This window comes from Kordia jejudonensis (genome assembly GCF_001005315.1).
GTDB classification, from domain to species: Bacteria; Bacteroidota; Bacteroidia; order Flavobacteriales; family Flavobacteriaceae; genus Kordia; species Kordia jejudonensis.
In genome coordinates, this window is record NZ_LBMG01000027.1 from 1 (window position 1) to 57,671 (window position 57,671).

General features: G+C 34.7%; 48 protein-coding genes (1 of these 48 running past the window's edge). 30 read left to right on the top strand and 18 right to left on the bottom strand.

Going from position 1 to position 57,671, the window contains the following annotated elements:
* Positions 1–800, top strand: an 800-nt coding sequence (locus tag AA089_RS25185) for a zinc ribbon domain-containing protein (protein ID WP_046757528.1), incomplete at its 5' end; no start/stop codon positions are given.
* Positions 801–1,523: 723 nt separating this feature from the next.
* Positions 1,524–2,177 carry a fructose-6-phosphate aldolase gene (gene fsa / locus AA089_RS13660; protein WP_046757529.1) on the top strand — a complete coding sequence of 218 codons (654 nt, stop codon included), beginning with the start codon at positions 1,524–1,526 and terminating at the stop codon, positions 2,175–2,177.
* A 228-nt stretch (positions 2,178–2,405) separates the two neighbouring features.
* On the opposite strand, the gene AA089_RS13665 is transcribed toward fsa, so the two are convergent.
* Positions 2,406–3,821, bottom strand: a complete 1,416-nt coding sequence (locus tag AA089_RS13665) for a thioredoxin-like domain-containing protein (RefSeq protein WP_156169016.1) — start codon at positions 3,819–3,821, stop codon at positions 2,406–2,408.
* Positions 3,822–3,990: 169 nt separating this feature from the next.
* Between AA089_RS13665 and AA089_RS13670 the strand changes: the two genes are divergently transcribed.
* A complete protein-coding gene (locus tag AA089_RS13670; RefSeq protein WP_046757531.1) occupies positions 3,991–5,622 on the top strand; it encodes an ABC-F family ATP-binding cassette domain-containing protein in 1,632 nt (543 codons plus the stop codon).
* Positions 5,623–6,122: 500 nt separating this feature from the next.
* Here the strand turns inward: AA089_RS13670 and AA089_RS24785 are convergent, their stop codons facing one another.
* The 5 genes from AA089_RS24785 to AA089_RS13690 all read right to left on the bottom strand — a co-directional run bounded on the left by AA089_RS24785 (position 6,123) and on the right by AA089_RS13690 (position 12,104).
* Complete coding sequence (locus AA089_RS24785) at positions 6,123–6,275, bottom strand: hypothetical protein (protein WP_156169017.1); 153 nt, start codon at positions 6,273–6,275, stop codon at positions 6,123–6,125.
* Positions 6,276–6,753: 478 nt separating this feature from the next.
* Entirely contained in the window at positions 6,754–9,183 is a 2,430-nt protein-coding gene (gene pheT / locus AA089_RS13675) for a phenylalanine--tRNA ligase subunit beta (RefSeq protein WP_046757532.1), read from the bottom strand.
* 388 nt (positions 9,184–9,571) lie between these two features.
* Positions 9,572–10,297: a LytR/AlgR family response regulator transcription factor gene (locus AA089_RS13680; protein WP_046757533.1), complete on the bottom strand. Its 726-nt coding sequence runs from the start codon at positions 10,295–10,297 to the stop codon at positions 9,572–9,574.
* Between the two features lie 88 nt (positions 10,298–10,385).
* Positions 10,386–11,447, bottom strand: a complete 1,062-nt coding sequence (locus AA089_RS13685; protein ID WP_046757534.1) for a sensor histidine kinase — start codon at positions 11,445–11,447, stop codon at positions 10,386–10,388.
* Positions 11,448–12,104: a hypothetical protein gene (locus AA089_RS13690; protein ID WP_156169018.1), complete on the bottom strand. Its 657-nt coding sequence runs from the start codon at positions 12,102–12,104 to the stop codon at positions 11,448–11,450.
* Positions 12,105–12,291: 187 nt separating this feature from the next.
* Here AA089_RS13690 and AA089_RS13695 point away from each other — a divergent pair, with 187 nt between their 5' ends.
* Together AA089_RS13695 and AA089_RS13700 are read left to right on the top strand one after the other, a co-directional pair.
* On the top strand, positions 12,292–14,706 hold the full coding sequence (locus AA089_RS13695; protein ID WP_046757536.1) for an outer membrane beta-barrel family protein: 2,415 nt from the start codon (positions 12,292–12,294) through the stop codon (positions 14,704–14,706).
* A 510-nt stretch (positions 14,707–15,216) separates the two neighbouring features.
* Positions 15,217–15,708 carry a DUF2306 domain-containing protein gene (locus AA089_RS13700; protein WP_046757537.1) on the top strand — a complete coding sequence of 164 codons (492 nt, stop codon included), beginning with the start codon at positions 15,217–15,219 and terminating at the stop codon, positions 15,706–15,708.
* Positions 15,709–15,846: 138 nt separating this feature from the next.
* On the opposite strand, the gene AA089_RS13705 is transcribed toward AA089_RS13700, so the two are convergent.
* Positions 15,847–16,218, bottom strand: coding sequence for a DUF2200 domain-containing protein (locus tag AA089_RS13705; RefSeq protein ID WP_046757538.1), 372 nt, complete (start codon positions 16,216–16,218; stop codon positions 15,847–15,849).
* A 115-nt stretch (positions 16,219–16,333) separates the two neighbouring features.
* Between AA089_RS13705 and AA089_RS13710 the strand changes: the two genes are divergently transcribed.
* The 6 genes from AA089_RS13710 (at position 16,334) to AA089_RS13735 (ending at position 23,844) form a co-directional block, all read left to right on the top strand.
* On the top strand, positions 16,334–17,554 hold the full coding sequence (locus tag AA089_RS13710) for a TlpA family protein disulfide reductase (protein WP_046757539.1): 1,221 nt from the start codon (positions 16,334–16,336) through the stop codon (positions 17,552–17,554).
* A 321-nt stretch (positions 17,555–17,875) separates the two neighbouring features.
* The gene (locus tag AA089_RS13715; protein WP_046757540.1) at positions 17,876–19,981 is read left to right on the top strand and encodes an endonuclease; all 2,106 of its coding nucleotides are present in this window, start codon (positions 17,876–17,878) and stop codon (positions 19,979–19,981) included.
* Between the two features lie 125 nt (positions 19,982–20,106).
* Positions 20,107–21,027 carry a PD40 domain-containing protein gene (locus tag AA089_RS13720; protein WP_053002410.1) on the top strand — a complete coding sequence of 307 codons (921 nt, stop codon included), beginning with the start codon at positions 20,107–20,109 and terminating at the stop codon, positions 21,025–21,027.
* A 17-nt stretch (positions 21,028–21,044) separates the two neighbouring features.
* Positions 21,045–21,497: a DUF4174 domain-containing protein gene (locus AA089_RS13725; RefSeq protein WP_046757585.1), complete on the top strand. Its 453-nt coding sequence runs from the start codon at positions 21,045–21,047 to the stop codon at positions 21,495–21,497.
* Between the two features lie 83 nt (positions 21,498–21,580).
* Positions 21,581–22,201 (top strand): hypothetical protein, encoded by a 621-nt coding sequence (locus AA089_RS13730; RefSeq protein ID WP_046757541.1) that lies wholly within the window; start codon positions 21,581–21,583, stop codon positions 22,199–22,201.
* Between the two features lie 536 nt (positions 22,202–22,737).
* Complete coding sequence (locus AA089_RS13735; protein ID WP_046757542.1) at positions 22,738–23,844, top strand: DUF2911 domain-containing protein; 1,107 nt, start codon at positions 22,738–22,740, stop codon at positions 23,842–23,844.
* Between the two features lie 499 nt (positions 23,845–24,343).
* Here AA089_RS13735 and recG read toward each other — a convergent pair whose 3' ends face one another.
* A complete protein-coding gene (gene recG / locus AA089_RS13740) occupies positions 24,344–26,449 on the bottom strand; it encodes an ATP-dependent DNA helicase RecG (protein ID WP_046757543.1) in 2,106 nt (701 codons plus the stop codon).
* Positions 26,450–26,771: 322 nt separating this feature from the next.
* Between recG and AA089_RS13745 the strand changes: the two genes are divergently transcribed.
* Positions 26,772–27,146 carry a DUF1842 domain-containing protein gene (locus AA089_RS13745; RefSeq protein ID WP_162200446.1) on the top strand — a complete coding sequence of 125 codons (375 nt, stop codon included), beginning with the start codon at positions 26,772–26,774 and terminating at the stop codon, positions 27,144–27,146.
* A 77-nt stretch (positions 27,147–27,223) separates the two neighbouring features.
* Here the strand turns inward: AA089_RS13745 and AA089_RS13750 are convergent, their stop codons facing one another.
* A complete protein-coding gene (locus AA089_RS13750; protein ID WP_046757545.1) occupies positions 27,224–27,469 on the bottom strand; it encodes a GlsB/YeaQ/YmgE family stress response membrane protein in 246 nt (81 codons plus the stop codon).
* Positions 27,470–27,699: 230 nt separating this feature from the next.
* Between AA089_RS13750 and AA089_RS24790 the strand changes: the two genes are divergently transcribed.
* From AA089_RS24790 to AA089_RS13760, 3 genes are all read left to right on the top strand, one after another.
* Complete coding sequence (locus AA089_RS24790; protein WP_156169020.1) at positions 27,700–27,873, top strand: hypothetical protein; 174 nt, start codon at positions 27,700–27,702, stop codon at positions 27,871–27,873.
* 237 nt (positions 27,874–28,110) lie between these two features.
* The gene (locus tag AA089_RS13755; protein WP_046757546.1) at positions 28,111–29,769 is read left to right on the top strand and encodes an acetolactate synthase large subunit; all 1,659 of its coding nucleotides are present in this window, start codon (positions 28,111–28,113) and stop codon (positions 29,767–29,769) included.
* A gap of 6 nt (positions 29,770–29,775) precedes the next feature.
* The gene (locus tag AA089_RS13760; RefSeq protein WP_046757547.1) at positions 29,776–31,143 is read left to right on the top strand and encodes an NAD-dependent succinate-semialdehyde dehydrogenase; all 1,368 of its coding nucleotides are present in this window, start codon (positions 29,776–29,778) and stop codon (positions 31,141–31,143) included.
* A gap of 164 nt (positions 31,144–31,307) precedes the next feature.
* Here the strand turns inward: AA089_RS13760 and AA089_RS13765 are convergent, their stop codons facing one another.
* The 6 genes from AA089_RS13765 to AA089_RS13790 form a co-directional block, all read right to left on the bottom strand.
* On the bottom strand, positions 31,308–32,063 hold the full coding sequence (locus AA089_RS13765) for an SDR family NAD(P)-dependent oxidoreductase (RefSeq protein ID WP_046757548.1): 756 nt from the start codon (positions 32,061–32,063) through the stop codon (positions 31,308–31,310).
* 188 nt (positions 32,064–32,251) lie between these two features.
* Positions 32,252–32,602, bottom strand: coding sequence for a GIY-YIG nuclease family protein (locus AA089_RS13770; protein WP_046757549.1), 351 nt, complete (start codon positions 32,600–32,602; stop codon positions 32,252–32,254).
* Between the two features lie 57 nt (positions 32,603–32,659).
* Positions 32,660–34,174: a M20/M25/M40 family metallo-hydrolase gene (locus tag AA089_RS13775; RefSeq protein WP_046757550.1), complete on the bottom strand. Its 1,515-nt coding sequence runs from the start codon at positions 34,172–34,174 to the stop codon at positions 32,660–32,662.
* Positions 34,171–34,899: a toxin-antitoxin system YwqK family antitoxin gene (locus AA089_RS23725; protein WP_053002411.1), complete on the bottom strand. Its 729-nt coding sequence runs from the start codon at positions 34,897–34,899 to the stop codon at positions 34,171–34,173. The genes AA089_RS13775 and AA089_RS23725 overlap by 4 nt, the downstream gene beginning before the upstream one ends.
* A gap of 35 nt (positions 34,900–34,934) precedes the next feature.
* Positions 34,935–35,318 carry a DUF3037 domain-containing protein gene (locus tag AA089_RS13785; protein WP_046757551.1) on the bottom strand — a complete coding sequence of 128 codons (384 nt, stop codon included), beginning with the start codon at positions 35,316–35,318 and terminating at the stop codon, positions 34,935–34,937.
* On the bottom strand, positions 35,308–36,087 hold the full coding sequence (locus AA089_RS13790; RefSeq protein ID WP_046757552.1) for a HipA family kinase: 780 nt from the start codon (positions 36,085–36,087) through the stop codon (positions 35,308–35,310). The genes AA089_RS13785 and AA089_RS13790 overlap by 11 nt, the downstream gene beginning before the upstream one ends.
* A gap of 224 nt (positions 36,088–36,311) precedes the next feature.
* On the opposite strand from AA089_RS13790, the gene AA089_RS13795 reads away from it, so the two are divergent.
* Together AA089_RS13795 and AA089_RS13800 are read left to right on the top strand one after the other, a co-directional pair.
* A complete protein-coding gene (locus AA089_RS13795) occupies positions 36,312–37,532 on the top strand; it encodes a hypothetical protein (protein WP_156169021.1) in 1,221 nt (406 codons plus the stop codon).
* A 119-nt stretch (positions 37,533–37,651) separates the two neighbouring features.
* The gene (locus AA089_RS13800) at positions 37,652–37,921 is read left to right on the top strand and encodes a hypothetical protein (RefSeq protein ID WP_046757554.1); all 270 of its coding nucleotides are present in this window, start codon (positions 37,652–37,654) and stop codon (positions 37,919–37,921) included.
* A 9-nt stretch (positions 37,922–37,930) separates the two neighbouring features.
* Here the strand turns inward: AA089_RS13800 and AA089_RS13805 are convergent, their stop codons facing one another.
* The gene (locus tag AA089_RS13805; protein ID WP_046757555.1) at positions 37,931–38,563 is read right to left on the bottom strand and encodes a class I SAM-dependent methyltransferase; all 633 of its coding nucleotides are present in this window, start codon (positions 38,561–38,563) and stop codon (positions 37,931–37,933) included.
* Between the two features lie 169 nt (positions 38,564–38,732).
* On the opposite strand from AA089_RS13805, the gene AA089_RS13810 reads away from it, so the two are divergent.
* The 3 genes from AA089_RS13810 to AA089_RS13820 all read left to right on the top strand — a co-directional run bounded on the left by AA089_RS13810 (position 38,733) and on the right by AA089_RS13820 (position 44,501).
* On the top strand, positions 38,733–41,030 hold the full coding sequence (locus AA089_RS13810) for a TonB-dependent receptor (protein WP_053002413.1): 2,298 nt from the start codon (positions 38,733–38,735) through the stop codon (positions 41,028–41,030).
* An 18-nt stretch (positions 41,031–41,048) separates the two neighbouring features.
* Positions 41,049–42,671 carry a PQQ-dependent sugar dehydrogenase gene (locus AA089_RS13815; protein ID WP_064972224.1) on the top strand — a complete coding sequence of 541 codons (1,623 nt, stop codon included), beginning with the start codon at positions 41,049–41,051 and terminating at the stop codon, positions 42,669–42,671.
* A 114-nt stretch (positions 42,672–42,785) separates the two neighbouring features.
* A complete protein-coding gene (locus tag AA089_RS13820) occupies positions 42,786–44,501 on the top strand; it encodes a peptide-N-glycosidase F-related protein (RefSeq protein ID WP_206540702.1) in 1,716 nt (571 codons plus the stop codon).
* 90 nt (positions 44,502–44,591) lie between these two features.
* On the opposite strand, the gene AA089_RS13825 is transcribed toward AA089_RS13820, so the two are convergent.
* Together AA089_RS13825 and AA089_RS13830 are read right to left on the bottom strand one after the other, a co-directional pair.
* On the bottom strand, positions 44,592–45,845 hold the full coding sequence (locus AA089_RS13825) for a PorV/PorQ family protein (RefSeq protein ID WP_156169022.1): 1,254 nt from the start codon (positions 45,843–45,845) through the stop codon (positions 44,592–44,594).
* A complete protein-coding gene (locus tag AA089_RS13830; protein WP_082113277.1) occupies positions 45,820–47,133 on the bottom strand; it encodes a DUF4270 family protein in 1,314 nt (437 codons plus the stop codon). Before AA089_RS13830 ends, AA089_RS13825 begins: the two co-directional genes overlap by 26 nt.
* A gap of 221 nt (positions 47,134–47,354) precedes the next feature.
* On the opposite strand from AA089_RS13830, the gene AA089_RS13835 reads away from it, so the two are divergent.
* The 10 genes from AA089_RS13835 to AA089_RS13880 all read left to right on the top strand — a co-directional run.
* The gene (locus AA089_RS13835; protein WP_046757558.1) at positions 47,355–48,248 is read left to right on the top strand and encodes a DUF6268 family outer membrane beta-barrel protein; all 894 of its coding nucleotides are present in this window, start codon (positions 47,355–47,357) and stop codon (positions 48,246–48,248) included.
* Entirely contained in the window at positions 48,241–49,227 is a 987-nt protein-coding gene (locus AA089_RS13840) for a Kelch repeat-containing protein (protein WP_046757559.1), read from the top strand. Before AA089_RS13835 ends, AA089_RS13840 begins: the two co-directional genes overlap by 8 nt.
* 100 nt (positions 49,228–49,327) lie before the next feature.
* Complete coding sequence (locus AA089_RS13845; protein ID WP_053002416.1) at positions 49,328–49,648, top strand: DUF4907 domain-containing protein; 321 nt, start codon at positions 49,328–49,330, stop codon at positions 49,646–49,648.
* Between the two features lie 11 nt (positions 49,649–49,659).
* On the top strand, positions 49,660–50,658 hold the full coding sequence (locus AA089_RS13850; RefSeq protein WP_082113278.1) for a sensor histidine kinase: 999 nt from the start codon (positions 49,660–49,662) through the stop codon (positions 50,656–50,658).
* Between the two features lies 1 nt (position 50,659).
* Complete coding sequence (locus AA089_RS13855) at positions 50,660–51,382, top strand: LytR/AlgR family response regulator transcription factor (RefSeq protein WP_046757560.1); 723 nt, start codon at positions 50,660–50,662, stop codon at positions 51,380–51,382.
* 116 nt (positions 51,383–51,498) lie between these two features.
* The gene (locus tag AA089_RS13860) at positions 51,499–51,888 is read left to right on the top strand and encodes a hypothetical protein (protein ID WP_046757561.1); all 390 of its coding nucleotides are present in this window, start codon (positions 51,499–51,501) and stop codon (positions 51,886–51,888) included.
* A gap of 69 nt (positions 51,889–51,957) precedes the next feature.
* Positions 51,958–53,067 (top strand): efflux RND transporter periplasmic adaptor subunit, encoded by a 1,110-nt coding sequence (locus AA089_RS13865; protein WP_046757562.1) that lies wholly within the window; start codon positions 51,958–51,960, stop codon positions 53,065–53,067.
* A gap of 3 nt (positions 53,068–53,070) precedes the next feature.
* Positions 53,071–56,235 (top strand): efflux RND transporter permease subunit, encoded by a 3,165-nt coding sequence (locus AA089_RS13870; RefSeq protein ID WP_046757563.1) that lies wholly within the window; start codon positions 53,071–53,073, stop codon positions 56,233–56,235.
* 6 nt (positions 56,236–56,241) lie between these two features.
* Entirely contained in the window at positions 56,242–57,552 is a 1,311-nt protein-coding gene (locus tag AA089_RS13875) for a TolC family protein (RefSeq protein ID WP_046757564.1), read from the top strand.
* 63 nt (positions 57,553–57,615) lie between these two features.
* Positions 57,616–57,671 carry the 5' portion of a M1 family metallopeptidase gene (locus tag AA089_RS13880; protein WP_046757565.1) on the top strand. Its footprint extends 2,110 nt past the window's final position, so the window shows 56 of its 2,166 coding nt (coding positions 1–56); its start codon is at positions 57,616–57,618; its stop codon lies off the right edge, out of view.

The following is a 57,671-nucleotide window of genomic DNA, read 5'->3' on the forward strand; positions in this document are numbered from 1 at the left end:
AGCAATTGTTTTTAAAAGTCAATAATATCAATGCAAAGAAAAATGGCGCAGGATTTAAGCATCGTAAGAATAACAAATTTTTACCGTTAAAAGGATTTGTTATATGCACTTGCGGAAAGCCATTAACTGGCTATACAGAAAAAATTTATAAGATTAATTATTATAGGTGTAATACAAAAGGTTGTAGCGGACACAATAGAGCTGATAAGTTAAATGAAAAATTTAAAGAATTACTAAGTAGCTTTCAAATTCGTAAAAAATTTATTGCCCCTTTAAAATTGCAAATGAAATATATATATGAATATCATAACGAATCAAATAAGGATATTTTAAACGCCTTAAAGTATAATTTGAATACCATTTCTGAAAAATTAGAAAAAGTAGAGGAACGTTTTGTATATGGCGAAATAAATATGGAACTTTACAATAAGCATAGTGAAAAATTAAAGTTAGAAAAAGAAGCAATATTGAAAGAAATTGAAAATAGTACCATAAAAAAATCGAAGTTTGATTTTTATATTAAAAACACAATAAATTTAGCTTCTAACTTATTGAAAAATTGGGAGTTATCAGGTTATTGTGATAAGCAGGCATTACAAAAACTGCTATTCCCTAAAGGAATAATGTATGACAAAGAAAATAATAGTTATCGAAGTTTTGAAGTCAACCCAATATTTGCATTAATAAATACATTATCAATAAGTTACAATAACGTGGGAGACAACAAAAACTTTGATAATTCAGAAAAGTTTTCTGTGGTAAGCCTTGGAAAAAATTTAGAAAAATTCATGTGGTTTTAGTTTTTCTCAAAAAGAAAAACTAAAAATACCTCTGGAAATGCTTAGCATTCATGAATACCTTAATTTAAAATATGAATGACATGAACTAAAAGTTCCCTTTCTTTTGTTGATGCCTGTGCTGAACTTGATTCAGTATTCTTTGGGAAAGCAAAGAAAATGAAAATTAGACGTAAGAAATGTGAGAATTAGCAGAGAGTTTCCAAATATAAATTGAATTACTAATATCGAACTGACGTTAAATAGATTATTTATTTAGTTATTATAAAATCAAAGTTTCAATACATCGTGCATTGGTACTTACACATACGCATACTGCTATTGAAAAATAGTAGCATACTTTGAAACCTCGATTGTAAAGCCTGTGAAAGCAGGCTTTTTTTGTTATTAAATGCTGTTAAACTACAGCTTAATCAATATACTTTTTACATTTTTTAAATCACTTGATGCGTTGAAAAGCAATATTTTTCACCTGTTTTGGTTAGTCTTACCACTTTTGAAATGGTAATGATTTTGAATATAGTTAGGTTTGCGATAAATGTTAATAACTCACGGACTATTCTAGTTGTACGAATGGTTTTTACGTTTGATAATATTGTAATTTTACGCCGAATTTGCGTTCAGGATAGCAGCGGCATCCTCCCAACTTGATTGGGAGATATAGCGGATAGCCTGACAAAACGCCCAAAAAAGAAAACACAACTTTTATATAATAACTTAGAGAACATGAAATTTTTTATCGACACGGCTAATTTAGATCAAATTCGAGAAGCACAAGCTTTAGGAATTTTGGATGGTGTAACGACAAATCCGTCGCTAATGGCGAAAGAAGGAATTACAGGAAAAGAAAACATCATAAACCACTACAAAGCAATTTGTGAAATTGTTGAAGGTGATGTTTCTGCTGAGGTAATTGCTACAGATTTTGAAGGAATGGTGAAAGAAGGAGAAGAGTTAGCAGCTTTGGATCCACAAATTGTGGTAAAGTTACCAATGATTGCAGACGGCGTGAAAGCATGTAAATATTTTTCGGATAAAGGAATTAAAACGAATGTAACACTTGTTTTTTCTGCTGGACAAGCATTATTGGCAGCAAAAGCTGGTGCAACGTATGTTTCGCCGTTTATCGGACGTTTGGATGATATTTCTACAGACGGTTTGAACCTGATTGCTGAAATTAGAATGATTTATGACAACTACGGTTTTGAAACGGAAATTTTAGCAGCTTCTGTACGTCACACCATGCACGTAATTGATTGTGCTAAGATTGGTGCAGATGTAATGACAGGTCCATTATCATCAATTGTTGGCTTGCTTAAACATCCATTAACGGACATTGGATTGGAAAAATTCTTAGCAGATTATAAGAAAGGGAACTAGTATCCTGAAATTATAAATGTAAAATGCTGAATTTTAAATTAGAAAGCATTTTATGCTACAAATGAAAAGAGGCTGTCTGAAAAGCTAAATTTTCGTCAAGCCGAAATTGATTCGGTTTCTCATCATCATTGAAAATCAGTGTAATGAGATGCTGAATTGAATTCAGAATGACGATTTTTTATACTTTCTAGACAGCCTTTTTATATAGTGTGTTTTTTTGGATTTCTTTTACTGCAACTGATCTCTCAAATCTGTATTATACACATTAGAAAACGCGTCAATAATACGTCCGCTTTGATCTGTGATAATTAATTTGTTGATACTAATCAGCGCAAAATCTCTGGAAAGACTTTCATCATCAGCCACACGATATTGCTTGCTTACAGGAAATTCTAATTCTCTTAACGCACGTTTCCAACGTTTGTGATCCGTGTCCAAACTAATACCTATAATATTTAAATTTGGAAATTCTTTTGCTAACACTTTAATTTTACGTGTAACCAATTTTTTGTGTCCTGGTTGTCTTGACGTCCAAAAGTAAAAAATAGTTTTTCCTCTTTTAGAATTTAATGTGTTTACAGCTACTTTGTTGTATTTAGAATCTTGCACATATACTTTATCAGAAAAGAAACTTCCTTTTTGCAACTCTTTGATTCCTTGGTGTAAGTTTGCAATTTCTTTTTTAGATTCAGAATTGTGTGATATGACTTGAAACATTTTGAAAAACTCATTGTTTTTGTCAATATCCGTATGATTGTTTCTAAAGTATGAATATGCCGTATAACGTAACAATTGATCACGAACATTTGGCAGTTCAATTAAGCTGTCAATCAACTTTAATTTATTTTTATTGTAGGTAAGCGACGTATTTATTTTAGAATTTTTCTTCAATGATTTTTGAATACATTCACTATACGATTTGTTGTTGATGTATTGCATTGCATATCGAATGTACGGCACATAATAATTCAAAGTAGAATCATTCAAGTTTACATTTTCTCTGTAATTGAAAAATTCTTTGGGAATTGAAATGGAATCATTGATGCGTTCATGAAACGTATTTTCGTAAGTTTCTTTACAACGGTACTTTGTATACGTAATAACGTTATTGACAAAATTTTTATACGCTTCAGAAAGTGTAGGATTTTGTGTGAAGAATTCAATATTGCGCAATTGTCGTTGTGTATACACGGAATCAATACGTGCTTCAAAAGCTTCAGGATCTAATTTGCAATCTTTATACAACGAGTTGTCTCTGTATTGTTGTTGTGTCAAATACAAATCAGTGTAGAAATTATTTTTTTCGGCACCTTTCCCAGAATAAAATAAAGACTCATCAAAAGCCAAAGTATTGAGTCGTAATAATAAACTATCGCCTTTTTCTAAATTGATATATTGATGTTCTGGATTATGGTAAAATTTGTATAAACCATTTTTATGATTCTTCAGTTTCACTAAAAAACGGTTGTTCTCATCGAGTTTTAAAGAATCGATAAGTTTATCTTTATGATACAAAAGCACATATTCGTCACTAGGATTAATGATTTCTCCACCAAAGTAAGCAACATTTTCATCACTCACTTTATTGGTTTTATTACATCCAAAGCAAATAAGAATAAGCAATAAAGGGGTAATATATTTCATAGTAATATGGTCAACTTTTCCAAGTTTTAACAAAACTAACCAACACAGATACAATATGCTGTTAACAGGCTGTTAAAAATCTATGTTAAAACGTTAAGACAAACTGTGCTAATATTCAATGTAATTGTTACTTTTGCGCAATATAAAAAAGTTTAAAAAATAATAAAGAATGTTATCTGTATCTAACTTATCCGTACAATTTGGGAAACGCGTCTTATTTGATGAAGTAAATACCTCATTTAATCAAGGGAATTGTTATGGTGTTATTGGAGCCAATGGCGCTGGTAAATCTACGTTTCTAAAAATTTTATCAGGAAAGATGGATCCTACCTCAGGACATGTACATCTTGAACCTGGAAAACGAATGTCCGTTTTAGAACAAGATCACTTTGCATATGATGATTATCCTGTATTAGAAACCGTAATCATGGGAAATAAACCATTGTTTGCCATCAAAAAAGAAATGGACGATATCTATGCAAAAGAAGATTTCTCTGATAAAGATGGAGAACGCGTAGGAGAGTTGCAAGTAGAATTTGAAGAAATGAATGGTTGGAATGCCGATTCGGATGCAGCAGCTTTATTATCAAACTTAGGAATTTCAGAAGCTTATCATTATTCGTTAATGAGCGAATTAGACGGAAAACAAAAAGTACGTGTATTACTAGCACAAGCACTTTTTGGAAATCCTGATGTATTAATCATGGATGAGCCAACAAACGACTTGGATTTTGAAACCATTTCTTGGTTGGAAAACTTCTTGGCAAATTATGATAACTGTGTTATTGTAGTTTCACACGATAGACACTTTTTAGATGCGGTTTGTACACACATATCTGATATCGATTTCTCAAAAATAAACCACTACAGTGGAAACTATACGTTTTGGTACGAAAGTAGTCAGTTAGCAGCTAGACAACGTGCACAACAAAACAAAAAAGCGGAAGACAAAGCAAAAGAATTGCAAGAATTTATCATGCGTTTCAGTGCCAATGTTGCCAAATCAAAACAAGCAACATCGCGTAAAAAAATGTTAGAACGCTTAAAAGTAGAAGACATCAAACCTTCAAGCCGTCGTTATCCTGCCATTATTTTTGATAGAGAACGCGAAGCTGGAGATCAAATTTTAAATATTGAAGGTTTAGCGGCAAGCGCAGACGGAGAAATACTCTTCAAAAACGTAGACATCAACTTGGCAAAAGGCGATAAAGTAGCGGTTATTTCTAAAAACTCGCGTGCTACAACTGCATTTTATGAAATTATCAATGATAAAATAAAAGCAGACGCAGGAACATACAAATGGGGAGTGACCACTTCACAAGCGTATTTACCTGTAGACAATTCTGAATATTTTGACAACGATCTTACGTTGGTTGATTGGTTACGTCAATGGGCAACAACCGAAGAAGAAAGAGAAGAAGTATATGTACGTGGATTTTTAGGTAAGATGATTTTCAGTGGAGAAGAAGCGTTAAAAACAGCTCGTGTACTTTCAGGAGGAGAAAAAGTACGTTGCATGCTTTCGCGAATGATGATGATTAGAGCAAATGTTCTTATGCTTGATGAACCTACAAACCACTTGGACTTAGAAAGTATTACGGCTTTTAACAACTCGTTGAAAAACTTTAAAGGAACGGTATTGTTTACAACACATGATCACGAGTTTGCACAAACGGTTGCTAATAGAATTATTGAATTGACACCATCAGGCGTTATTGATCGTTATGCAACGTTTGACGATTACATGAACGATAAGAAAATTAAAGAACAACGTGAAAAAATGTACGGCGTAGAAGTATAATTAATCTGAGTTCGACGTAAAAAATTAGTTCAAAACTTTTCTTTTCCGAAGTATAGCAGGGATTTTCCGTTAAGAATTTTTGAAGCCTTGGAAAAAATTTAGGAAAATTCATGCGGTTTTAGTTTTTTTCAGAAAGAAAAACTAAAAATACCTCTGGAAATGCTTAGCATTCATGAATACCTTAATTTAAAATATGAAAGACATGAACTAAAAGTTCCCTTTCTTTTGTTTCTTTTCTTTGGGAAGGCAAAGAAATCGAAGATTCACGAATTCCTATTTAAGAAAATAAAATCATATGAGCTAAAATGAAAATAAAACGCAGAAAATGTGATAATTAGTAGCTAGGTTCCAAACTTATTTATAATCATAAATTGAATAACCTATTTCGAACTGACGTTAATCACGAAAATATATCATAACTAAAAAGTCCCTTGAAATTCATTTTCAAGGGACTTTTATATATAATAGATTGGTTGATATGGTCTTTTTAAAACGCTACTTTACGGAAGTCTACAGATTCCTTGGTAGCATGCATATGGAAAATCGCAAGGTCTTCGATGATTGCAAAAACGAGGCGCACCACCAATAATGTTGCGCTGCCCTTTTTTGGCGATATACTGTAATCCTTCAAGATTTGCAAGTTTGTCTAGCATGACTTAATTTTTGAAATTTAAAAGTACAAAAAAATATTGAATAGCTGATTACGGTTTTCCCGTAACATTTCTTTTAAATCAAAAAAGCCCTAAAATTTTTGAGGACTTGCCTTGTAGATTACATGATATCTATTTTATATTCCGATTAGTACGCATCTTCCTCTATAACATTCCTCGTCTTCATTACAATCTCTGAAAGTTCTGCATTGTGGTGGAATTCCACCTTTCACAGTTTGTTGCTTTCTTTTAGACAATTTTTCTACTCCTGAGATACTTTTAATTTTGTTTAACATGATTGTAAGTTTTTAAGTTCTTACTAAAGTTAAAAAATCTAATTTACAGCAGATTACGGTTTTTCCATACATCTAATACTTTTAAGAAAACTTTGGGAAAAGTATCTTATTAAATAAAAAACGCTTTCTACTATATGTAAAAAGCGTTTTCTATTTTGTATAGTTTAATTGCTACATTATAAACATTACCTCAATTCAGCTCCCAATTGTTTTTCGAAACTTTGCTGCAATTTGTTCATGATCTTATCAATCTGCTTATCAGTCAGCGTTTTATGCTCGTCTTGCAATGTGAAACTTACGGCATAACTTTTCTTGCCTTTTGGCAGATTTTTCCCTTCGTATACATCAAACAGATTTACTTCTTTGAGTAAATTACGTTCGCTTTGCTTGGCAATGTTGTGAATTTCGGCAAACGTAGTTTTTTCATCAATTAACAGTGCAAAATCTCTTCGTACCTTTGGAAACTTAGGAATCTCTTTAAACTTGATTTTTCTGTTTTTGGTAACTTCAATGACATTATCCCAATTGAAATCTGCGAAAATTACTTGCTGCTTTATGTCAAACGCTTTTAATACGCTGCGTTTTACGATTCCAAATTCTACCAAATTCGTTTTTCCTAAACTCAAGATTAAACCTTCTGAAAATAGATCGCTTTTGATAGGAGAAACTTTTAAAGAATGTAATCCTAAACGTGATAAAACACTTGTTACAATTCCTTTCGCATAAAAGAAATCGCTGGTAACAGGTTTGCTTTGACGCCAAGTTTCAGCATTTGTATTTCCTGTAATTAGTAACGATAAATGTTTATGTTCTTCACGATTTTCACCGTAATGATGATATGTTTTTCCGAATTCAAAGAATTTTAAATCCGATTGTTTTCTGTTGATATTGTGTGAAATAGCTTCCAATCCTGAGAATAATAACGATTGACGCATTACGGATAAATCGCCACTTAAAGGATTCAACATTGTAATATTGTGTTCTGCCTTTAATTGCTCAGAAAGTTCAGTATATGCGGCTGTTGTCAATGAGTTTGCCATGATTTCATAGAAACCTTGCGAAACTAATTGTGAACCCACAACATCTTGTAATTTATGATCTTCATAACGTGATGAATTGGCAACCGAAATATGCCATTTTTCATCAAATTCAATATTATTGTAACCGTACACACGTAAAATTTCTTCAATGACGTCTGCTTCTCGTTGTACATCAACTCTGTATGCAGGAATTGTTAAACCTAATCCACCATCGGTTACCGAATTGATTTTAATTTCTAATGATGATAAAATATTTTTGATCGTTTCTCTTGGCAATTCTTCTCCAATTAATTTTGTGATATTGTCAAAAGAAACACGTACTTGGAAATCTTCAATTTTTGTCGGATAACTATCAGAAACATCACTTGTAATTTCGCCACCAGCCAATTCTTGAATTAACAAGGCAGCTCTTTTTAAAGCATATTCTGTACAGTTTGGATCAATTCCACGCTCAAAACGAAACGATGCATCTGTATTTAAACCATGACGTTTTGCAGTTTTACGCACAGAAACAGGATTAAAATAGGCACTTTCTAAGAATACATTTGTTGTTTGCTCAGTTACACCAGAATGCAAACCTCCAAAAACTCCCGCAATGCACAATGGTTTTTCAGCATCACAAATCATTAGATCGTCTTCGTGCAATTCGCGTTCTACTTCATCTAATGTTGTGAATTTTGTGCCAGTTTCAAGTGTTTTTACAATGATTTTATTTCCAGAAATATAATTTGCGTCAAAGGCATGTAACGGTTGTCCTAATTCGTGTAACACATAATTAGTGACATCAACTACATTATTTTTTGGGGTTAAACCGATTGCTTTTAATCGATGTTGCAACCATTCAGGTGACGATTTTACTTGAACTCCAGAAATCGTTACACCACAATAACGCGGCGCAAGTGTTTTGTCTGCTACATCTACATCAATTTTCAACGTTCGGTTGTCAACTCTAAAACTACTGGTAGAAGGCGTAATGAGTTCAAGTTTGAGATCTTTTTGTTGCAAACCCGCTTTTAAATCTCTGGCAACTCCATAATGACTCATGGCATCTGCGCGGTTTGGTGTTAAGCCAATTTCAAAAACGGTATCATTTTCAATATCAAATACGTCGCTTGCTTTTGTTCCAGGAACTAAATCTTCGGCTAAAATCATGATTCCGTCGTGACTTTCGCCTAAACCAAGTTCGTCTTCGGCACAAATCATTCCATTAGAAACTTCGCCACGAATTTTCCCTTTTTTGATTTTAAATCCTTTGCCTTCTGCGTCGTACAATGTTGTGCCTACAGTAGCTACAGGTACTTTTTGTCCAGCAGCAACATTTGGCGCGCCACATACAATTTGTACAGGTTCTCCCGTGCCAAGATCAACAGTAGTTACTTTTAAGCGGTCAGCATTTGGATGTTGTACACAGGTTAAAACGTGTCCGACAACAATTCCTTCCAATCCGCCTTGTACAGATTCATATTTTTCAATGCCTTCAATCTCTAAACCTAAATCCGTTAAGAGTTCCCCTGTTTGTTCAGCGTCCCAGTCAAGTTGAATAAATTGCTTTACCCAATTATATGATATTTTCATTCTTAGTAGTATTCGATAATCGACAAAGATAAGATAATGCGGTAAGTTGACAAATAACTTTGAGTCTGATTTTAGATACTGTTAATGTCTTTTTATCGCTATGCTTTAAGAATGAAGAAGACTTCGCTTACATATAATAGAATCAAGATCGCTTCACTTCTAGAAAATAGAATAAAGATGATTTTTTTCTACTGTAAAATTCTAACAATTTAACTGCGTAGCGATTTCTGCTTTCGCCGGAATGACAAGAAGATACTATGAAAGAAAGTTCAAAAATCTAATGATAAGGCTAATTCAAGAACAAAAGAAGTCTAAAAATCCAATAGAAGCGGTCCTATATCTAACAGCGACAGCGATCTAAGAGATTCCCGCCAGAACGGGAACGAGTCTAAAGAATAAGTTCCTTAATTTTATTCGCATAACTACGACTTACTTTTACTTTCTCATTATTCTTTAAAATCAAAATATAACTTTTTCCATATTTTGAAACTTCTTTGATCGAAGGTAAATTCACAATTATACTACGATGAATGCGCATAAATTGTTTCGGATTGAGTTTTTCTTCCAGTTGTGAAATTCCTCGGTTACTCAAGTAATTTTCTGTAGTATCATAAATTTTAGAATAACTTCCGTAAGCTTCTATATAATAAATATCCTCAGTGGCAAGCGTCACATATTTTGTGCCTTTTTCTACAATAATACGATCAGGAAATGTAGGTTTGGAAAGAATATGATCGTCTGCTAATGGTGCTATTTGACTCGGCGAATTGTCTTTTAACTTGCTTATTGCTTTGTCAAAACGTTCTTTTGTATACGGTTTTAGTAAATAATCAACCGCATGCACTTCAAAGGCTTTTAGCGCGTATTTATCATAAGCGGTACTAAAAATTATGGTGGGTAATTCGTTTAAATGTTCCAACACGTCAAAACCTGTCAATCCAGGCATTTGAATGTCCATAAATACCAAATCGGGTTTAAACTTGTTAATAATTTTGATAGCATCTACGCCATTATTTGCTTCTCCGATCAAAATTAACTCGCTATGATATTCTAAATATTCTTTGATGAGCGTTCTTCCAGATTTTTCATCATCAACAATGATAACCTTTTTCATGTGTTTGTGTGTAGTATTGCTTTTAATTTTTGGGTATTATACCAATTCAACTTCGCTTTTAAAGTCGCATTTTAGAATAGATTTGGTATTACAATTCAAAATATACTTTTAATCCTGACGGAACATTATCTGAAAATGTAAGCGTCGAATTGTACATTTTTTGCAAACGTTTCTGCGTGTTACTGATGCCAACACCAAGATTGAAAAGCTGTTCTTTATTTTGTACGCCAACGCCAGTATCGTTGATTTCAAAGATCAATTTTCCTGCTAATTCTCTGACCATGATTTCAATTTCTCCACCTTGTACCAACGGCGAAATGCCATGTTTTACAGAATTTTCTACCAACGGTTGTAAAATCATTGGCGGAATTTTTCGCGAAAGCAATTCATCAGGAACATGCATTTGTATTTTTAGTCGATCTTCAAATCTTCGTTGTTCTAGTTTCAAATATTTATTGACAAAATCGAGTTCTTCTGCAAGCGTTACATAATCTTCTCGACTCGCTTTTAATTGATAACGGAACAAATCGGACAATTCGGCAATCATTTCACGCGTATCTTCCATTTCACTTGGAACACTTGCATTGATCGTATTAAATACATTGTATAGAAAGTGTGGATTCAACTGCGCTTTTATGGCACTCAATTCACTTTTCAATGCAGCATTTTTAAGTTCAACTTCATAGCGCATTTTGTATTGATTGATCACATAATATTCATAGGCATGCAATAAGGAAAATTGTATCAAATAAATTAAGGTAGGAATGTAAATATCCCACACTTGTCCCGTGCCGCCCATGTGCCAATATCCGTAAGTTTCACAGATGTAATAAAATAACTTCCAAGAACATAGAATGAAAAATGGCAATCCGAAAAGGTGTAATAACAAGCGTTGCCATAATTTGTATTTTCTGAATACTTTAAAAATAAAAAACCATACAATAGAAGTCGCAAGAAACATGATAATGTATTGCAATCCTTCATTGTCAAACCAGCTTTCAGGACTGAACAAATCGGAACTTTTTCTATACTCCAGCGGTCTATTAAACCATAATGTAACATGATACACTATAGAGAGTAGAAAATACGTCCCCATAAGTGCAAATATTTCAAAAATTTTAATACCAAAAATACGCTTGTTCTTCATCATTTATTTTTTTTCAAATACATACCACATTTCTTTTGTCATTGCACGGAACGTCACTTTGAGCAAACCGTTGGCAGTTTTTATGGTATAATTTCCTTTAGCTCCAGCAATTGATAACAAACGTCCTTCTTCATAGGCAAGCGCTTGTCCATCACGATAGTAAAAAATAACACCGTTAGAAAACTCTAAACTAGCATCATATCCTGTTTTTTCATTATAGCTAAAATACCTTTCTTTTGTCAAATACACCGAATTACTTTGATAACTAGTCGATTTTTTATCTGTACGCTTCTTATAATTCCCATCAGAAGGACGATTAAAATGATCTTCAGAGCCTTTTGCACTATAATCTCGGTCTGTTTTTCCTAGTATCAATTTTCCACTTGTTAAATCGTATGCATCAGGCGTATCGTTCCAAGAAACAAACACATATAACGTAATTGGTTGTACAATTTCATATACTTTTAATTTTTCTAAACTATCAGCATTCAGTACGGTATTGCCTTCTGCATCTTGCACTAAAAAGTTGGTGCCTGGCGGATAGCTAATTGTTTTTTGGTCGTTCAATTCTATTTTTAAATAGCTTTGCGTACCTATTTCGGCGTTACACATAACTACGGCAAAAAGTAATGCCATCGAGGATAAAAATAATTTTTTCATACTGCTTTATTTTTTTGTTTGCTCAAAACTACGAGGAATCACGCTGGTATAAAACGAACTTTTCATGAGTCGCCTTATATACTGATGAATGGTCCTTGGACAACTCATATACGATTTGGGTCAACTCATAACTTTTGCATTGCAGCACGCTGTTTTACCATACATATTTGTGGAAAATTAAATGATTATGCACTTAAAAACTACTTTTCTAACACTTGTATTAGCCTTGTTTTTCTCTCTTATTGTAAAAAGTCAAACGCAAGAAACAAGCATACTTACAGGGAAAATTGTTTCAGAAAACAACGAAGTATTGCCGTTTGTAAATGTACTTGTACGCACGCCAGACACTATATTGGTAAAAGCAACGATTTCAAATGAAAAAGGAATCTTTACCATTAAAGATATTGTTCCCAATACATACACACTAACTATTTCTTTTGTTGGATATAATTCGCTTTCGCGAGAAATTACAATTCGTAAGGGAAAAAACGATCTTGGAACTATTCCACTAAAAGTAGCGACCGAATCTTTAGAAGCTGTTACAGTCGTTGCTGAAAAACCAATCATTCAGGTTGAACCAGATAAAACAGTTTTTAATGTAGCAAATACAGTTGGAAGCGCAGGGAACAACGGATTGGAAATTCTAAGAAAAGCGCCAGGTGTACGTTTGGATAATGATAATAATATTATTGTTGAAGGAAAAACAGGTGTGTTAATCTATATTGATGATCGTCAGAGTTTCTTAGCAGGAGACGATTTGACAGCTTTTTTACAATCGCTACAAGCGGATACTATTGAAAGTATCGAAATCATTACGCAACCTTCTGCGCGATATGATGCGGCAGGAAATGCGGGAATCATTAACATTAAACTCAAAAGAGAAAAAGGCTTGGGAACGCGCGGAAGCATTTCTAGTACATTAACGATTGGCGATTTTGCACGAACGAACAATTCGGTATCTATAAATAGTCGATTCAAAAAATGGAATTTCTTTGGAAGCTATTCTAACTTTTTAGGGCGTTCTACAGGGTTTATCGATTTATATAGAACACAAGGCGATAACATATTTGATGCACAAACCGATTCCGAATACGATGCATTTTCAAATAATTTTAGAACAGGAGCCGATTATTACCTCACTAAAGAAAGTATTTTAGGTGCAGTTGTTAGTGTAAATTTGCGCGATTCGGAATCACGTTCAAACAGTGTAACGCCTATAATTGATAGAAATACACGCGTGACGGACAGTATTTTACGTGCGCCAAACAGTTCGGAAAACAACAGTGTCAATTTGAATGCAAACATAAATTATCGTTACAAAGATACGCTTGGTACAAGTTTTAGTGCCGATTTGGATTATGGACGTTACAGTCGTGATCGTTTTAACAATCAGCCTAACTTTTACACAACGCCGACAGGAGACATTTTAAATGCGAACATCACGTATCAAGAAACACCAATTGATATTAATATTTATGCTGCCAGAGTAGATTACGGTCAAAAATTAGGAAAAGGAACCTTTGAAACAGGCGCAAAAGTATCAAAAGTAGTTACAGATAATATATTTAACTTTTTTAATGTTGTCAACGGAATCAATACCTTCAATACAGATCGAAGCAACGCGTTTGAATATGATGAAGAAATTTATGCTGTATATGCCAAATACAATTTTGCATTGGGCAAGTGGAAATTTCAAGGCGGTTTGCGCATAGAACGTACCAATTCAGAAGGAACATTAACGGCGGAAAATACAAATCAAAATCAAGTGGTTTCTCGCACGTATACAGATTACTTTCCATCCGCAGGAATATCGTTTCAAGCCAATCAAATCAATTCTTTTGCATTAAGTTACAGTCGTAGAATTCAACGTCCGAACTATCAATCGTTAAATCCATTTGAATTTCAATTGGACGAACTTAGTTTCAGTCGTGGAAATCCGTTCTTGCAACCACAATACACCAACAATTTTAAACTTTCGCATACCTATAAATACACATTAACTACCAGTTTGAGTTATTCGTACATCGCTGACTTTTTTGCACGTGTAACGGAAGCAGAAGGCGAAAATAGAAACTTCTTAAACACGCGAAATGTAGCCGATCAGGAAGTGTACAATTTAAGTATTTCATATCCTTTCAAAGTCAACAGTTGGTGGCGCGCGTATGCCAATGTGTACGGTTCGTATAGTAAATACACAGCTACGAATCCTGCGTTCATTTCCATAGATCAAGAAACTTTTGGATTTTACGCACAAAACACATTTTCGTTGCCAAAAGACATAAAATTAGAAGTCAGCGGTTGGTATAGCAGTCCATCTATTTGGGGCGGAACTTATGAAACTAGAAGTTTAGGTTCGTTAAACATTGCAGTGCAAAAATCGTGGAAAAACTGGACAGGGAAAATCACACTAAACGATGCTTTATACACAATTCCGTGGCAAGGAATGACCCAATTTGGAGATTTACGAATTGATGGTCGTGGCGGAAGTGACAGTCGAAATATCAACTTTTACGTACGGTATTCATTTGGAAATAATGACGTAAAAAAAGCGAAACAACGTGATGGAAGTCTAGAAGATGAAAAGGGGAGAATTGGTGGGTAAGTTACTTATGTTAAAATCAGTTCGATATGTAAATTAATTTCGTTTTTACTTTTCCGAAGTATAACAGGAATTTTTCGTTAAGAATTTTTGAAACCTTGGAAATCGAAGATTCATGAACTCCTTGATTTAACATAAAAGATAGTGAACTAAAAAATTTAGAAAAACTCATGTGGTTTTAGTTTTTTCCAGAAAGAAAAACTAAAAATACCTCTGGAAATGCTCAGCATTCATGAATACTTTAATTTAAAATATAGATGACATGAACTAAAAGTTCCCTTTCTTTTGTTGACGCCTGTGCTGAACTTGATTCAGTATTCTTTGGGAAAGCAAAGAAAACGAAAATAAAAATATGATTTTAAGTTTTAATTAGTAAAAATTAACTAAAAACTTATGTAGAATTTACGTCATATTATTAAATCTTACAACTCATCATCAAAAAAGTACAATTCAGACAAAAAAAATAGCAAAACCATTATTTGCATAGCATCTTTATCAAAAAAAATAAAGACAATGCCACACGATAGTATAGGATGGATTCATACGATAGCCGCATTGATAGCGTTGCTGACAGGAAGTATTATTTTAGCCAACACAAAAGGAACATTGCTTCACAAACAAATAGGGAGAGTTTACGGAGTTTCAATGATTGTTGTCTGTGTGACTTCATTTATGATTTATCGTGTGCACAACAGCATCGGAATATTACACTTTTTTGCGTTGGTTAGCACTGTGACACTATTGCTAGGAATGTTACCCTTATACATCAAAGGTTTCAAGAATCCGATTATGAATCATTTGGCTTGGATGTATTGGTCTGTGATTGGATTGTATTGTGCGTTTGCTGCTGAAATTTTTACACGTTTTCCAATGATTTTCGACATCAAAAATACGTATGGAATCTTTTATATGTTTGTTGGAATTTCGGCTGGATTGGTTGGAATGATTGGCGGCATCTTTTTTAAGAAGAAAAAAATACAGTGGCAAGAACAGTTTGGTCAGTAACTATTTAAAATGATCCGTTATTTAATTATTGCTAATCCCTCAAATCCATTCATAAAACAGTTGTAAGTATCTCTCGAAATTAGTGTGCCTTTTTTTTAAAACGCTCGTAAAGTTGTTTCAAGTTGGAAAATCAACATATCAAGATTTCGGTACTCTCAAAATCTTCTCCATCTTTCTACCTTTGGCAATTTCATCAATCAATTTATCCAAATAGCGTACTTTTTGAGTCAACTCATTGTCAATTTCTTCAATTCTGTATCCACAAATTACACCTTTGATCAAATGTGCATTCGGATGCAAAGTCGCTTCCTCGAAAAAAGTTTTAAAAGTAACTTTACGATCAATCAATTCTTGAATTTTTTCGTCGTCAAATCCTGTGAGCCATGTAATTACTTCGTGTAATTCTGCTACGGTTCTTCCTTTCTTTTCCACTTTAGTGACATAATGTGGATACACAGAAAAAAACTTCATATTGGCAACGCGTTCGTTATGTTCAGGTGTTACTTTCATGGTGACTCATTTTATAATTAAAACTAATTGAATTCTTTCGTAAAACAAAATCATCTTACATTTTATTGTAATTTGTGCACAATTGTCCGAACTAACATCTAATAAAACCGATGACATGAAAAAAATATATCTCCTTTTCTTGGGAGTACTGCTGATTTCTTGCGGAGAGAAGCAAACAAAGAAAAAAAACTATAACCTACATGATGGTGTTTGGCATGTTGCTTTACAAGTTCAAGATGGAAAAGAATTGCCTTTTATCTTTTCAACCACCAAAACAGGAATCGAAATTCACAATGCAGAAGAACGTATTTCAGTAGATGATATTACGATCAAAAATGATTTAATTACCATTAAAATGGACATATATGAAGGTGTATTGCAAGGAAAATTTACAGACGAAAACACGATACAAGGCGAATTTATAAAAGAGTCGTTGGACAGATATGTTCCATTCACGGCTAGGTTTGGGGAAACAGCACGTTTTCCGAATGCCAAAGTAGAAGCAAAAGCAAACGTTTCAGGAAATTGGGAAACAGTTTTCAGTCCTGAAAGTGAAGCAGATCGGTACATTGCTAAAGGAATTTTTAAGCAAAATGGCAATACAGTCACAGGAACGTTTAGAACCACTACGGGCGATTATCGCTTTTTAGAAGGAACACTCAATGGAAATCAATTGCAACTCTCTACGTTTGATGGCGCGCACGCGTTTCTATTTACGGCAACGGTTACAGATAGTACAATGGTAGGCGAATTTCAATCAGGAAACCACTGGAAAGAACCATTTACCGCCAAACGAAATGAAACTTACGAATTGCCTGATGCAAAAAGCTTAACATACATTAAAGAAGGATATGATGAATTCAACTTTTCATTTCCAGACAGTACAGGAAAAATGGTTTCTTTAACAGATGAAGAATTCAACGGAAACGTACGTATTGTACAAATCATGGGAACTTGGTGCCCAAACTGTTTGGACGAATCGACCTATTATGCAAATTACGCAAAAGACAATCCAGACGTGAAATTTATTGCGTTAGCATTTGAATATGCAAAAACCAAAGAAAAGGCATTCAACAACATCAAACGCTTGCAAAAACGACTCAACATTCCGTATCCAATCTTATTGGCACAATTTGGAACTTCTGACAAGAAAAAAGCACAAGAAAAATTACCCATGTTAAATCATGTATTATCCTATCCGACGACAATTTTTATAGACAAAAAAGGAAAAGTCCGACGCATTCATACAGGCTTTAATGGTCCTGCAACTGGGAATAAATATCTAAGCTTTAAAAAAGACTTTAAAGAATTTGTTTCAACGCTTCAAAAAGAGTGAAAATTACGGTTTAAGTCCTTGATTGGTAAGGGATAAACGTAGAAATGGAAAATCAACAATTTCTTAACATGCAATTACTAGAATAGTTGTAAAAAGCGTAGTATTTTTAGAAGGTAGAAAAAGAAACTATGCGAACGATATTTTTACTAGAAAAAACAAAAATAGCGGATATTTTATCAATCACAATATAGATAAAGGCGTCTTACTTCCTTCGGGAATTAAGGCGCTTTTTTTGTTGATAGCGATCCATACTATTGTAAAAGCTGATAAAAGTAGTTGTTGTGTAGTTTCAAACTAATAAACTCAACCAAAATATAGTACATGAAAAAACTTTTACTCTGGCTATTTCTAGCCGTAAGCATCACAGCGTATGCGCAAGTTCCATCGTATTACAACGATGTGAATTTATCCCAATCAGGAAACAACTTAAAAGATGAACTTGCCACCAAAGTCATCGCTACGCACACCACATTTTTGTCGTACACGCCAGGCGTTTGGAATGCGTTGCAACAAGCAGATGTAAATCCGAACAACAGCTCAGAAATCATCTTAATTTATGGACACAACGACAATGACGGAAATGTAAAAACCGACAGAACACGTGGAAAATTTGACAACGGAGGAAGTGTTGGTGATTGGAATCGCGAACATGTCTTTGCAAAATCGTTGGCAAATCCAGACTTAGGAACCTCAGGAGCAGGAGCAGACGCGCACAACTTACGTCCGTGCGATTTTCAGCAAAACTCTACGCGAAACAACCGCAAATTTGGTACGGGAACTGGCGCCGCCGCTTTTATAAACTCAAACGGCGATTGGTATCCTGGAGACGAATGGAAAGGCGATGTAGCTCGTATGATCATGTTTATGTACATCCGCTACGGAACGCGTTGTGCGCCAGTAAATGTAGGAACAGGAAGTTCGGTAAGTGTTGACAATAATATGATTGATTTGTTTTTGCAATGGAATGCAGAAGATCCAGTATCTGCGTTTGAAGCAAGTCGTAATGATGGTATTGCAAGCATTCAAGGAAATCGAAATCCTTTTATTGACAATCCAGCATTTGCAACTCAAATTTGGGGCGGACCGCAAGCCGAAGATAAATTTGGAAACGGTGGCGGAACAACCGATCCAGGTACTGGCGATGGAAATACAGACGAATTATTTTTTTCAGAATACATTGAAGGTTCATCAAACAACAAAGCGTTAGAAATAGCAAATTTTACAGGAAGTAGCGTCAACTTATCAAGTTACACTATCAAAAAACAAACAAACGGCGCAGGAAGCTGGTCGTCTCCATACAGTTTGTCAGGAAATTTAAGTAACGGAAATGTATATGTCATCGCGCATAGTTCAGCAAGTACTACCATAAGAAATCAAGCGGATGCAACAACGGCAACGGCAATTATTACATTTAATGGAAATGATCCTGTAGGATTGTTCAAAAATAATGTCCTTATTGATATTATCGGAAACTTCAATGGCGGAAGTTCTAACTTTGCGCAAAATGTGACCTTACGTAGAAAAGCAAGCATTACAAGTCCAAACACAAGCTACACAGAAGCCGAGTGGGACGAATATGCTACAGATACAAGTTCAAATTTAGGTTCACACACCGTAAATGGAGGTGGAAGTACTGGCGGAACTCCTGCAAGTTCAACAGTAGTACATGAAGGTTTCTTCGAATCTGGTTTAGACGGTTGGGTTGATGGGGGTAGCGATTGTTACCGTTACACTGGAAGCAGATCGTACGAAGGAAACTATTCCGTTCGTTTGCGTGACAACTCAGGTACCGCTTCTTCCATGACACTAAACAATGTAAATGTGAGCGCATATGACGAAATAGAAGTCGAATTTTATTTCTATGCATACAGTATGGAATCTGGCGAAGATTTTTGGTTGCGTTACCACAATGGTGCAAGCTGGCAAACGGTTCGTGCGTATGCAAGTGGTACAGATTTCCAAAACAATAGCTTCTACAGTTCCAAAGTAACGTTGAGCAAAGCAAACTATAACTTTGTAAGCAATGCAAAATTCAGATTCCAGTGTGATGCTTCCGCGAATGCAGATCAAATCTATATTGATCAAGTTACAATTACGGGAATTATCAACGCTTCCGCGAGAACGAACGCAGACGCTGCCTCATCAAAATCAGATATCACTTTACTATCACGTTCTCCAGAAGAGCAAGAACTATTGCTTGAAGAAGAATTTACAGTATATCCGAATCCAGCAGTGAATCAAATAGCCGTAAAAATCTTTGCTGAAGAAAATGCTTCTTATCAAATACATTCCATGTTAGGACAAGTGGTAAAAGTTGGAAACTTGACGAACAAAACGATCAATGTAAGCAACTTAAAAGCAGGAATGTACATCTTACAAATCAACGATGGCGATGAAATCTTGACGAAGAAATTTGTGAAGAAATAAATCATTCACGACAAATTAAATAACGAAAGCCTTTCCATTGTGAGAGGCTTTTTTTGTAACTTTAACGGTAGTGAATAATTAGTAAAAATTTACATTAAACATATACACAATCAAAATCAAACTACATGCGTTTATCAATCAATTACTTTTTTTGTTTACTGTTAATTCCAGCACTAGGATATTCGCAACAGGTACGTAAAGATCTCGCATATCTAGGACAAAATCCGCCATCAGAAACTCCAGAAGTATTTGCGCCAAACCTAATCTCTTTAGCAACTGAATATGAATTTGGTTCTGTATTCAATGCAGATGGAACTGAATTTTATTACGGGGTAGATACTGGAAACAATACAGAAATTCGATATACGAAACTTGTAAAAAATAAATGGAGCACACCCAAAACGATTCTATCTCATCATAAATACGGTTTCAATGATCCGTTTCTATCTCCTGATGAAAATCGATTATACTTCATATCACGACGTTCATTAGATGGTAAAAGTGCTAAACAAGAGTATGATATTTGGTACGTAGAAAAACAAGGAAACAATTGGTCAAAACCCATCAATGCAGGTTCAAATATCAACACAAAAAATGACGAATATTACATTTCCTTTACAGAAAATGGAACGATGTATTTTTCATCAAACAAAAGAAATGAAGCAAACAGAAAACAAAGTTTTGATATTTATTCTTCAGAATTTAAAAACGGAAAATTTCAAAAAGCAGTGTTGTTAAGCGATGCCATAAATACAGAATACTATGAAGCAGATGTTTTTATCGATCCAGCAGAAAATTATATTATATTTTGTGCCAGACGTCCTGATGGATTGGGAAGAGGCGACTTATATGTAAGTTTCAAAAATACAGATGAAACATGGACTAAGTCAATAAACATGGGAGATACAATAAATACCAAAGGTCACGAATTGTGTCCGTTTGTCACAAAAGATGGTAATTATTTCTTCTACACAAGTAATCAAGATATCTATTGGGTAAGTACCATCATTTTTGAAGAATTAAAGAAAAAATCTCAACAAAATTGAATCCGAAATCGAAAGCAATGAACATTTACAAACAATTCATTATCATCATCAGTCTTTTTTCATTCATGACGATACACGCACAAGATTTAGAAAATCATCGATGGGAAGATAGAATTTTGATCATAAAAACTACTTCTATTGCTTCAAAAACATATCAGGCACAACGGAAACAATTTGAAGCGTCACAAGAAGCGCTTAAAGAAAGAAAATTTGTTGTATATACCATTATTGGCGAAGATTTCGAATTGATCAACTATCAGAATCGTAAATTAAATACTTCGGGGAAAATCACAGGAAAACTTGCAAAAATACTACATAACAATGAAGACTTTGAAGTTATTTTAATTGGTTTAGACGGCGGAATCAAACTGAGACAAACAAAAATACTCACCAAAGAAGAATTGTTCCGAATCATTGATTCCATGCCCATGCGAAGGAGTGAAATGCGAAAGAAAAAAACCAAAAGTTAGCATATATACAAATGTGCGTATACAATTCGTAGACATCTTTCGTTTCTACATACGATGTAAAGTATTTATCAATATATTTAGGTATGAATTCGTATCAAAATACCTCCAAGAAAAATGAACATCAGTCCGTTGCAAATGCACTTTCTACACATCAACAAGCAACTGCGACTCCTTTTCAACTAAAAGACAATCGTCCAAAATCGGTTATTCAGCAAAAATTGCAAAATGCTTCGCAAGGTGTTGTACAATTGAAAAAGTACTATCGCTGGACTCAAAAGGGAACAGTGATTGAGTGTAACGAAAAATCATATAAAAGATCCAAACGAAAAGCAACAGAAGCTGATTATTTCAAACATAATCCAAAAATGCAAGCCGAAATGCAGCCAAAAGTTTCTCGAACTTATGAAACAGCTCCTGATGCAGCTGCAAACGCAGGATTACTAGTAGGAGGAGCAAGACAACGATCTCAATCAATCCATGTTCCTACCAGAAACAGATCAGGCTCTTTTGATATTAGGCATACACATGATAATATTAATTCAGCAGTGCCAGCCCATGATGAAAGTGTTGGACATATAGATAGAACTGGAGTACGTACAGGTAGACCAGCACGAGTTGATTCAAGAGCAACTAGTCCAAATGAAATTACCAAACCTGAAGCAGGAGAACTTACCGCTGAAGAGCAAGCAGAAATTTATAATTAACCTGAGTTCGACGTAAAAAAATTAGTTCGATACTTTTCTTTTCCGAAGTATAGCAGGGATTTTCCGTTAAAAATTTTTGAAGCCTTGGAAATCGAAGATTCATGAACTCCTTGATTTAAAATAAAAGATAGTGAACTAAAAAATTTAGGGAAACTCATGCGGTTTTAGTTTTTTTCAGAAAGAAAAACTAAAAATACCTCTGGAAAAGTTCCCTTTCATTTGTTGATGCCTGTGCTGAACTTGATTCAGTATTCTTTGGGAAAGCAAAGAAAATGAAAATAAGACGCAGAAAATGTGAGAGTTAGTAGAGAGTTTCTAAACTTATTTATAATTATAAATTGAATTACCTATATCGAACTGACGTTAATTAGTATTTAAACTCAGTCATAGAATAACATGAGTCATGGATAGTTTTATAATTTCATCTTACAAATGTTAATTAACATATTGATCTTCAACATTAACAAAGCTATAACAAGAACGTCTTGCTGTAAATTCTACCTTGTTTACATAAAACTAACGAATACTCATCACTTATGAAATTAAAAATTACACACATCACTGGTGTGGCTGTTTTAATGTTCTTTATGCTTACTACTGTAGCATTTGCACAACTCAATTTGCCACGAGGAAGTCAAAAAGCAACGGTTTCTCAAACGGTTGGAATCTCAGAAGTCAGTATTTCCTATTCAAGACCAAAAGTAAGCGAACGTGAAATTTGGGGGAAATTAGTTCCTTACGGAATGAACAATCTCGGATTTGGAACCGCTACAACATCACCTTGGCGTGCTGGAGCAAATGAAAACACAACAATTACATTATCACATGATGGAAAAGTAGGGGCAAAGCCCATAAAAGCAGGAACCTATGGTTTACACATGATTATAAACGAAGGAGATAAAGCAACGATTATACTATCAAATAACAGTACAGCTTGGGGAAGTTATTTTTACGAACCCTCGGAAGATGTTATAAGGTTTGACGTAATCACAAAAGAAATTCCACACGTAGAATGGTTAACCTACAATTTTTACAAAGTGACTTCAACTTCTACATCGGTAGCCTTGCAATGGGGAACTAAAGAAATTCCGTTTTCGATTAGTTTTGATGTTACTAACATTGTTCTGGCTGACATTCGCAAAAAAATGCAAAATCAGGAAGGATTCAATCGTCAAACGTGGGAACAAGCGGCAACTTTTGTGCTCAATAACGATGGCGATTTAGACGAAGCGTTAACTTGGATCAACAATGCAATTTCGGGACAATTTTACAGCGAACGCACCTTTAACAATACACAAACAAAAGCGGCTATTTTGATGAAACAAGGCAAAAAAGATGAAGCGTTAGCTGTTATGGACGAAATTATGCCAATAGCTACCGTGCTTGAAATTCATCGGTATGGACGTCAATTACTTGGACAAGGTTTAACGGACAAAGCCATGGAAATCTTTACATACAATGCAAAAACAAACAAAGGAACTTGGCCAGTTCATTACGGATTAGCCAGAGGATATTCAGCTAAAGGCGATTTTAAAAACGCAATAAAACATTTAGAAAAAGCGTTAAAAAATGCACCAAATCCGCGAAGTAAGGCAAATGTGCAAGCAAACTTAGATAAATTGAAAAAAGGAGAACCAATATAAATAGTACACAAAAAAATTGCTACATGAATGAGAACAATCACCGTCATTCATCACATAAAAAAGCATCTATTTTCGAAATAGATGCTTTTTTTTATTTGTTTTATATTAATCTGATGATTTAAAAATACTTTGTTAAATCAATGTGTCGTTTCGCACTTGATGCGGAATCCACATGTTTTAAATGGATTCCTGCCTGCGCAGGAATGACAGTTAAGTGTCTAAAAGTTAGTGTGTTAATTTGAAAATTACTTTAAAACTCGCTTACTAACATTCCAAGAGCGCAGCGATACTAACAATCTAGAAATTGTTTGTTTGTTTTTTGTTAATGTGAAAATTTACTTTAAATTCACATACCAACATACCAACATACCAACATACCAACATACCAACATACCAACATACTAACATACCAACATTCTAACATACCAACATTCTAACATTCTAAAAGCGCAGCAATACTAACATACTAAAATACTAACATTCCAAGAGCACAGCGATCCTAACTAATATAATTCCAAATATTTTTATGTTTTACCAATTGCGCATAGGTATATCGAACAGCTTTGTGTGCTTCCAATGTCAAACTCGGATCTGCTTTTAAGACTTGTAATGCGTAGTAACGAGCCGTTTTTAGAATATCATTATCCTTTACAATATCTGCGATTTTTAAGTTTAAAACGCCACTTTGTTGTGTTCCCATAATATTTCCAGGACCGCGAAGTTTCAAATCGACTTCCGCAATTTCAAAACCGTCACTTGTACGAACCATCGTTTCCAAACGTGTTTTTCCGTCGGCACTTAGTTTGTGACTCGTCATGAGAATACAAAAACTCTGTTCGGCACCACGACCAACACGACCGCGCAATTGATGCAATTGTGACAATCCGAAACGTTCGGCACTTTCAATAATCATTACAGACGCATTGGGAACATTTACTCCAACTTCAATAACCGTTGTAGCGACCATAATTTGCGTTTCGCCTTTGATAAAACGATTCATTTCAAAATCTTTATCTGCAGGTTTCATCTTTCCATGTACAATAGAAATTTGATACTTCGGCATCGGAAATTCTCTAGAAATACTTTCGTAACCATCCATCAAATCTTTATAATCCAATTGTTCCGATTCTTGAATAAGCGGATATACAATATAAATTTGCCTGCCTTTATCAATTTCATCACGAATAAATCTGAACACCTTTAAACGATTGCTATCATAACGATGGACAGTTTTAATGGCTTTTCTGCCAGGTGGCAATTCATCAATCACAGAAACATCCAAATCGCCATACAAACTCATCGCAAGCGTTCTCGGAATTGGAGTGGCTGTCATAACCAAAATATGTGGTGGAAAGGTATTTTTGTGCCAAAGTTTAGCACGTTGCGCTACACCAAAACGATGTTGTTCATCAATAATTGCCAAACCAAGATTTTTAAACTTCACTTTATCTTCTAAAACGGCATGTGTTCCAATAAGAATGTGCAACGAACCATCTTCTAACATTTCATGAATCACACGTCTGTCTTTCGTTTTCACGGAACCTGTCAATAATTTTACGTGTAATCCTAACGGTTCAACCAATTCCATAATTCCGTTGTAATGTTGGATGGCAAGAATTTCCGTTGGCGCCATGATACACGCTTGAAAATCGTTATCAATAGCTAATAACATAGACATCAGCGCGACAATTGTTTTTCCTGAACCTACATCTCCTTGCAACAAACGATTCATTTGTGCATTGCTACCCAAATCGTTTCGAATTTCCTTAATTACACGTTTTTGCGCGTTGGTCAATTCAAAAGGTAAGTGATTTGCGTAGAATTCATTAAACTTTTCGCCAACTTGATCAAACGGAAATCCTTTAATTTTACTTTTATGGATGAGGTTTTTGGTAATCAGTTGTATTTGAATGTAAAAAAGTTCTTCAAATTTTAAGCGATATTGCGCTTTTGCCAATAATTCTTGACTTTTCGGAAAGTGAATGTTGAATAAGGCTTCACTTTTGGAAATCAATTTGAGTTCATTTAAAATCGTTGGTGGCAAGGTTTCATAAAATTGCGTGCGCGATTCTACAAATAATTGTTGCATCAACTTATTGATAACTCTGTTGGTAATGCCTTTATTGTTGAGTTTTTCCGTAGACGGATACACAGGTTGCATCGCCGTTCGTAAGCTTTGCTCATGTTCTTTGAGTAATTCCATTTCTGGATGTGGCATAGAAAATAACCCGTTGAACCAATTCGTTTTTCCAAAAATTACATACGGTGTATTGAGTTTTATGCTGTCTTTAATCCATTTGTGTCCACGAAACCACACCAATTCCATTTCGCCAGTTCCGTCTGTAAATGTGGCGACCAATCGTTTACCACGTTGTTGTTGCACCATTTTTAGATGCACAATCTTACCAACGACTTGTACTTCGGAAGAATTTCGTTGCAGTTCGTTAATTTTAAAATAACGTGTTTTATCAATATACCGATTTGGAAACAGGTTGATAAAATCTTGATAGGTATGTATTCCCAACTCTTTACGAAGCAAATCGGCACGGTTAGGACCAACGCCTTTCAGGTAATCTATAGGAGTTTGTAATACATTCTGATTCATCAATTCAAAAATAAACTTTTTGATTGAAAAATTAAACGATTTAAAGATTGAAATACTAAGGAATTCAAAACTTTGCTTTGCTTCTGAATTAATGATTCATTATACTTTACAACCATTATACGTACTTATCCGCATCTTCTAAACAATTCTAACAGTTTTCATAAAGTACGTAATTTCTACCTTAAAAAAAGTTATGAATCGTACGACATTTGTACTGTAATCAAAAGCAAAAATCGATTCAGTAGCTACTACCATTTTGATTACAAGGCGTCATCCGAAAAGCCATTTTTAAACAGAGTAGGAATTTTAAATGATAAAAATTATGTCAACTTTAATCATAAGAGGTACAATGGGAAGTACCGTAGACTTAAATTCCCCAATTGTAAAATTCAATTTAACTGCTGATCCTGAATCACACAAAGTTCATGGAAGTGTAGAAGTAACTTTAGGGAATCCAGAAGATAAACCCTATAAAGGAAACATTACTGGCACATTGTATGCGACAGGCTTTAAACAATTTGATAAAATCGTAGCGATACAAGGATATTTACCATCTAATAATCCAATTACACCAATACAGTTTGGTTTTAATGCCAATATGGGATTAGAATCTGATGGCGATGGCGTTGGAGGTTTTAATTTCAAAGGAGAACACTATGAAAACCTTCCAATAACGTATAAAAGTATGGAGTTATAAGATGAAATTTGTATGCTGAAAACCAATATCATTTCCTATCGAATAAGTTATGATATTGGTTTTTATAGTTTTTAAAATCATTTCTTTTTGAGAAGATTTGCAATTAATAAAATAATGGAAGCACCAACTGCGCCTTTTAGAATATCGCCGAGAATACCACTGGCAAACCTAACATCTAGTTTTCCAAACAACCATCCAGCTAGAACGCCACCTAGAATTCCAAGTATAATATTAATTAATAATCCAAATCCGCCACCTTTCATTAGTTTTCCAGCGAGCCAACCAGCCACAGCTCCGATGAATAAAGAATAAAGTAATCCCATAGTGTTAAATGTTTACATTGATTTTAAAGGTAGCGAAATATCATGAGTTCAACATGAACAATACGCTTTCTTTTGTAAACTTATTCTATTCGCATGACAGAAATTATGCACTTTTACTACGCTTTTTTTCAGTTTATCGAAATAAACTTCTTTTAATCTTTGAATACAATTAGTGCCTGTAAAAAGATAAAAATATTCTCTATTTTAGGAAAGAACTACAAAATATAATTATGTTATCAAAAATTTTAAAAATTAAAGACGTTAGAGTTTTAAGTAAGAAAGAAACAAGAAGTGTATTGGGTGGCGTATGTAAACCTTGTATAAGAATACCAGGAAGCGGACCAATGTCAGCAGATCAGATTGCAGCTTGTAAAGCTTGTCAAAAGAAGAATGAACTTTCTTAATCGTGTAGAAACTTTCACAAAATGTATCAAAGGTTTATTGTAAAGTATTGCAGTAAACCTTTTTTAGTACTTCAAAATGTAGCAATTTTCTAAACAACGAATACATCAAATTAAGATCGAAATAAGCTAATCATAAAACGGATTGCGTTAACTCACAATGGTGTCAAAAAGTATATTTGTGTCATAAACTGTAGATCAACAATTTATTTGCAGTAAAAAATAAACAGAAATCACTACATGAAAGCATCCGATCTCTTTGTAAAAGCATTAGAAAAAGAAGGCGTAGAATACGTATTTGGCTTGCCAGGCGAAGAAAACCTAGACATTTTAGACTCCATTCGAAAATCAGATAAAATCAAATTTGTCCTTACACGTCACGAACAAGGTGCAGGTTTTATGGCAGCAACTTACGGAAGACTCACAGGAAAAGCAGGAGTTTGTATGTCAACACTAGGTCCAGGAGCCACCAATATGGTAACGCCTGCAGCGTATGCACAACTAGGCGCAATGCCTTTAGTGATTATTTCTGGACAAAAACCTATCAAAAAAAGTAAACAAGGGAATTTTCAAATCATAGATGTGGTTGAAATGATGAAACCCTTGACAAAATTTACAGAACAAGTTACCAATGGAGACAAAATAACAGCAATAACACGAGAAGCGTTCCGATTGGCACAAGAAGAACGTCCAGGTGCTGTACATATTGAATTTCCAGAAGATATTGCCAAAGAAGAAGTTGAAAACCCTCAACTATTTGAAGTTGTTACTATAGAAATGCCGCACGCAACTCCAAATGCTATTCGTAAAGCAAGCGAAATCATTAAAGCTTCTAAAATGCCGTTGCTTTTAATTGGAGCTGGAGCGAACAGAAAAAGCGCGTGTGCAGCGTTGAAAAGATTTGTAGATACGATCGGAATTCCATTTTTTAATACACAAATGGGCAAAGGAATCATTGATGAGCGTCATCCTTTATACATAGGAACCGCCGCTTTATCAGATAACGATTTCGTTCATGAAGCAATCAAAAATGCAGATGTAATTATAAATGTTGGACATGATACTATTGAAAAACCACCATTTTTTATGCATCCTGATGACGAACGAAACGTAATTCATCTAAACTTCTTTCCAGCTGAAATTGATGAGGTTTACTTTCCACAACTAAATGTCATTGGAGATATTTCAACAAGTATAAACTCACTCACGGAATCGTTGCAACCAATTGCAAAATCTTGGAATACAGATTTCTTCATGAACATAAAAGAACACGTACAAAAACGCTTGTCTAAATATGAAGAAGATGATCGTTTTCCGATCCTTCCACAACGTTCGGTAAAAGTAATCCGCGATATGTTACCCGATGACGGAATTGTAACGTTAGACAATGGAATTTACAAAATATGGTTTGCCCGAAATTATCCTGCATATGTAGCAAACGGATTATTGTTAGACAATGCGCTGGCAACCATGAGCGCAGGTTTGCCTTCAGCGATGATGGTGAGCGAATTATATCCTGATAAAAAAGTAGTTTCCATTAATGGTGATGGCGGATTTATGATGAATTCACAAGAACTTGAAACAGCAGTTCGACTCAACTTGAATCTTGTTGTAATTATCTTGAATGATAACGCTTACGGGATGATTCAGTGGAAACAAGAAAAAGAAAACTTAGACAAATACAGTCTCGATTTTAACAATCCAGATTTTGTAAAATATGCCGAAAGTTTCGGTGCTAAAGGATACAGACCAGAATCGGTTTCTGACTTCAAACGCGATTTGGAAACTTCATTGCAAACAGATGGTGTGCATCTTATTGATTTGGCGGTAGATTACTCGTTGAATCATGAAATTTTAAACGTATTACTCAAGGAATATTCAGAAGATATCAAAAAATAAAAAACGATGGAAAAAACAAAAACTATAAATCCTGCTACAGGAGAAGAAATAGCTTCATACGATAGAATATCTGCGGAAGCGGCCAAAGAAAAAATAGCCAAAGCAAACGAAGTATTCCTATCATGGAAACAAACCAGTTTTGAAGAGCGTGCAAAATTGATGCATGCACTTGCGGATATATTTGAAGATAAAAAAGAAGAATACGCATTATTGGCTACCCGTGAAATGGGGAAAATTATTGCGCAATCGGAAAGTGAAGTTGAAAAATGCGCTCGAATTTGTCGCTACTACGCAGATAATGCCGCGTCACTGTTAGCAAATGTTTCTGTAGATACGGAAGCTTCAAAAAGTTATGTAACGTTTCAGCCGTTAGGTGTATTATTGGCAGTAATGCCTTGGAATTTTCCATTCTACCAAGTCATCCGATTTGCGGCTCCAGCTTTAATGGCAGGAAATACATGTGTGTTAAAACATGCGTCAAATGTGCAAGGATGCGCGTTTAAATTGCAAGAAATCATAGAAGCAGCAGGATTTCCAAAAGGAATATTTTCAAACCTAAATATCGATTCTGAAGCTGTAAAAGAAGTCATCGAAAACAAACATATAAAAGCGGTAACCTTAACGGGAAGTGAGCCAGCAGGACGTTCTGTGGCATCAATTGCAGGAGAAAATTTAAAGAAAACTGTCATGGAATTAGGCGGAAGCGATGCGTATATTTTTCTTGAAGATGCAGATTTGGATAAAGCTACTGATTTAGCCGTTTTTGGACGATTGCAAAATAATGGACAAACCTGTATTGCGGCAAAACGTTTTGTGGTGTTAGAAGAAATTTACGAAGAATTTCTTGAAAAATTCACAGAAAAAATGAAGGCTAAAAAAATGGGCGAGCCAACGGACGAAGACGTATTTTTAGGACCAATGGCACGTGCCGATTTGCGTGACGAATTACACGAACAAGTCGAAAAAAGTGTATCACAAGGCGCACGATTGGTAATTGGTGGAGAAATTCCTGATGAAAAAGGAGCATATTATCCAGCAACTATTTTGGCAGAAGTTACACCAGGAATGGAAGCATTTGACAATGAACTTTTTGGACCTGTGGCTTCGGTAATAAAAGCGAAAGATGCAAAACATGCTGTAGAACTTGCAAATAATTCTTCTTTCGGATTAGGTTCAGGTGTCATTACTAATGATACAAAACGCGGAGAGGAAATTGCACTGCAACTTGAAGCAGGAAACAGTTTTGTAAACAAACTTGTGGTTTCGGATCCACGAATGCCTTTTGGTGGAATCAAAAATAGCGGATACGGTCGTGAACTTTCAGGCTACGGAATTAGAGAATTTACAAATACAAAATCTGTTTGGATAGATTAACAAGTAAAATATAATAAACTTAATAAAGAATTCATTTTTAAGACATAATAAAGCCGAGATCAATACGATTTCGGCTTTATTTTTATAAATATTTATGATGTGTAAAATTCAAAAATTTTTTGTGAATATAACTTGAAAATACGAACTTCTCATAAACTCACAAACTAAAGCTTTGGTTGTCCATTCGAAGCTGTCAATCCGCCATCCACAGGAACAATTGTTCCAGTCATAAATCGTGCATCATCACTTGCTAAAAATGCGATTACATCGGCAACTTCTTCTGGTTTTCCAGCGCGTTGCATTGCAATTCGTTTTTTAAATTCGGTCATCGTTTTATCATCTTCCATGACTCCAGAAGCCATTTCTGTATCGGTTAGACTTGGCGCTACCGCATTGATACGAACTCCTTTTGGCGCAAAATCTAACGCAAGTGCTCTTGTCAACTGCGAAACTGCTCCTTTAGTGGCATCATAAGCAAATGCGCCCCAATCGCCACCCAAACCAGAAACTGAAGAAACGTTGATCACAGAACCTTTACTTTTTTCTAAATGTTTAGCAGCATTTTTAATGGTTAAAAATGGTCCTGTAGCGTTGATTGCTAATTGTTTGTTCCAATCTTCCAGTGAAACTTCATCAATAGTTCCACCTACGAAAATGGCAGCATTGTTGATCAATACATCTACGCGATCATAGGTATCAACTGTTTTATTGATTAGATTTTCCACATCTTCAGGTTTTGACATATCGCCCGAAATAACCAACGCTTGCTCTTTTCCAATTTCTTCGGCTACATCATTCAATTTACTTTCCGTACGTCCATTCAAAACGACATGATAGCCATCGTTAGCAAAACGTTTTGCAGCAGCTTTTCCAATTCCTGAACCTGCGCCAGTAATAATGGCAACTTTTTTATTTTCCATAGATTTTTCTTTTAATTTTTACACATAAAAGTATTGTAAAAACCCATATTTAGTGTGTGCAATCACGTTTTTTATTGACTGATTTGACTGTTTTTTAGTCGTAACTTTCAGTAGCTGGAAAAGTTTTCAAAATTTATGATTCAAGATGTACACTGAACAGTTATTAAATTCTAAAGTTAAAAACCAATTCAATTAAACCAAACAGCATATCCTTTTCTACGGAGTTCTAAAGCAAGTATTTTTTCCATTTGTAAAGCTTGATGTCGCGTTGGTAACGGATCAATATGGTTGTACAAACTTGGACGTAAATACATGCCATATTTCTCAACAATAGTTGACGAAAGCTTGTGTCCTTTTTTGTTGCGATGGCCTTTTTTATGTTGTAGGAAACGTTCTTTTGGTGTTTTACTCGTCATGCCAACATATACACATTCCAATACGCCATTAAATTGCGGATTTGCCAAACGAAACTTCGTGTTTTCCGAAAATACACGTTTGGAAAGTTCTATAACATAGATGCGATATTCTGTTCGAGGCATATTTTTTCGGTGTTAGGTCTTTGTTTTTTTGGGTTTTTAACTGTTCAATGATCTAAATTACAATTCCATAGCTAAAATAGCCAAACACATTTTGATACCTTGGGTAATGTTTCCGATGCGAATATTCTCGTTAGGATTGTGTTGATTGTTGTCCATATTTACCATCGGAACAATAATAGCAGGAATATCTAATACTTGAATTGCAGGAGTAATTGGAACGGTTCCGCCCATTGTTCGAATTAGAATTGGTTCTTTGCCAAATTCGTTCGTAATGGTGTTGCGTAATTTTTTTCCAATGGTAGAATTGATAGCGGTTCGAAAAGCATTTACACCAGCATTGGTTGAAATTGTTGCGATCTTAGGATATTTTAGACGTTCGGCATCTGTTGGTTCTCTAGATAATACCAAGTAGCCTTGCGCTTCGATATGTTTTTTAATTTTTTTGAGTTGAGCAGCTCCGTCAGTTTCTTTTACCAATCGTACATCTAGATAGGCAGTGACAATTTCTGGGATGATTGTTTTTAAACCTGGACCTTTCCAAGACGTTTCAATATGACGCACATTTAACGACGGATATTGCAAAGCTTCCTGATAGTTTGAACCTACATTGTCAGGTTTCGAGATTCCTAAATCAGCTTGAATTTTAGGATTATCATCAGGTACTTGCGACAATAGGTTTTGTGTTTTTTCATCTAATACAATTCCATCATAAAAACCATCAATACGTACTTTTCCTGTTTTATCTTTCATGCTTGCTAATAAGTGCGACATTGCAAATACAGGATTGGGCGCGTAGTTTCCGTAATGTCCACTATGTTGTGGTAATTTGGCTCCGTAAATACTAATGTTAATCGTTGCAATGCCACGGCAACCAAAGGTTAATGTAGGTTTGTTGGTTGGATGCGCTGGTCCGTCCATAATAATCATATAATCGGCAGCGTATCTATTTTTATACTTTTTTAGCGTGGTTAAAAAACCTTCGGAACGTGTTTCTTCTTGTAAATCGAGAATGATTTTTACGTTGTATTTTAAATTTTGTTGTTGCTGTTGCAAGAATTCTAACGCGGACAACATCATGATGATTGGTGCTTTATCATCAGCCGCTGCACGACCAAATACACGCCAATCAGGATCTATTTGTGTTTTAATTCGTGACCAATTGATAATTTGCCAATTACCGTCAGCATCTTGTGCTTTCAACACAGGACGAAATGGATCTTTTTGATTCCATTTTGCAGGATTTACAGCTTGTCCATCTAAATGCAGGTAAAATAGTATCGTTTTTGCTTTCGGATCAACTTGCTTTTCCGCTAGAAATACTGGTAATGTTGAAGTCTTTAAAATGGAAACTTTAAAGTTTAGTTTTTCAAACGCATTTGTAACCCAATCTACATTTTTCATCATGTTTGGTTCATCGGAAGCCACATTTGGAATGCTGACCAATTCTCGATGTTTCTCAAGAATTGTAGGTAGTTTTTCTTGTATTTTCGAATCCCAATCAGTTTGTGCATTTACATAATTTGTAAAAAAGTAGAGTAGGAGTACAAGTATGTATTGAAATTGTTTTCTCATAACCATCTGGATCTCATATATTGTTTATCTGTTTTACGATTTAAATTATTTAACATTTCTTCAGCTTCTTTAGCAATTTCTTTGTTTTCATGTGTTGCGATATGTTGTAAAATCTCTATTCCTTTTTTTGCATCTCTTTGATGTATTTTCCAAATCCATCCCCAAATAAAACGCGTATAACTATTAGTTTTATCAAATTCGGGAGATAATTCTGGACACGGGTTTTTCAAAATTTCATAATACCATTCAAATAATACATCATCATAATATATACAAGATGGTTTAGAATTTGTTGTTATAAGTTTGGCAGCAATAGCTCCATTTGGAGCTAAATATATCATTTCATTTGTAACAGAATCTCTGCGTGCTTTAGGAGATTGATTAGATCTGTGTAACCAATGACTATTATCTTTTACCAATACTCCATTGGTATCCCATAATCTACCCAATTCAGAATCTTCTCTAGGTTGTCCATTTGGATACCAAATTTTCCAAAGGACTTCATAACCATCTTTAAAAACGGCATAATAGATAAGATTTCCATTTTTATGATATTCAAAAGCTTCACCATCTGCGTTTCCATTTTTAAACTCAGTAGTCATCTTACCTTCTACGAGCGTTCCTGTAAAAGGCTTGCCTAAATACATCAGACATGTATAAAAATCGTGTTCATTTACATCAAAGTCTATTTCATTATAATATACAAAACCATCTTGATACAACATCTATGAATATTTTTTACATTGTTATTTTTTAGATACTATTTTACACACTTTTGAAAAATATCCTCCAATTCTTTCGCAGGATCATTTGTCAAACCAGCATGTGTTGGCGAACACAAAATCATGGTACTTTTGGAAGCGGCTAACCAACGAAAACGATCAGATACTTCAAACTCACCAATTGCGCCACCATGCGGAGCACCTTTGCAAATAGCTTCCCAAGCTTTTAAATACGAAGTGACTTCTTCCAGCGTAAATTCACATGAAAATGCTTTCAATTTTTTTGGATCTACATGGTATTTCATTCCTAAAAACCGCTTTCGCTTCGAAAAAACAATTGCGCCAATATTGAAGAATTCTTCACGTTCTACTTTGGGCATGAAACGTATAATCGCGTATTCAAATGTAACTTTATCTTGCATCTTCCGCTTCTTTTACGAGTGAATCAATCATATTTAATTTCGCTTCTAAATAGTGTACATACGCTGTTCTCATTTCGTCAGGAGACATATCATCAGCTTCGTGTTGCAACCAATCTTCAGGAATGGTATTGACAATTTTTACAATGGTATCTTTCGTAATTAGTTTCGGAAATTCTTTGGCAACAGTTTTCAATTCAGTCGCTTGTGCTAACAAAACGTGATTTTTAATCAATGGAAATGTACGCGTCAAATGATTTTCCCAAGTTGCCCAATTGTGATGAAAGTAAAAACTTGCGCCATTATCAATAACCCACAATTCAGAATTCCATTGCAGTAGATTTGTATTTTTTACGGTTCTATCAATATTACTAATCATACTGTCTAATAGCACAATTTTGGAAGCTGTATTGGCGTCAACGGTTGTCACTAAAGGATCAAACGTAATGGAACTTGATAAAAAATGCAATCCTAAGTTGAGTCCGACACTAAATTTCAGTAAATCTTGAATTTCTTCATCAGGTTCCGTTTTACTGAATGAATCGTCTAAGTGCATAAACACCAATTCTGGAATTTTTAATCCAATAGCACGCGCGAGTTCGCCACCAATCAATTCTGCAATTAGGGCTTTCTTACCTTGTCCTGCGCCTCTAAATTTTAGCACATACAAAAAATCGTCATCAGCTTTTACAATGGCAGGCAACGATCCGCCTTCGCGTAATGGTTTTATATATTGAACCACATGTACGGTTCTGATATCAAGTGTTTTCATTAGTGCTAAGATAGGGAAAGTTCTGTTTTTACTTGCGTTTATTTCATTTTTGGTTCGCGTACTTTTTTTAAGATTTTTACGGTATGATAAAAAAGTATTTATTTCAATATTAACAAGTATTTTCTTTTAATTAAAGAATCAGGTATTTGTACGCTATTTAATTTTTTTACTAGTTAAGAACTTTAGGTAAAATTTAATTCTAACCAAAATCATAAAAAAAAGTTATGAAAAAACTCAGTTTAGACCATTACATTGGTCTGTTAATGACAAATGATGACGAGTTGCATGCTTTCTTGGCCGATCCTACTAATGGCGGCGTAGAACATGGAATTTCAAAATCAGAACGTGCAGTACTTCGCCGAACCGTTAATCATTTAAGTAATGTAAGTAGAAACGGCTATGGTATTAAACGCGATTTAGGCTCGTATAGAAGATCGTTGCGTTTGTTACAAAATGTATTGCATCAGCATGTAGGTTCGCATCAGTTTATGAATGCAGCAAATACAGCAGTAGCTACTGGATCTGCAACAATTTATGTATATCTCACGGGAAATCCTAGCGAACCCGGCGCTCCGTATAGCGATCCTTCAATGGCATACACAACATATGTTTCTTTTCAGGCAGTTTCGGGAAGTACTACCATTGGAGAAGCCATGAATCTTGATGAAAGTACAGGAAGTCCAAAAGCTACTATACAAGGTACAGATCCAAGTGGCGCAGCTGTTGAGATTACGTATACATCTACGAAAATTGATGGCGATTGGTATTTGGAATCTTACACCATAACGCAAAATGGAACATCATCAACATACAATTTGCCTTTTAATGAACTTTCAGGAAGAGATCCTTTTTGGTTCTATTCATTAGATGGACAAGCAGTTGTAACGAACGATCAGAACAAATATCAAACAAATCCAAATGCAGTTTATGGAAGTGTAGGAACATCTTTTGATAAATATCCATTAAATGGCGCACAAACTGTCTATTGGCAAGCAATTGCACCAGATACTACATATGGTTTTGGACCGTGTTTCCCAAATAATACTAGCTCATATGCGCTTGGAACTTCATACGCACAAATATGTCAAGGTGTGACAAGAGGAGAAGTATTTTATACGAATACTGTAACCAACATTTTTATCAATCCTGCGGCTACAAGATGGATTTTATCGTCTCAGCCAGACGGATCAGGTCAAATTTCAACAGACGATATCGTAAAAATTGAAGTTGAAGTAGTAGGATCGTCTACAAAGGAATTACTTTTTGAGTATGACTTTAGTGATAATTGCAGTGGTAGAATCACTCCATTAGATATGGTCGATATTACCGATCAAATTAGTAAATACTCAAATCAATATCTTCATGCGTATATTACGTATCAAGATAAATGTGGTGGTTGTATTTCTTCTACAAACTATTTCCTTGTAGCCGTGGTTCCAACCTAATATTTGTTTAATTTTATAAAACGAAAAGCCGCTTATAGATGTGTTAAGCGGCTTTTATTATACTGCATTCAATAAAAAAAATACTTCATAAACTTCACAATTCTTATATTTGACACCTTATGAAGAAAATATTAGGATACATATTTATCGGAATCGGTGGTTTTTTAGGAGTTTCTATTTTACTACAATTGCCAACAATATTTAATGATACCGTAAAGGAATCTGACTTGGAAACGAGTTATGGTATTGGTTATGTACTAGGAAAAGTTGTGGCGATGTTTATTATAATTACAATTCTAATTTTCCTGATTTGGTTGGGAAGAAAATGGACAAAAAGTACTTCAACTTTAAAAGAATTAGACGCTAATAAAAAGGAAACCAACGAGTAATATAGTTTATTACTTTTTAGCGATAATTATCGTGTGGATCTCCAAATTTCCGTCAGACTTTTGATATTCCTTTTCAATCATTGATACGATAGAAAAATCAAATGTTTTCAATACAGTTTGAATCGTTTCTACTTCGTGATAATAAAAATACGTACGATTGCCTGTACTTCCTGAAATAAAACCTGAATCTGCATACTTTCCTGCAACGAAACTTATATACAAAATTCCATCAGGATTTACTAATTTTGAACAATCAGCAATCAATCTAGCACAATCAATTTTGGAAAGATATGGAATGATAAAACCACACATGATTCCATCAAATTTCTGATTGATTTCAGTAATATTTCTAGCGTCTAAAACGGTACAATTCACACTCGGATTGTTCTTTTTCGCCAGTACAATCATAGCTTCAGCAACATCTGTTGCGATAATTTCACTTTTAGGAAGTAATGTTGAAATATGTTTGGTAATATTTCCCGGACCGCAACCTATTTCTAAAATAGTCGCATCATTCTTAGACAATGATTCACAAAAAAGCACATACGTATCGTTATACAAAGTCAAGTCCATAAAGACATCTTCATACAACTGCGCAATGGTATTCCAAGTGTTGAATGTTTCTTGATATTTTTCGTCCACAGAATATAAGTACTAATCTATTGCTCCAAATTAGTGAAAAACTATTGAATTTTTTGATGAAAGCATAAAGAATCAAGTACTCACAATCCGAAAATGAAATGTTAACTTTACGCAGCAAAACGACAAAAGTTGAATAATCTGTTTATTTTTACTGCTCAAAACCATATTCGTGCCAACAAAATTTCAACACACTATATTTACTGTTCTATTATTTTTAAGTACTACAACTGCTGTAATGGCACAATATCTTATAGAAGGAAAAGTGATAGATCAATCTACAAACATTCCATTAGCGAACGCAACAGTTACAAACTTTGAAACCAAGATTACAGTCAAAACGAATGCCAAGGGAAATTTTTCAATAGAAACAACCGCAGCAATTGATACAAAATTAACAGTTTCCTTACAAGGCTATCAAACACAAATTGTTCAAATTACTTCTGGAGAAAACACGATTATTGCTTTATATCCAACAGCAAATGAATTGAACGCAGTTGTTATCAACGGAATTACCATTCAACAAAAATTAAAGCAAGCTACAGAATCAGTTACAATTGTGACAGAAAGCGAAATCAATAGTGAAAATACAGTACAATTAGCGCCTATTTTAAACCGAGTTCCAGGCGTTTTTATGCAAAGTGGTTCGCTCAATACGAATAGAATTACGATACGAGGAATTGGCGCACGAAGTCCGTTTGGGACAGCAAATATTCGTGCCTATTATGCAGATATTCCACTAACGGACGGAAATGGCGAATCGGCAATTGAAGACTTAGAACTTTCATCTATATCTCGGATGGAAATTCACAAAGGACCATCGTCAAGTAGTTACGGAGTTGGCTTGGGCGGAACAATTTTGCTCTATCCCGAATATGCCAAATACAACGCGTCAAGCGCGAATGTATACACAACGGTTGGTAGTTTCGGACTCTTTAGAACCGTTGGCAAACTCATGCACGGCGGCAAAAAAGCGAATGTAAACGTAATCTACAGCAATACACATTCGGATGGATATCGTGATAATAATTCCTTAGATAAAGCAACGATGACAATCACATCCAATTGGTTGGTGGATGAAAAAAATGAACTCACATTCATCGGAAACTACACAAGTCTCAAAGCATTCATTCCAAGTTCACTAAATCGAGAAGACTTTGAAAATTCGCCAAGAGATGCGGCAACAATTTGGAAAAATGCACGCGGTTTTGAAGATTTCAAAAAAACATTGTTCGGAATCAATTGGAGTCATGATTTTAACGAAATGTACACGCAAAAAACGAGCGTATTTACAAGTTTCAACAACAACTATGAACCGCGACCTTTTAATATCTTAGAAGAAAAAGCAACGACATTCGGAATCCGAACACGACTATTGGCAACAAAGAAATTTAAGGAAAGTACACTAAAATGGTCTGTTGGTGGCGAATTGTTCTTTGATGATTACAACGCAAAACAATTTGACAATCTATACCAAGATTTCCCAGAAGGCACAGGAAGTGTCGCTGGCGATATCTTATCAAACATTGATGAAAACAGAAACTATTTCAATCTATTTGCGGAAGCCATTTATACACATAAAAAACTTTCTGTAAATCTTGGATTGCATCTAAATCAAACAAAATATATAGTTGAAAATCAGTTAAATAATTCAGATGAAGACGATTTTACTTTTGATGCGATTATCTCTCCGAAACTTGGAATAAACTATGAAGTGACCAAAAATTTGAATCTATTCGGAACAGTTGCACATGGTTTTTCAACACCAACTACGGAAGAAACCTTATTGCCAGATGGTGTGTTCAATCCTGAAATAAAAGCAGAACGTGGTTGGAATTTCGAAATCGGTTCACGTTTTTACACAACAAATAGAAAACTATCAGGTTCGGTGTCAATATACGCAATGGCAGTAAGCGATTTACTCGTCAATAGAAGAACAGCAACGGATCAAAATATCACACTAAACGCAGGAAAAACATCGCACAAAGGTATTGAAGCTGCAATTCGTTATGAACTCTTCAAAAATGATCATTTCGAACTTCATTCGTATGCCAATGCAAGTATAAACGATTTCAGTTTTAAAGAATTTACGGAAACCGATGCAAACTTTTCTGGAAATGACCTAACGGGAGTTCCAAAATCTGTCGTAAATTTAGGAATTGAAATGTCAAGCCAAAACGGACTCTATGCACGTTTCGATTTTCAAGCGGTAGGAGAAATGCCAGCAAATGACGAAAATACAGTGTACAGCGATGCTTTTGAACTCCTGAATGGTAAAATCGGATATCAAAATTCGATCGGAAAACAATTTGGATATGACATCTCTGTAGGCGCAAATAACATTTTTGATACCGCTTATGCATCACAATTACAAGTAAATGCATTTGGAAACGATACAAATGCACGTTACTTTTATCCTGGATTGCCGTTTAACATCTATGGCGGAATTCAATTGAACTATAAATTTTAAACTTATAACATAAACACCATGAAATCATCACTAAGTTTATTCGTATTAACATCTTTGTTCTTTATTTCTTGTGGACAGCAACAAAAAGAAGTGGCAAAAGCAGAAACAGAAGTAACTACGCCGTTACTTGCTATTAAAACAACGGAAGAAATTACGGTAGATCAAGAAGCTTACACGGCAGCACTTGTTGTGGATGGCATTGAAATTCCTTGGGGAATGACGTGGTTGCCCGATGGAAGCATGTTGGTCACAGAACGTTCAGGAACATTATATCACGTAAAAGATGGACAAAAAACGGCTATTAAAAATGTCCCTGATGTATATGACAGAAATCAAGGTGGTTTATTGGACGTAATGCTTCATCCCAAATATCAAGAAAATGGCTGGATTTACATTACCTATTCTATTGTTGATAAAAAGAAAAAAGGGAGTCATACCGCGTTAATTCGTGCAAAACTAGAAAACAATGCGTTGGTTTCTATTGAAAAACTATACCAAGGAAGTCCCAATGTAAAAACGGCGCATCATTTCGGTTCTCGTATTGCGTTTGATGCCGATGGTTATGTATACTTCACCATTGGCGATCGAGGAAAACGTGATGAAAATCCGCAAGACATTACCAAAGACGGAGGAAAAGTATATCGTTTGCATGATGATGGGCGCATTCCAACAGACAATCCATTTGTGGGACAAAAAGATGCAAAAGAAGCAATCTTTTCATACGGACATAGAAATCCACAAGGAATGGCGGTAAACCCACGAACGGGACAAATTTGGGTGCATGAACATGGTCCGCGTGGAGGCGACGAAATCAATCCTGTAACAAAAGCAGTCAACTACGGTTGGCCAGTGATTACATACGGAATCAATTATAGTGGCACAACAATCACAGAAGAAACAGCTCGTGAAGGCATGCAACAACCGTTGTATTATTGGGTTCCATCTATCGCGCCAAGCGGAATGGCATTTGTAACAAGTGACGTATATCCTGAGTTAAAAGGACATTTAGTTGTAGGTTCGTTAAAATTTCAATACTTAGAATTGTTAACGCTTACCAAAGATGACAAAGTTGCCAAGCGTGAAAAATTACTAGATGGAATTGGTCGTGTACGTTCAGTTCGTCAAGGTCCAGATGGTTATATCTATGTTGGAATCGATGGAAAAGGTATATTGAAAATGTTGCCAAATTCTTCAAAAAAATCAACGACTGCGGAAACTACTAAAACTGCAACAACGGAAGCAGCATCAGAAGAATCAGAACAAGAAAGTATAACATTTACGAAAGCATCTAGTGTCGCTAAAAAAGAAATAGACGCAAGTATGAAGCGCGGAAAAGCTTTGTACAGTACCTATTGTATGCAATGTCATATGGCAAATGGAGAAGGTGTACCAAAAGCATTTCCACCTTTGGCAAAATCTGATTGGTTACAAGATAAAGTTGTAGAAAGTATCCGATCGATCAAATACGGATTGAGAGGGGAAATTACCGTAAATGGCGTAAAATACAGAGGAATCATGTCTCCATTAGGTCTAGATGACAAACAAGTTGCTGATGTTATGAATTACACCTCAAATTCTTGGGGAAATACAACGGAGAATTTTTATACAGCCGACAAAGTAAGCAAAGTAGAGAAGAAGTAAATTACTTCTCATCATTACCAAAGTATAAAAACCTCAAAACACTGATTTTGAGGTTTTTTTTGTGTTTTAAAATCCAGCTTTTTTACTTACATTTAGCATCAAAACTAAACCAACATGAAAAGAAAATCAACCATTAAAACCATTATTTACACCTTTTTAGCGTTTGCCTTTCTGTGTACGGCATGTAAGTCTGATGACGGAACAGAAGCATCGCCGCCATCATTTTCAGCAGCACAAAATAGTTTAACGTTTTCAGCAGTAATCGCTGGGCAAGTATCTGCAAGTCGTTCCTTATCGGTAACAGGAGCAAGACTCACACAATCGGTAAGTGTGAGCATTTCGCAACAATTTGAAGTATCAAGAGATAATACAAATTTTAGCTCAAGTTTAAGTATTCCAGCTTCTGAAGCCAATCAATCACAAAATATATATGTTCGTTTTGCACCAACGGTAACAACGTTAGGAGAAGTAACAGGAAACCTAACTATGTCTTCTTCGGATTTTGATACGGTGCAAGTGAGTCTCACAGGGAATTCATTAGAAATTCCAAGAGAAATTCAAGTAGTAGGGACGGTAAATACCTTTGGAGAAGTAAATGTAGGAACCATTTCTTCTGCACAAACGATTCAAGTAAAAGGACTAGATTTAGAACATAATGTAACAGCAACGGTTGCAGGTTCGTTTGAAATTTCAACAGACAATATTACATTTGGAAATTCGGCTACTTACGATTATACAGCGATCAATACAACAGCAGAAAATTTATATGTACGTTTCATTCCAAGTGCGACAGACTTAGGTGCGCAAACAGGAACAATTACCTTAGCAGCAACAGGAGTTTCAGATGTAGTGATCAATCTTACAGGAACGGGAACAGCAGTTCGTCATAATTACCAAACATTTGACGATCAGAGAATTGCCTTTGGTGGCGGATTCTCTCAAACTGTAACAAACACATATAATTTACACAGTAATTTATCAAACATTGAACAAATTTTAATGTATGTTCAGTTACGTTGTCCAACTGGTGGATGCAACGCTTGGGATGTATATGCAAACATTAAAGTAAGAGATACAGATTCTGGAGATTTCTACGAAATTGGACGTTATATTACACCGTATGGAGTAGACAATTCGCAGTTAACTAGAGGTTTTGAAATTGATGTAACCGACTTTAAATCCTTATTAGAAGGAAGTACAGAATTATACGCTCGTATTGAAACTTGGGGCGCTGACGGTTGGGAATTATCAGTAGATTTTGATTATGTTGAAGGAACACCTGATTATCCATATTATGCTATTGCAGATGTAATAACATATGACGATTGGTCAACTTCTGGAGTTCCTTACGGAGTTACCAATGATCCTGCAACGTGGGATTTAACAAAAAGTATCACGATTCCTGCTAATGCGGAAGCAACTCAATTACGTACCATTATTTCTGGTTGGGGACATGCTACGCCTGTAGATAGTGATAACAGACCGTGTGCAGAATGGTGTTTTAGAACACATGATGTAAAAATTAATGGAGCAAATATGTTTCAACACAATATGGCGCCAATGGGTTGTAGTTCAAATCCTGTGCAACCACAAGCTGGAAACTGGACGCCTGACAGAGCTGGTTGGTGTCCTGGAATGGCAGTTCCTGTGCGAAAAGATACATTTAGTTCGGACATGAGCGGAAGTACTTTTACATTTGAATACGACTATGAAGATTGGATTTCTGATGGCGGAACAACGTCTGGACAAGGTGGCGCATTCTACGCAACTTCAACGTTTGTCGTTGTAAAAAGTAATACGCCAATTAATAAACCGACAGTTACGGACTAAAAATAAATTACTATTACATAAAAGCAAAAACCTCAAAACGTACTGTTTTGAGGTTTTTTAATTAAATAAACTATACTAATAAAAAAAATATCAGTCATATTTACGTTTGATGAACCATTTTCCATCAAAGCTGAAATTAAACGAGAGTTGGTGAAAATTTTCTTGAATCAAGCCATTGGAAACTCGTCCTTTTTGACCGTACGAATAAGAAATATTCAACATAGAATTTGTTCGTAATGAAATGGGTAATCCGACACCAACACTAAATGAATAATTATCAATTCGGTAGTCATTCACTTTTAAGTTTCCACTATCATAATGCATACCTGTTCTATAAAAAACACGTTCCCAATATTTCAAACTTCTTGGATTTTTTCGGTAAGAAACTCCAAGTCCTACCAAATGCTGATCGACATATTTTCCTAAAAAATCGCTTTGATCAGTAGTTTTCCAAAAATTCTGTTGATAGTCAGCATTTACAGTTAATTTATTTTTTAAAAAGTTTCCCATAAAACCAAACCCTAATTCTAGCGGCAGTGTAAAATCATCCAACCTAGTATCTTCTTCACGGCTCGTAATTGTTTCTGTGAGAAATGTATTGATACTTCGCGTTTGCTCACCTTTCAGATTGGTTGGTAATTTGGAGATAAATCCAACAGAGACGTTATTTGAAAAATCGTATTGAGCGCCCAAGTTTACTTGGAAACCTGAATAATAATTTTCCTCAGAAATAATCAATGTAGACGCTTCTACAATATTGGTTTCTGTTTCATCAATTGTTCCAAAAAGGATCGATCCACTTGCGCCAACTCTCAATTTATCTGTTAAACTATATCCATAACTCAATTTAAAATCATTCAATCCACCTGAGCCAACAACATTGGTAATAAAATTGTCGGTTGAACCTTCAATATTATTTTCGAGTCCAATTAAAATATAACCAACATTTGTAAACGGAATCAAGGAAAGTGAAACGCCTGATTTTTTTGAAATAGGAAACGCAACGGTAATATTTGAAAAGTTGCCTGTAAAACGTGCTTCTTCCTGAAAAGAATTAATTACAGTTTCATATTGTGTTTTTAATCCGATATCAAATAAAAAGGACTTTTGCGTCATTCTTCCTAATGAAGCTGGATTTTTGGCATTAATATTCGTTAACGAAGGCAATGCAAATCCAAGTTTTCCTAAAGAATTAATACTACCAACTCCGTTATCATCTGGAACTCCTAATCCGTATAATGAATAAGGAGAACTTGATAAGCTTGAACTTTGGGCAAAAAGAGTTGAAATTCCAAATAAAATACTAACTACAAAACAACTAATCTTCATCTTCGTATATGGCATAAGTAATTTCTAAGGTCATTTTTCTACTATTTTCACTGCCTTCTCCGTCTAAAATAAGACGATCTACAGAAGTATTGAAACTTGATGGGTAAAAGCTCAGTGATAAATTTTGATCAAAGGTTTCTCGTAATTTGGTTTGAATAAAAAAATCGATTGGAGCATTGAAAGTTAATGTGTTAAATTCGTCATTTCTATTCTCAATGCGAGCGTACACAGGATTTCCATCAATTTCCAATACTTGAGCTGTTACCTCCGAATTTTGATCTACGATATACGTTAAGAGTGAATCTTTAATGTTAAGTGTTTCACTATATGAATTTAATGCGGGTTTAAAACGTAATTTGGCGCTCATCAATACGCCATTTTCGCCTGAAACATCATATAAGTTTTTAACATGTGGAATATCAATCTTCAAGGCAAGTCCAACACCAGCTTGCGAGTAACATTTATTTGCGGCGTTTTCACTGGGTAGACTTTGTTCTTGTGCGGTAAGATTGCTAAAAATAGTTCCCGATTGATCACTCTCAATATGATTAAAATTATTGGAGGAATTCACTGAAAAATCTTTTTCATACGTAATATCTTCAGTCTCGTCGGGCACTTTATAATACAAACGAATAAACGTATTATTGGTGGCTGTAGAAAAACCTAAAATCGAGGTATTTTGATCAGAAGCTTCAATTTTTATGCCTTTATATTCGTTCAAAAAATCATTTATATTATTAATATCATTATCATTCAAACGATCAAACAATAACATGCCATACGCGTTATCTAAACTAATATGTAAGGAATCGCCTTTTGTGGGACGTGCTTCAAATGTTTTTTCTCCAATCGGTGTAGTATTGATCTCAAAATCAGTTGTATTATAAAATAAATCGTTATCAGATTTTATATCGTCCGTAACTTCATAAATTGTAAATTTTTGTTCTGAAATTGTATCATTATAAAAATAACGATCGTATCGCATAATTAACGCAATAGAGTCATAAACAGCATCATTTTGTAAATCAAAACTAGCATTTGTTGGCAACAAGGAAACATAACCGTGGGAAGTCGTTTTTCCAAAAACAGGATCCGTATACGAACCTACCAAAATTCGTTGCGAGCCAGAAGTTATAATAGAATCAAACTGAAAAGTGGAGGCTTCTACTTGCAACGTGTCAATCAATACAATTCGTGTACCAATATCGCTAAATTCTTCTCCGACAGTACGTGAAATATTTTCACGATCAATACTACATGAAACCAGCATACATAGGCTAAGTATCAAAATAAGATATTTCATTTGTTATAATTTTTGCTCAAATCTATAGGAAGGAATCAGAAAGACTAAAATTGATATACACGCGCACGTATTTACTATACCAACTCCTTTTTTTGATAGACAAACAGTGACAGGCAATTTTATCGATACAAATACCAGATTCATATATAAAAACATTGGTTTCGTATAGTTTTTTTTGCTGGAAGAAACGCTAAAAATACATTCGCTCAAAAATTAATTGCATGCGAACAAAAATATGCCTCATACTATGTTGCTTTTCAATTGTTGGAATGAAGGCACAAATGGATCCTAATTTACTATCATTTGACTATACAATGACACCTGAAGGAGAAGATGAAATAGCGTTTTATAGAACTTCTGTCGGAGTTAAAATTCCACTAAAATTAAAAAAAGGAATGTTGATCAATTCTGTTGATTTTGATTACTTCCAGCTCAATCATAATGGCGTCAATTTTAGCACAAAAGACTTTAACGAAATTTATGGAATTAATTACACACTAATGTACGTGCGACCTTTGTCAAAATCTTGGTCTATAATGCTTCGTGGTGGAACTTCTGTAGTGTCTAATTTGGCTTCAAGCATACAATCGGATGATTTTTTATTCAATGCAGGTATAAGTTTTATGAAAAGAGGCGGAAGTTTGGAAAAACCCTATCAATTAATGTTTGGTGTCGGATATGTTCCGTTATTAGGAGAGCCGAGAATTCTCCCTTTACTAAGCTACAAGAAACGATTTAATGAAAAAGTTTCTATTGGTATTGGTTTCCCACGGACATTTATAGCATATGATATTTCAGAAAAAAGTACACTAAAAGCCTCGACAATGTTCAATCGTTTTTATGCAAATTTAAGCGAAGATGTCGTGATTCCAGGGACACAATTGGCGCAGAAATCATTATATCTATCTATTGGTGCTGGCTTAGAATATAGTTATTGGTTAGATGAAAATTGGGCAATCTCTGCACAAGGTGGATATTCATTTTACGATCAATACGAATTGCTTGATGCGGATAACAATACATTGTATGACTTTGAAGCGAGCTCAAAACTATACTTTTCAACAGGAATAAAATTTAATATAAAAAGCAAACTTAAAAAAGAAGTAAATGATTAACAGAAATAAAATACAAATCGCACTACTGATAGCACTTGGTCTATTTACGAGTTGTAGTAATGATGATGACGATACCTCAAGAGGAAATTGGATAGAACGCTCCGTATTTGACGGAACACCTAGAAGCAATGCCGTTTCATTTATTATAAATGATTTTGGTTACATGGGAACAGGTTATGATGGTGATGATTACCTGAGCGATTTTTGGCAATACGATATGTCAGGCGATTTTTGGGTACAAAAAGCTACATTTCCAGGAGTTGCTAGAAGTTCAGCATCTGGTATTTCTATAGGAAACAAAGGATATATAGGACTTGGATATGACGGAGATAACGAATTGAATGACTTTTGGGAATATGACGTTGTCAGTAATGTTTGGACACAAAAAGCAGACTTTACAGGAACAGCGCGTTATGAAGCTGTAAGTTTTTCAGGAACAGATTTTGGATACATCGGAACTGGTTTTGATGGCGATAATGATAAAAAAGACTTTTGGCGCTACAATCCGCAAACAAACGATTGGACAGAATTAGTTGGCTTTGGTGGACAAAAGCGTAGAGGAGGAGTTACCTTCAAAATAGACAACAAAGTATATCTTGGAACAGGAGAAAGTAACGGGCTATTTGTAGATGACTTCTGGGAATTTGATCTTAGCAACGAACAATGGACAAAACTACGCGATTTAGATGACGATGATGACTATCGTGTGATGCGTTCGTTTGGAACAGGTTTTTCTATCAATGGCTTGGGTTATATTGCCACAGGTTACAATACAGGTGCAGTTGGTACAGTTTGGGAATACAGTCCTGGAACCGATACTTGGGAAGAAGTTACAGGCTTAGAAGCCACCATTCGTCAAGATGCCATAAGTTTTTCAAATGGAACTCGTGGATTGGTATTATTAGGAAGAGCAGGAAATCTTTATTTAGACGACAACTACGAATTATTTCCGCAAGAATTATACAATGAAGATGATTAGTTTTTAAAGTAAGTATCCTTTAAGTGGTTTGTTAGATACTTGCAATTTCAGGCATCCTAATTATATAAAATTAGGATGCTGTTTTTTAAAAAATACATATGTGAATTATTTTAAATACAAATTTTTGATCATTGTCCTCATCCTTTGTTTCGGATGCAAAATGGACAATCACGGCGTTACTTCAGAAGTAATTGCCTTAACAAAGGGTTTTGGATATCAAATAAAGATGGACAATAAAATTGTGATTCAACAAAAATTTATTCCTGTCGTAGCAGGAAATAAGCCTTTTTGTACAAAGGAAGATGCCGAAAAAACTGCCAAATTAGTCGTCTCAAAAATAACACAAAAAAAAGGACCTACCGTAACGATAGAAGAACTGGAAAATCTAGAAATTAATTTTAATTGTTTACATTTACAATGAACTAAAACAGCTTGGGAGAATATATAAAACATAAAAAACAATTTGTCATTCACTTTCTGACATGGATATTTTTTCTCACGATAATTTTGACACAATTATATGTAGAGCGAGGTGCATTTCCAGAAGACTTCTTTGCACGTATTCTTTTAAAAATAATAACATTTTATATCAACTATATATTCTTAGTTCCGTTATTACTATTCAAAAAGAAGCATTTTTTTTACTTTTTGTTAGTCGCAGTTTTGCTAACCGTCAACTTTCTGTTTGATTATTACATTTTAGAGCGGCCTGATTTTGTCATAAACAATTTAGATACATTGCCAAAATCAATTCCAGTACTATTTACGTCTATGTTTATCATTGTAAGTACAAGTATCAAAATATATGAAGTGTGGAAAGATGATGACGATACCAAAAAAGAAATAGTGGCAACGCAGAACTTATCAGAACTCGAAGCTTTAAAAAATCAACTAAGTCCGCACTTTTTATTCAATTCATTAAACAGTATATATTCGCTTACGCGAAAAAAATCTAATGATGCTCCTGAAGCTGTCATTACACTTTCTGAACTCATGCGGTATATGTTGTATCAGGCGGATGATGAGTTTGTGTTGTTGCAACAAGAATTGGATTACATTCAAAACTATATAAAATTACAACGCTTGCGAATTGCAAACAATGAAAACGTACGGATCAACATTCACGGTTCGATATCTTCGCAAAAAATTCGTCCATTGCTCTTTATCTCTTTCATTGAAAATGCATTCAAATATGGAACAGATTTCAAAGGCAATACAGAAGTAAAAATTGAAATAAGTATTGACAATGATGAACTTTATTTTATGTGCAGTAATATCATTGGAGATAGTAATGTAGACAAGGAAAACTCTGGAATTGGTTTACAAAATACCATAGATCGTTTGCAACTATTATATCCTGAACGACATAGTTTAGATATAATGGAAGAAAATGAACAATTTACTGTCAAATTATCGCTAAAACTTGATTAAGATGAAATGTATTATTATTGATGATGAACCGCTAGCAATTGACATCATAGAATCGTATTTATTACAAATTGGCGGTATTGAAATTGTAGCAAAATGTACAAATCCACTTGATGCGATTACAATGTTAAACAAAAATCAAGTCGATTTGGTGTTTCTAGACATTCAAATGCCCAATCTTACAGGAATTGATTTGGTAGAAACCATTCACAACATTCCACAATTTATCTTTACTACGGCATATCCGCAATATGCTTTAGACGCGTTTAACCTTAACGCAACAGATTATTTAGTAAAGCCAATTCCATTACATCGGTTTCTAAAAGCTGTATCGAAAGCCAAAGAAAAATACGAACTAGAGCATAAAGAACGTCCAAATTTAGTCCCTATAAGTCCAGAAGAAGCAACACCTACCAATGATTTCATTTTTGTAAAATCGGAATATGAAAACATAAAAATTGATGTCAATGATATAAAATACATTCAAGGATTAAAGGATTATATCAAAATACATTTAAAACAAAGCAACAAACCTGTATTAACACTGTCTAACTTCAAAGTGATTCAGGATAAATTACCAAACCATTTCATTCGTGTACATCGTTCATTTATCGTCAATATAAACTACATACGAGCAGTGCAAAAAACAAAAATTGTCATAGATGATATTCGTATTCCTATTGGAGAAACCTATAAAAATGATGTCTTAGAACGCCTAGGAATTTAATCGCAACATTTGTTTTATAGACAAAAAACACTGGTTTGTATATACATTTGGAGGTTACGTATACTTTAATTTCAATAGCTTCAAAATCAGCGTATTTTTGATGCAAAATAGAAATTATGAAGTATAAAATGATAGCCATTTTAGTATTTTCAATCTTTACAACAACGGCTTTTTCGCAGTCAAGATTAGATAAAATGAAAGCAACTCCTGCATCAAAAATGGCAGCGAAGCTAACTTCCATGTTACAAGAAAAACTTTCACTAACAGACGCCCAAGTTGAGAAAGTATCGCCCATATATTTAGAAGATGCTAAAAAGAAAAAAGTACTTATGGAAGATTTTTCCATTTTTACCGTCAGGGGAAAAATGAAAAAAATAAACAAAGCCACAGCAAGTAAACTAAAAGGCATTTTGACTTCCGAACAAATGCAGCGCTATGAAGATAGTGTTGAAGCGGAAATTCAAAAAGAATTTAAAGCTTGGATTGACGATCAAAACATAATTTAATTACCAAGTATTCCACCTTGAAGCGTTTGTAAGCTGCAAACGCTTCTTTCTCAAACAAACAGCTCTCACATGCGTAAAATAATTATTAGTGCCGTGAGTATCGTACTGATACTCATAGGATACTTTTTGTTCAATTCGTTGAGCGAAACAAAAAAAGAAGAAGCAATAGAACCCGTAAATAGTACCAAAATGGTATTCATAGAAACGGTAAAAAATACAAGTGTTCCCATTACTGTACAAGCAAACGGAACTTTAGTTGCCAAAAATAAAATAGAACTCTACACAGAAGTACAAGGATTACTACAAACGGCAGGAAAAGATTTTCGTCCCGGTGTTACATTTGAAAAAGGAGAAATTATCTTCAAAGTCAATAGTGATGAATTTTACGCAACGATACTAGCACAACGAAGCAATTTGCAAAATATCATCGCAAGTATAATGCCCGATTTACGATTAGACTATCCAATAGCATACAAAAACTGGTATGCGTATTTAAAAGCTTTCGATGTAAATAAAACGACTGCAAAACTTCCCAAAACAACAACCGATCAAGAAGAATTATTCGTTACAGCAAAAAACATCTACAACACATATTACACCATTAAAAACTTAGAACAGCGTTTATTAAAATATAGGCTTCGCGCACCTTTCAATGGAATAATTACCGAAACAAACGTTACCAAAGGCGCATTGATACGATCTGGACAAAAAATAGGAGAATTTATAAATCCAGCTGTTTATGAACTTGAAGTTGCCATAAACTCTGCGTATGTAAACCTGTTGGAAAAAGGAAAAACCGTAGCTCTTAAAAATCTGGAAATTAATCAAGAATATGATGGAAAAATAACGCGTATCAACGGACGATTGGATCAAGACACACAAACAGTTACTATTTTCATTGAAGTACAAAACAAACAACTCCGAGAAGGCATGTACCTTGAAGCAAATGTACCTATCCGCGAAGAAGCAAATGCTTATACAATAGACCGTTCTTTACTGGTAGACAATACAAAAGTGTACATCGTAAAAAATAATCAGCTCGATTTGGTTACGGTAACACCAATTCATTCCAGCAATGATAGTGTTATTGTCAAAGGATTAGAAGACGGTACAGAAGTACTCACACAAGTATTGCCTGGCGCATACAAAGGACTTACGGTAACTCCTGTAAAACAATAACACATGCGAAAACTCATTACATATTTTATAAAATATCCAGTAGCGGTAAACATCATTATCATTGCATTTGTGGTATTGGGTTATATGGGATATTCCAATCTAAAAACATCTTTCTTTCCACAAACACCTACCAATATAGTATCAATAGCTGTAGTGTATCCAGGTGCTTCGCCAAAAGAAGTAGAAGAAGGAGTCGTATTACCTATAGAAAACAATCTTACAGGTGTTGTTGGTGTTGATCGAGTCACTTCACAATCATCCGAAAATGCGGCTTCCATCATGGTAGAAATATACCGAGATTACGACATAGATGTTGTATTGGCAGATATTAAAAATGCAGTTGACAAAGTGCCCAACTATCCCGTAGGAATGGAACCGCCAGTTATTGCAAAGCTAGAAAACATAGCAAAATCAATAAGCTTTGCCATCAGTGGAGACGAAATTCCATTGCGTAGACTCAAAGAAACAGCACGGAAAATAGAATCTGATCTCTTACGAATGGACGGAATTTCACAAGTTGTTCTCTCTGGCTTTCCCGATGAAGAAATAGAAATTTCAGTACGCGAAAATGATCTCAGAGCATACAACCTAACATTTCAAGACATCTCCAATGCCGTTTCAAAAACGAGCATTATCACTACAGGAGGTTCCGTAAAAACGAATGCTGAAGAATATCTAATTAGAGCAAAAAATAGAGCATATACTGCAAAATACTTAGAAAATGTAGTTGTAAAAGCCAATGTGAATGGAAACAGTATTCTACTAAAAGACATTGCCGTCATCAAAGATCAATTCAATGAATCGCCCAATGCTACATTTTACAATGGAAATAGTGCCGTAAACATTGACATCAGTAATACAAACAATGAAGATTTATTGCAAACGGCAGAAAAAGTGCGTGCATACATAAAAGCATTCAACGAAGCCAGCGAAGGCATCAAACTATCTATTACGTTTGATACGTCTATCGTTTTAGAACAACGTACGGAACTATTATTCGAAAATGCCCTTATCGGGATGTTACTCGTATTTATATTTTTAGCATTATTCTTAAAACCACGTTTAGCGTTTTGGGTTGCTTTTGGATTGCCTGTTTCCTTTTTAGGAATGTTTACATTCGTCGGTTATTTTGACATAACCATCAATGTATTATCATTATTCGGAATGATCATCGTAATTGGAATTCTGGTAGATGATGGAATCGTAATTGCAGAAAATATTTATAGTGAATTTGAAAAAGGAAAATCGCCAATAAAAGCCGCTATCGATGGTACTATGCAAGTTGTGCCAGCAATAGTTTCTGCGATAATTACCACTGTACTTGCTTTTAGTATATTTCTCTTTTTAGATGGAAATATAGGCGCCATATTTGGAGAAGTTACCATAGTTGTAGCTGTGACACTGATAATTTCATTAATAGAAGCGCTAATAATTCTGCCAGCACATATTGCGCATTCAAAAGCATTAAAAAAAGACCAAAAACCAAACTACTTCAGTGCATTCGCAGAAAAATCGATGCACTATATTAAAACAAAATTATATACACCTGCAATTAATTTCTTTTTGGAAAGTGTATACACAAAAATTTTAGGTTTAGTCATTCCAGTAGTATTATTTGTAATCACTATTGGCGCCATGAATGGAAAAATTATACAATTTACATTCTTTCCGCCAGTAGCAAGCGAAGCAGTAAATATTACGCTTTCCATGCCAGAAGGAACCAATGAAAAAATCACAGATTCCTTAGCACAAAGAATAGAAAATGCTGTTTGGAAAGTGAATAAACAATTTTCAGCATCAGACAATTCAGAAGAACAAGCAGTACTCAACGTTATCAAAACAATTGGACCAGGAACGGCAAATGCTACAGTTTTGGTAAACCTATTGCCTGGCGAATTACGAGATTTCTCTGCGGATGAAATATCACTCAAATTTCAAGAAGAAGTTGGAGAAATTTACGGTGCAGAACAATTAATTTTCGGCTCAGGAACTTCTTTTAGAGGAAAACCAATTTCTGTTTCACTTGTCAGTGATAACATTGACGATTTGCGCCAAGCAAAAAAAATGGTAAAAGAATTTATAGAAAAAAACCCCAAAGTTACAGGTGTTGTCGATACAGATCCTGAAGGTATAAAAGAAATAAAAATTGAACTCAAAGACAACGCTTACAGTCTTGGTATTATGCTTTCAGATGTTATGACACAAGTGCGAAATGGCTTTTTCGGTGCAGAAATTCAGCGTTTTCAACGTGGTAAAGATGAAATTCGTGTTTGGACTCGTTATACACGAGAAGAAAGAGCTTCCATAAAGAATCTGGAAAATATGCAACTAACAACGCCAGCGGGTAACAGAGTCGCTTTTTCAGAAATAGCCACCTATACCATTGAGCGTGGCGAAGTCTCAATAAACCATTTAGTAGGCTTGCGCGAAGTACGTGTAGATGCAGATTTAAAAAATCCAAAAGACAGTGCCATAGACATTTTACAAAGTATAGAAGCTGACATAATGCCCAAAGTAATTGAAAAATATCCGAGTGTATCGCAACTTTTTGAAGGTCAAAACAGAGAAGCACAAAAAGTAGTAGATTCTATCCTGTATGTAGGTCCAATATTTTTACTTTTAATCTACATCGTCATTGTATTTACATTTCGCTCTTACAGTCAACCATTTATATTACTAGTCATCATTCCATTTAGTTTTATTGGAGTTGCATGGGGACATTATATTCACGGTTTCCCAATCAATATTTTATCGATGTTAGGCATCATTGCATTGGTTGGAATTGTCGTTAACGACGGACTTGTTTTTATCACAAAACTCAACAGTTTTCTAAAAGAAGGCATGTTGTACAAAGAAGCCGTTATTGAAGCTGGAAAATCACGTTTCAGAGCTATTTTCCTTACGTCAATTACGACAGTTGCAGGATTGGCTCCTTTAATATTTGAAACAAGCAGACAAGCACAGTTTTTAATTCCTATGGCGATCTCTATTGCCTATGGAATCACAATTGCAACCGTATTAACCTTATTCACGCTTCCAATACTACTATCATTTTTTAATGCTGGAAAAGTACATGTAAGTTGGTTTTGGAATGGTAAGAAACCAACGAATGAAGCTGTAGAACGTGCAATTATTGAAATGGAAAGCGAACGTGAAAATTTAGACTAAAATAACATGAAAAACACACTATATATAGCAATGCTTTTGTTGATGATACTTCCTGCAAAAGCACAACAACTCTTAACGCAGGATGAAGCTATTCAGTATGTATTACAGCATAATTATGACGTGCGAGTTTCTGTAAACAACATCGAAGCAGCTTCAAATAATGCGAGTATCAACAATTCTGGATATTTGCCAACATTAAGTACTACAGGAAGCGCGAGTTACAATGTAAACGACACAGAATCTGAAACGCAAGAAGGAAATCCTATCAATATAGATGCAGCACAAGCCGAAAACTACAACGCTTCGTTGACACTGAATTATACAATTTTTGATGGTTTCAATAGAAAATATAACTACAAAAAGCTACAAGAAACTAAAAATCTCACAGAATTACAGGCAAGACAAACTATTGAAAATGTATTGCTCCAAGTATATGCAAGCTATTTTGAAATTGCTCGTTTAACAGAAAATGCCGAAATACTACAAAAAACCTTAGACATTTCGCAAAAGCGTTTGCAACGAATAAATTATAGTTTTGAATTTGGGCAATCCACAAAACTAGATATTTTAACCGCTGAGGTCGATCGGAATAATGACAGTATAACGTACTTAGACAGTCAACGATTATTAAAAAATGCCAAACGTGATCTCAACATTTTAATGGGAAAAGATGTAGATGAAATAACCTATAAAGTTGACACACTAATTTCGTATGCTTTCGATTTAAAGTTGGACGAATTACAACGAGAAGCCATTCAAAATAATGTGCAATTGCTGCAAATAGAAAAAAACATTGCTGTAAATCAGTACGATATCAAAATTAACAAATCAGGTTGGTTACCAACAATTACGACAAATGGTTCGTATAATATCAACAAATCTACAAGCGATCAAGCGTTTGCATTTGCCAGCCAAGTATCAAATGGATTTGGAGTTGGTATAAACATGTCATGGAATTTATTTGATGGTGGAAAAACCAAAACACGTGTGCAAAATGCTAAAATTACTCTTGACAGCGAGAATATTCGAAAAGAACAAACACAGCAACAACTAAAGCGTGACATCAGTAATACATGGGAAACGTATCAAAATGCTTTATATACATTGCGTGTTCAAGAAATGAACGTGCAAACCAACGAACGAAACTTTAGCAGAACTGAAGAACAATTCAAACTTGGACAAATAAATACCATCGATTTTCGGCAAGCTCAAAATAATTTGCTAAACGCTAAACTCAATCTCAGTCAAGCAAAATACAATGCAAAAAACGCAGAATTACAACTCTTACAACTTGCAGGACGTTTATTGAAAAAATAAAATTAGGTAATACAGAATAAGTTGTTATCTTGAATCGTTATCAAAACATTCAAGTTACCATTTATGACAAAACGCTTCATTCTCCTTTGCATCCTACTTTGTACTGCTATTTCCTTTGC

Excerpts from the sequence above, each read along its gene's own strand:
- AA089_RS13825 (WP_156169022.1), bottom strand. The coding sequence starts at position 45,845 with ATGCCATATACGAAGATGAAGATTAGTTGTTTTGTAGTTAGTATTTTA.
- AA089_RS13690 (WP_156169018.1), bottom strand. The coding sequence starts at position 12,104 with ATGAAAAAATTATTTTTATCCTCGATGGCATTACTTTTTGCCGTAGTT.
- AA089_RS13745 (WP_162200446.1), top strand. The coding sequence starts at position 26,772 with ATGTCAACTTTAATCATAAGAGGTACAATGGGAAGTACCGTAGACTTA.
- AA089_RS13755 (WP_046757546.1), top strand. The coding sequence starts at position 28,111 with ATGAAAGCATCCGATCTCTTTGTAAAAGCATTAGAAAAAGAAGGCGTA.
- AA089_RS13735 (WP_046757542.1), top strand. The coding sequence starts at position 22,738 with ATGAAATTAAAAATTACACACATCACTGGTGTGGCTGTTTTAATGTTC.
- AA089_RS13790 (WP_046757552.1), bottom strand. The coding sequence starts at position 36,087 with ATGAAAACACTTGATATCAGAACCGTACATGTGGTTCAATATATAAAA.
- AA089_RS13695 (WP_046757536.1), top strand. The coding sequence starts at position 12,292 with ATGCACTTAAAAACTACTTTTCTAACACTTGTATTAGCCTTGTTTTTC.
- AA089_RS13680 (WP_046757533.1), bottom strand. The coding sequence starts at position 10,297 with ATGAAAAAGGTTATCATTGTTGATGATGAAAAATCTGGAAGAACGCTC.
- pheT (WP_046757532.1), bottom strand. The coding sequence starts at position 9,183 with ATGAAAATATCATATAATTGGGTAAAGCAATTTATTCAACTTGACTGG.
- AA089_RS24785 (WP_156169017.1), bottom strand. The coding sequence starts at position 6,275 with ATGCTAGACAAACTTGCAAATCTTGAAGGATTACAGTATATCGCCAAA.
- AA089_RS13760 (WP_046757547.1), top strand. The coding sequence starts at position 29,776 with ATGGAAAAAACAAAAACTATAAATCCTGCTACAGGAGAAGAAATAGCT.
- AA089_RS13860 (WP_046757561.1), top strand. The coding sequence starts at position 51,499 with ATGAAGTATAAAATGATAGCCATTTTAGTATTTTCAATCTTTACAACA.
- AA089_RS13750 (WP_046757545.1), bottom strand. The coding sequence starts at position 27,469 with ATGGGATTACTTTATTCTTTATTCATCGGAGCTGTGGCTGGTTGGCTC.
- AA089_RS13875 (WP_046757564.1), top strand. The coding sequence starts at position 56,242 with ATGAAAAACACACTATATATAGCAATGCTTTTGTTGATGATACTTCCT.
- AA089_RS13665 (WP_156169016.1), bottom strand. The coding sequence starts at position 3,821 with ATGAAATATATTACCCCTTTATTGCTTATTCTTATTTGCTTTGGATGT.
- AA089_RS13725 (WP_046757585.1), top strand. The coding sequence starts at position 21,045 with ATGAACATTTACAAACAATTCATTATCATCATCAGTCTTTTTTCATTC.
- AA089_RS13870 (WP_046757563.1), top strand. The coding sequence starts at position 53,071 with ATGCGAAAACTCATTACATATTTTATAAAATATCCAGTAGCGGTAAAC.
- AA089_RS13685 (WP_046757534.1), bottom strand. The coding sequence starts at position 11,447 with ATGATGAAGAACAAGCGTATTTTTGGTATTAAAATTTTTGAAATATTT.
- AA089_RS13830 (WP_082113277.1), bottom strand. The coding sequence starts at position 47,133 with ATGAAATATCTTATTTTGATACTTAGCCTATGTATGCTGGTTTCATGT.
- AA089_RS13730 (WP_046757541.1), top strand. The coding sequence starts at position 21,581 with ATGAATTCGTATCAAAATACCTCCAAGAAAAATGAACATCAGTCCGTT.
- fsa (WP_046757529.1), top strand. The coding sequence starts at position 1,524 with ATGAAATTTTTTATCGACACGGCTAATTTAGATCAAATTCGAGAAGCA.
- AA089_RS13720 (WP_053002410.1), top strand. The coding sequence starts at position 20,107 with ATGCGTTTATCAATCAATTACTTTTTTTGTTTACTGTTAATTCCAGCA.
- AA089_RS13835 (WP_046757558.1), top strand. The coding sequence starts at position 47,355 with ATGCGAACAAAAATATGCCTCATACTATGTTGCTTTTCAATTGTTGGA.
- AA089_RS13715 (WP_046757540.1), top strand. The coding sequence starts at position 17,876 with ATGAAAAAACTTTTACTCTGGCTATTTCTAGCCGTAAGCATCACAGCG.
- AA089_RS13785 (WP_046757551.1), bottom strand. The coding sequence starts at position 35,318 with ATGCAAGATAAAGTTACATTTGAATACGCGATTATACGTTTCATGCCC.
- AA089_RS13815 (WP_064972224.1), top strand. The coding sequence starts at position 41,049 with ATGAAATCATCACTAAGTTTATTCGTATTAACATCTTTGTTCTTTATT.
- AA089_RS13670 (WP_046757531.1), top strand. The coding sequence starts at position 3,991 with ATGTTATCTGTATCTAACTTATCCGTACAATTTGGGAAACGCGTCTTA.
- AA089_RS13795 (WP_156169021.1), top strand. The coding sequence starts at position 36,312 with ATGAAAAAACTCAGTTTAGACCATTACATTGGTCTGTTAATGACAAAT.
- AA089_RS13710 (WP_046757539.1), top strand. The coding sequence starts at position 16,334 with ATGAAAAAAATATATCTCCTTTTCTTGGGAGTACTGCTGATTTCTTGC.
- AA089_RS13800 (WP_046757554.1), top strand. The coding sequence starts at position 37,652 with ATGAAGAAAATATTAGGATACATATTTATCGGAATCGGTGGTTTTTTA.
- AA089_RS13865 (WP_046757562.1), top strand. The coding sequence starts at position 51,958 with ATGCGTAAAATAATTATTAGTGCCGTGAGTATCGTACTGATACTCATA.
- AA089_RS13775 (WP_046757550.1), bottom strand. The coding sequence starts at position 34,174 with ATGAGAAAACAATTTCAATACATACTTGTACTCCTACTCTACTTTTTT.
- AA089_RS13820 (WP_206540702.1), top strand. The coding sequence starts at position 42,786 with ATGAAAAGAAAATCAACCATTAAAACCATTATTTACACCTTTTTAGCG.
- AA089_RS13765 (WP_046757548.1), bottom strand. The coding sequence starts at position 32,063 with ATGGAAAATAAAAAAGTTGCCATTATTACTGGCGCAGGTTCAGGAATT.
- AA089_RS13855 (WP_046757560.1), top strand. The coding sequence starts at position 50,660 with ATGAAATGTATTATTATTGATGATGAACCGCTAGCAATTGACATCATA.
- AA089_RS13770 (WP_046757549.1), bottom strand. The coding sequence starts at position 32,602 with ATGCCTCGAACAGAATATCGCATCTATGTTATAGAACTTTCCAAACGT.
- AA089_RS13840 (WP_046757559.1), top strand. The coding sequence starts at position 48,241 with ATGATTAACAGAAATAAAATACAAATCGCACTACTGATAGCACTTGGT.
- AA089_RS13700 (WP_046757537.1), top strand. The coding sequence starts at position 15,217 with ATGCCACACGATAGTATAGGATGGATTCATACGATAGCCGCATTGATA.
- recG (WP_046757543.1), bottom strand. The coding sequence starts at position 26,449 with ATGAATCAGAATGTATTACAAACTCCTATAGATTACCTGAAAGGCGTT.
- AA089_RS24790 (WP_156169020.1), top strand. The coding sequence starts at position 27,700 with ATGTTATCAAAAATTTTAAAAATTAAAGACGTTAGAGTTTTAAGTAAG.
- AA089_RS13705 (WP_046757538.1), bottom strand. The coding sequence starts at position 16,218 with ATGAAAGTAACACCTGAACATAACGAACGCGTTGCCAATATGAAGTTT.
- AA089_RS23725 (WP_053002411.1), bottom strand. The coding sequence starts at position 34,899 with ATGTTGTATCAAGATGGTTTTGTATATTATAATGAAATAGACTTTGAT.